34 protein-coding genes and 1 pseudogene are annotated in these 40,570 nt (G+C 73.0%); 23 read left to right on the top strand and 12 right to left on the bottom strand.

Annotated elements, in window-relative coordinates:
- From ACTWQC_RS34340 to tsaE, 4 genes are all read left to right on the top strand, one after another.
- Positions 1-1,056, top strand: a 1,056-nt coding sequence (locus tag ACTWQC_RS34340) for an NAD(P)H-hydrate dehydratase (RefSeq protein WP_443319782.1), incomplete at its 5' end; no start/stop codon positions are given.
- Positions 1,057-1,249: 193 nt separating this feature from the next.
- Positions 1,250-2,617, top strand: coding sequence for an alanine racemase (gene alr, locus ACTWQC_RS34335; RefSeq protein ID WP_443319781.1), 1,368 nt, complete (start codon positions 1,250-1,252; stop codon positions 2,615-2,617).
- A gap of 156 nt (positions 2,618-2,773) precedes the next feature.
- Positions 2,774-4,027, top strand: coding sequence for an alpha/beta fold hydrolase (locus ACTWQC_RS34330; protein WP_443319780.1), 1,254 nt, complete (start codon positions 2,774-2,776; stop codon positions 4,025-4,027).
- A gap of 215 nt (positions 4,028-4,242) precedes the next feature.
- Positions 4,243-4,785: a tRNA (adenosine(37)-N6)-threonylcarbamoyltransferase complex ATPase subunit type 1 TsaE gene (gene tsaE / locus ACTWQC_RS34325; RefSeq protein WP_443319779.1), complete on the top strand. Its 543-nt coding sequence runs from the start codon at positions 4,243-4,245 to the stop codon at positions 4,783-4,785.
- Positions 4,786-5,007: 222 nt separating this feature from the next.
- Here tsaE and ACTWQC_RS34320 read toward each other — a convergent pair whose 3' ends face one another.
- Both ACTWQC_RS34320 and ACTWQC_RS34315 read right to left on the bottom strand, forming a co-directional pair.
- Positions 5,008-5,148, bottom strand: coding sequence for a hypothetical protein (locus ACTWQC_RS34320; RefSeq protein WP_443319778.1), 141 nt, complete (start codon positions 5,146-5,148; stop codon positions 5,008-5,010).
- 153 nt (positions 5,149-5,301) lie between these two features.
- Positions 5,302-5,880 (bottom strand): hypothetical protein, encoded by a 579-nt coding sequence (locus ACTWQC_RS34315; protein WP_443319777.1) that lies wholly within the window; start codon positions 5,878-5,880, stop codon positions 5,302-5,304.
- 273 nt (positions 5,881-6,153) lie between these two features.
- On the opposite strand from ACTWQC_RS34315, the gene tsaB reads away from it, so the two are divergent.
- From tsaB to ACTWQC_RS34295, 4 genes are read left to right on the top strand one after another with little or no spacing between them, the layout of a single operon-like run.
- Complete coding sequence (gene tsaB, locus ACTWQC_RS34310) at positions 6,154-6,822, top strand: tRNA (adenosine(37)-N6)-threonylcarbamoyltransferase complex dimerization subunit type 1 TsaB (RefSeq protein WP_443319776.1); 669 nt, start codon at positions 6,154-6,156, stop codon at positions 6,820-6,822.
- A complete protein-coding gene (gene rimI, locus ACTWQC_RS34305; protein ID WP_443319775.1) occupies positions 6,819-7,430 on the top strand; it encodes a ribosomal protein S18-alanine N-acetyltransferase in 612 nt (203 codons plus the stop codon). Before tsaB ends, rimI begins: the two co-directional genes overlap by 4 nt.
- Positions 7,423-8,523: a tRNA (adenosine(37)-N6)-threonylcarbamoyltransferase complex transferase subunit TsaD gene (gene tsaD, locus ACTWQC_RS34300; RefSeq protein WP_443319774.1), complete on the top strand. Its 1,101-nt coding sequence runs from the start codon at positions 7,423-7,425 to the stop codon at positions 8,521-8,523. Before rimI ends, tsaD begins: the two co-directional genes overlap by 8 nt.
- A complete protein-coding gene (locus ACTWQC_RS34295) occupies positions 8,520-8,777 on the top strand; it encodes a hypothetical protein (protein ID WP_443319773.1) in 258 nt (85 codons plus the stop codon). Before tsaD ends, ACTWQC_RS34295 begins: the two co-directional genes overlap by 4 nt.
- A 44-nt stretch (positions 8,778-8,821) precedes the next feature.
- Here the strand turns inward: ACTWQC_RS34295 and ACTWQC_RS34290 are convergent, their stop codons facing one another.
- Positions 8,822-10,108 (bottom strand): THUMP-like domain-containing protein, encoded by a 1,287-nt coding sequence (locus tag ACTWQC_RS34290; RefSeq protein ID WP_443319772.1) that lies wholly within the window; start codon positions 10,106-10,108, stop codon positions 8,822-8,824.
- A gap of 116 nt (positions 10,109-10,224) precedes the next feature.
- Between ACTWQC_RS34290 and ACTWQC_RS34285 the strand changes: the two genes are divergently transcribed.
- From ACTWQC_RS34285 to groL, 3 genes are all read left to right on the top strand, one after another.
- Positions 10,225-11,460 (top strand): polysaccharide deacetylase family protein, encoded by a 1,236-nt coding sequence (locus tag ACTWQC_RS34285; protein WP_443319771.1) that lies wholly within the window; start codon positions 10,225-10,227, stop codon positions 11,458-11,460.
- Between the two features lie 315 nt (positions 11,461-11,775).
- Positions 11,776-12,084 (top strand): co-chaperone GroES, encoded by a 309-nt coding sequence (gene groES, locus ACTWQC_RS34280; RefSeq protein WP_360853671.1) that lies wholly within the window; start codon positions 11,776-11,778, stop codon positions 12,082-12,084.
- Positions 12,085-12,215: 131 nt separating this feature from the next.
- Entirely contained in the window at positions 12,216-13,838 is a 1,623-nt protein-coding gene (gene groL, locus ACTWQC_RS34275; protein WP_443319770.1) for a chaperonin GroEL, read from the top strand.
- Positions 13,839-13,955: 117 nt separating this feature from the next.
- Here the strand turns inward: groL and ACTWQC_RS34270 are convergent, their stop codons facing one another.
- From ACTWQC_RS34270 to ACTWQC_RS34255, 4 genes are all read right to left on the bottom strand, one after another.
- A complete protein-coding gene (locus ACTWQC_RS34270; protein WP_443319769.1) occupies positions 13,956-14,654 on the bottom strand; it encodes an ester cyclase in 699 nt (232 codons plus the stop codon).
- A gap of 62 nt (positions 14,655-14,716) precedes the next feature.
- Entirely contained in the window at positions 14,717-15,490 is a 774-nt protein-coding gene (locus tag ACTWQC_RS34265) for an SDR family NAD(P)-dependent oxidoreductase (protein ID WP_443319768.1), read from the bottom strand.
- A 47-nt stretch (positions 15,491-15,537) separates the two neighbouring features.
- Entirely contained in the window at positions 15,538-15,927 is a 390-nt protein-coding gene (locus ACTWQC_RS34260; protein ID WP_443319767.1) for a hypothetical protein, read from the bottom strand.
- Entirely contained in the window at positions 15,924-16,202 is a 279-nt protein-coding gene (locus tag ACTWQC_RS34255; RefSeq protein WP_443319766.1) for a hypothetical protein, read from the bottom strand. Before ACTWQC_RS34255 ends, ACTWQC_RS34260 begins: the two co-directional genes overlap by 4 nt.
- A 98-nt stretch (positions 16,203-16,300) precedes the next feature.
- Here ACTWQC_RS34255 and ACTWQC_RS34250 point away from each other — a divergent pair.
- Positions 16,301-16,871, top strand: a pseudogene (locus ACTWQC_RS34250) (LysR substrate-binding domain-containing protein); the annotation flags it as partial.
- Positions 16,872-16,914: 43 nt separating this feature from the next.
- Here the strand turns inward: ACTWQC_RS34250 and ACTWQC_RS34245 are convergent.
- Positions 16,915-17,220, bottom strand: coding sequence for a WhiB family transcriptional regulator (locus ACTWQC_RS34245; protein WP_360853690.1), 306 nt, complete (start codon positions 17,218-17,220; stop codon positions 16,915-16,917).
- A gap of 399 nt (positions 17,221-17,619) precedes the next feature.
- Between ACTWQC_RS34245 and ACTWQC_RS34240 the strand changes: the two genes are divergently transcribed.
- The 4 genes from ACTWQC_RS34240 (at position 17,620) to ACTWQC_RS34225 (ending at position 22,596) form a co-directional block, all read left to right on the top strand.
- Positions 17,620-18,231, top strand: a complete 612-nt coding sequence (locus tag ACTWQC_RS34240) for a response regulator transcription factor (RefSeq protein WP_003948568.1) — start codon at positions 17,620-17,622, stop codon at positions 18,229-18,231.
- 371 nt (positions 18,232-18,602) lie between these two features.
- Complete coding sequence (locus ACTWQC_RS34235; protein WP_443319765.1) at positions 18,603-19,205, top strand: sigma-70 family RNA polymerase sigma factor; 603 nt, start codon at positions 18,603-18,605, stop codon at positions 19,203-19,205.
- A gap of 116 nt (positions 19,206-19,321) precedes the next feature.
- A complete protein-coding gene (gene guaB, locus ACTWQC_RS34230; RefSeq protein ID WP_443319764.1) occupies positions 19,322-20,824 on the top strand; it encodes an IMP dehydrogenase in 1,503 nt (500 codons plus the stop codon).
- Positions 20,825-21,465: 641 nt separating this feature from the next.
- On the top strand, positions 21,466-22,596 hold the full coding sequence (locus ACTWQC_RS34225; protein ID WP_443319763.1) for a GuaB3 family IMP dehydrogenase-related protein: 1,131 nt from the start codon (positions 21,466-21,468) through the stop codon (positions 22,594-22,596).
- Between the two features lie 81 nt (positions 22,597-22,677).
- On the opposite strand, the gene ACTWQC_RS34220 is transcribed toward ACTWQC_RS34225, so the two are convergent.
- From ACTWQC_RS34220 to ACTWQC_RS34210, 3 genes are all read right to left on the bottom strand, one after another.
- On the bottom strand, positions 22,678-23,208 hold the full coding sequence (locus ACTWQC_RS34220) for a hypothetical protein (RefSeq protein ID WP_443319762.1): 531 nt from the start codon (positions 23,206-23,208) through the stop codon (positions 22,678-22,680).
- A 254-nt stretch (positions 23,209-23,462) separates the two neighbouring features.
- Positions 23,463-23,870, bottom strand: a complete 408-nt coding sequence (locus ACTWQC_RS34215) for a hypothetical protein (RefSeq protein WP_443319761.1) — start codon at positions 23,868-23,870, stop codon at positions 23,463-23,465.
- Positions 23,871-23,963: 93 nt separating this feature from the next.
- Positions 23,964-25,226, bottom strand: a complete 1,263-nt coding sequence (locus ACTWQC_RS34210) for a nucleotide sugar dehydrogenase (protein WP_443319760.1) — start codon at positions 25,224-25,226, stop codon at positions 23,964-23,966.
- A 198-nt stretch (positions 25,227-25,424) separates the two neighbouring features.
- Here ACTWQC_RS34210 and ACTWQC_RS34205 point away from each other — a divergent pair, with 198 nt between their 5' ends.
- Positions 25,425-27,131 carry a glycerol-3-phosphate dehydrogenase/oxidase gene (locus ACTWQC_RS34205; RefSeq protein WP_443319759.1) on the top strand — a complete coding sequence of 569 codons (1,707 nt, stop codon included), beginning with the start codon at positions 25,425-25,427 and terminating at the stop codon, positions 27,129-27,131.
- Positions 27,132-27,475: 344 nt separating this feature from the next.
- Here the strand turns inward: ACTWQC_RS34205 and ACTWQC_RS34200 are convergent, their stop codons facing one another.
- Positions 27,476-28,813, bottom strand: a complete 1,338-nt coding sequence (locus tag ACTWQC_RS34200; RefSeq protein ID WP_443319758.1) for a serine hydrolase domain-containing protein — start codon at positions 28,811-28,813, stop codon at positions 27,476-27,478.
- Between the two features lie 262 nt (positions 28,814-29,075).
- Between ACTWQC_RS34200 and ACTWQC_RS34195 the strand changes: the two genes are divergently transcribed.
- From ACTWQC_RS34195 to ACTWQC_RS34170, 6 genes are all read left to right on the top strand, one after another.
- Positions 29,076-31,118, top strand: coding sequence for a serine/threonine-protein kinase (locus ACTWQC_RS34195; RefSeq protein ID WP_443319757.1), 2,043 nt, complete (start codon positions 29,076-29,078; stop codon positions 31,116-31,118).
- A 149-nt stretch (positions 31,119-31,267) separates the two neighbouring features.
- Entirely contained in the window at positions 31,268-34,552 is a 3,285-nt protein-coding gene (locus tag ACTWQC_RS34190) for a protein kinase (protein ID WP_443319756.1), read from the top strand.
- A gap of 178 nt (positions 34,553-34,730) precedes the next feature.
- Positions 34,731-35,072 (top strand): hypothetical protein, encoded by a 342-nt coding sequence (locus tag ACTWQC_RS34185; RefSeq protein WP_443319755.1) that lies wholly within the window; start codon positions 34,731-34,733, stop codon positions 35,070-35,072.
- A 107-nt stretch (positions 35,073-35,179) separates the two neighbouring features.
- The gene (locus ACTWQC_RS34180; protein WP_443319754.1) at positions 35,180-36,817 is read left to right on the top strand and encodes a serine/threonine-protein kinase; all 1,638 of its coding nucleotides are present in this window, start codon (positions 35,180-35,182) and stop codon (positions 36,815-36,817) included.
- Positions 36,818-37,139: 322 nt separating this feature from the next.
- Positions 37,140-38,828, top strand: a complete 1,689-nt coding sequence (locus tag ACTWQC_RS34175) for a protein kinase domain-containing protein (RefSeq protein WP_443319753.1) — start codon at positions 37,140-37,142, stop codon at positions 38,826-38,828.
- A gap of 98 nt (positions 38,829-38,926) precedes the next feature.
- A complete protein-coding gene (locus ACTWQC_RS34170) occupies positions 38,927-40,543 on the top strand; it encodes a succinic semialdehyde dehydrogenase (protein ID WP_443319752.1) in 1,617 nt (538 codons plus the stop codon).
- The last annotated feature ends 27 nt before the right edge of the window (positions 40,544-40,570 follow it).

Below are 40,570 nucleotides of genomic sequence, written 5' to 3'. Positions count from 1 at the left end.
CGCGTCGACGCCGCCCGAGAATCCCGCGCCGCCATCGTCGCCGTCGACCTGCCCAGCGGCGTCGACGCGGACACCGGCCAGGTCGCGGCCGCCGCGGTGCACGCCGATGCGACCGTCACCTTCGGCACGTACAAGCCCGGCCTCCTCATCGACCCCGCCGCCGAGCGGACCGGCGCCCTCCGCCTCATCGACATCGGCCTCGCCCCGCTTCTGCCGGCCACGCCGGACGTCGAGGCGCTCCAGCACGCGGATGTCGCGGAACGGCTGCCCATGCCCGCGGCGGAGAGCGACAAGTACCGGCGGGGCGTGGTCGGCGTCGTGGCGGGCTCCGCCCGCTACCCCGGCGCGGCGGTGCTCGCCGTGTCGGGCGCGCTGCGCGGCGGCGCGGGCGCCGTACGGTACGTCGGCCCGGCCGCGGACGCCGTGATCGCCCGCTTCCCCGAGACGCTCGTCCACGCCGGGCCACCGTCGAAGGCGGGCCGCGTGCAGGCGTGGGTCGTCGGGCCGGGCCTCGGCGACGGCGCGGAAGCCCGGCAGTCGCTGGACGACGTCGTCGCGTCGGACGTCCCCGTGCTCGTCGACGCCGACGGGCTGCGGCTGCTCGATCGCGAACGGATCCGCACCCGCCGCGCGGCCACCGTCCTCACGCCGCACGCGGGCGAGGCGGCCGCGCTGCTGGGCGTACCGCGGGCGGAGGTCGAGGCGGCGCGGCTGACGTCGGTGCGCCGACTGGCGGCGGAGTACGGGGCCACGGCCCTGCTCAAGGGGTCGACGACGCTGGTCGCCGACGCGGCGGGCGGCCCCGTACGCGTCAATCCGACGGGGACGGGATGGCTGGCCACAGCGGGCAGCGGCGACGTGCTGTCGGGACTCGCGGGAGCGTTCCTCGCCTCCGGTCTCGAGGCGCGGGACGCGGCCTCGGTGGCCGCGTACGTGCACGGGCTCGCGGGCCGCCTCGCGGCGGGCCGCGACGGCGGGCCGATCGGCGCGTCGGACGTCGCGGTGACTCTCGCCACAGCCTGGCGCGACATCGCCCCCACGGCCTGGCGCCCGTAACCTCCGATCCCCTGAATCCCGGCTCCGGCCAGGCGGCTGTCCACCCGCCCTGCCCAAGTACGTGGTTCCAGCGACTCGTTGCGGCCCCGCCGCACGCGTCGCGCACCGGCTCGTGAGGCCCCGAAGGACCGGCCGCCCCTCGGCCGCCCCACATCGGTACGGCTCCGACACCCCTGGTGAGAGACTGTCCCCGATGACTGCACACTCCGGCGGCGTCCACTCCAGGCCCCCCGCCAACCCGATACGCGCCCGCGCCGCGGTCGACCTGGCCGCCGTGCGCGCCAACGTCCGTGCGCTGCGCGCCCGCGCGCCCCGCGCGGAACTGATGGCCGTGGTGAAGTCGGATGCGTACGGCCACGGCGTCCTGCCCTGCGCCCGCGCCGCCCGCCAGGCCGGAGCGAGCTGGCTCGGCACCGCCACCCCGGAGGAGGCGCTCGCGCTGCGCGCGGCGGGCGACACGGGCCGGGTGCTGTGCTGGCTGTGGACGCCGGGCGGGCCATGGCGCGAGGCGATCGAGGCGGACATCGACATGTCGGTGAGTGGGATGTGGGCGCTGCGCGAGGTCGCCGCCGCGGCCCGCGAGGTCCGCGAAGCCCGTACGAGCGACGGTACGAGCGCTCGCACGAGCAACGCCCCTGCGAGCGGCCCCCGGCCCCGGACTCCCCAGCCTCAGAGCCCCCGGCCCCAGGCCCCAGGCCCCCGTACCCCCCGGGCCCGCGTCCAGCTCAAGATCGACTCCGGCCTCGGGCGCAACGGCTGCCAGCCGGACGACTGGCTGGAGCTGGTCGACGCCGCACGCGCCGCCGAGGCCGAGGGCCTGCTCGAGGTGACCGGCGTCTGGTCGCACTTCGCGTGCGCCGACGAGCCGGGCCACCCCTCGATCGCGGCCCAGCTGCGCGTCTTCCGCGACGCCCTCGTGGCGGCCGAGCGCGCCGGACTGCGGCCCGAGGTCCGCCACATCGCCAACTCGCCCGCCACGCTGACCATCCCCGAGGCCCACTTCGACCTCGTACGGACCGGGATCGCCCTCTACGGCATCTCCCCGAGCCCGGAGGTCGGCACCCCGTCCGACTTCGGTCTCCGCCCGGCGATGACGCTCTCCGCGGACATCGCCCTGATCAAGCGGGTCCCGGCCGGGCACGGCGTGAGCTACGGCCACCACTACGTCACCCCGGGCGAGACGACCCTGGCGCTCATCCCGGTCGGCTACGCGGACGGGATCCCCCGGCACGCGTCGGGCTCCGGCCCGGTGCTCGTCGGCGGGAAGTGGCGGACGGTCGCGGGCCGGGTCGCCATGGACCAGTTCGTGGTCGACCTCGGCGGCGACACGGCGGAAGTGGGCGACGAGGCGGTGCTGTTCGGCCCGGGCGACCGGGGGGAGCCGACCGCGGAGGACTGGGCACGCGCGGCGGGCACCATCGCGTACGAGATCGTGACCAGGATCGGAACACGGGTGCCGCGCGTCTACGTCAACGAGGACGCGGTCGAGGGCGTGGTCGAGGGCGAAGCCGACGAAGTCGCGGACGAGGGCGAGTGCGCGGGACACGAACCGGGCACGTGAGCAACGGCACGGCAACAACCCTCGGCCGGGAGGCCCCGGTTACGGCACGGTAGTTCTCGACACGGCGCGACACGAGGCCGTGGAGCCTGGCGCCATGCGCAGACGCCGCAGGGTACGGGGGGACGGGCACGGCATCCACGAGGAGCGGGCACGATCATGGGCGAGAGCACCGCTGGGAACCCGGCGGGCACGGGGGTGGGCGCGGCTGCGGCGGGCGCGGCTGCGGACGCCGTGGCAGCGGCGGCAGCCGGCGGCTGGCGCCGCGCAGGTGTGGTCGCGGGCGTCGCGGGCGCCGCGATCGGTGTGGTCGCGGCGGGCGCCGCCGCGGGGGTGGCGATGGAACGGCTGACCGTCGGCCGCAGCATGCGCGAGAAGGCACGGATCGCACTGGACACGGCGAGCCCGTACGGCCAGCTGCGCGGCGCCCCGGGCCGGGCGGTGTCCGACGACGGCACCGAGCTGTACTACGAGATCGACGAGGTCGAACCGGACCGGGAGGCTCCGCGCAGGCGCCGCCTCTTCGGCCGCCGCAGGCCCGCCCCCGTGACCGTGGTCTTCTGCCACGGCTACTGCCTCAACCAGGACTCCTGGCACTTCCAGCGGTCCGCGCTGCGCGGCGCGGTCCGCACCGTCCACTGGGACCAGCGCAGCCACGGCCAGTCCGCGCGCGGCCTGGCGCAGGCCGAAGGGACGCCCGTCAGCATCGACCAGCTCGGCCGCGACCTGAAGGCGGTCCTGGACGCGGCGGTGCCGGAGGGCCCCGTGGCGCTGGTGGGGCACTCCATGGGCGGCATGACGGTCATGGCGCTGGCCGCCCATTACCCGGGCTACATAAGGGAGCGGGTCGTCGGCGTGGCCCTCGTCGGCACGTCGTCGGGGAAGCTCGGCGAGGTGAACTACGGCCTGCCGGTGGCCGGGGTCAACGCGGTACGGCGCTTCCTGCCCGGCGTGCTGAAGGCGCTCGGCTCGCAGGTGGATCTGGTCGAGAAGGGGCGGCGGGCGACGGCGGATCTCTTCGCCGGGCTGATCAAGCGCTACTCGTTCAGCTCGCGCGACGTCGACCCGGCGGTCGCGCGGTTCGCGGAGCGGATGATCGAGTCGACGCCGATCGACGTGGTCGCGGAGTTCTACCCCGCCTTCCAGGAGCACGACAAGGCGGACGCGCTGGCGGCCTTCAGGGACCTGCCCGTCCTGGTGCTGGCCGGTACCGAGGACCTGGTGACCCCCAGCTCGCACAGCGAGGCCATCGCCGAGCTGCTGCCGGACGCGGAGCTGGCGCTCGTACCGGACGCGGGCCACCTGGTGATGCTGGAGCACCCGGAGACGGTGACGGACCGGCTGGCGGATCTGCTGGCGCGGGCGGGGGCGGCGGACACCGCGGGACGGGTCCCGCGGTGCGCCCGGGGCTGAGGCTGACGGCTCAGCCCAGTTCCGCTTTCGCCCGTACCATCGGCGCATGTGACTCCTCCCCTCCCGAGGAGGGGGCTTCTCACTCGGCCGCTGTGGCGCCCTCATGACGGCCAAGCCCTGACCGGCGCCTGACGGCGCGATACTGACTGTAGCGAACCGGTGGCGTTCCTCACGCTGGAGCCGGTGATTCCGTGATCCCCTACGAGAGAAAACGCATGGACGCCACATACGCCGCGCAGACCGCAGTCACCGCACAGCCCGCCTCCGATACCTCGGCTCAGCTCACCATCTCGGGACCCGAGCAGATGCAGGCGCTCGGGCGGCGGCTGGCGAAACTGCTGCGCCCCGGCGACCTCGTGCTGCTCACCGGGCCGCTGGGCGCCGGGAAGACGACTCTGGCCCGCGGGCTGGGGGAGGGCCTGGGCGTACGCGGTGCGGTCACGTCGCCGACCTTCGTCATCGCGCGCGTGCACCCGTCGCTGACCGGTGGCCCCGCGCTGGTGCACGTGGACGCCTACCGGCTGGGCGGCGGGCTCGACGAGATGGAGGACCTCGATCTGGATGTGTCGCTGCCGGAGTCGGTGGTGATCGTCGAGTGGGGCGAGGGGAAGGTCGAGGAGCTGTCGGAGGACCGGCTGCACGTCGTCATCGGGCGGGCCGAGGGCGACGAGACCGTGGAGAACGACGTGCGCGAGGTGACGGTCACCGGCGTCGGCCCGCGCTGGGCGGAGGCGGACCTGTCCCCGCTGGCGGGCTGAGCACGCCGCCTGCCCCGGCCGCTCGTGCACATTGCCTTCGTGTGTACGTTCCGACAAGACGTCGGCAAGATGTTGCGCGGTCGGTGCCGGGCGTGGTCACATGGGGGACAGTGACCTGGTTAGGTCTACCTAACCTCGTACGCCCCGAGCCCGCAGGGAGGCACCTATGCCGCGCCATGAGCCCGTTGCTGATGCGCTGACGCAGGGGCGCCCGAGCGATGATCAAGCGCTGGCGGAACCCGGGGCACGGCAGTCCGCCGCCGCGAGCCCGAGCCCGAGCCCGAGCAGGAGCCCGAGCCCGAGCCCGAAGCCTTCGATGAGCCAGCTGCTGGCGTCCTGCGCCGCGGCCACCGCCGTGTCCACGCCACCGGAGGCTCCCCCGGCCTCCGTCGGGTCCGGCGCGCCGGACCCCGGGGCGGCCCCGGAGGGTGAGGAGCGGCGCGACGCCGCGTAGCCCGTCCGGGTGATGTCCCCCGACTCCCTACGGCCTGGGGATCGAGCGAGGAACGACGGGCCTCAGGCCACCACAATGATCTTGGTGCCGATGGCGGCGAAGGTCCACAGCGCCTTTCCGTCCGTGCGCTTCGCCCGGATGCCGCCGGTCTTCTGCCCGGCGCCCGGGTCCGGCATGGAGCCGTCGACGGCGGCGCTGAAGCCGACCACCACGCCGTCGACGGCCGTGAACCGTACGACGTGCTCCACCGGCACCCCGTCCGAGCCGGCGATCCGGGCCGAGCGGGACGTGACCGCGTACTGCCCGGGGGCCGGGCTGACCGAGCTCGGCACGACCGCATAGGTCCTGATCACCTTGTCGTCCTCGCCCACCAGCCAGACTCGCCGCTCGCCCAGCGCGTAGACGATGCGTACGCCGCTGCCGGAGGCCGCGGGCACGGGGTGCGCCTGCTGCTTCTTGCCCTGCTGTCCCGCCGGCTTCCCCGACCGGTCGGCGGAGCCGGAGGATGCCGAGGAGTCGCGGCGGGCCGTCGAGAGGTCGTCGGGCGCGGTGGCGGACGCCTGGTAGGCGAGGAAGCCGACCACGGCGAGGGCCGCGGCCGTCATCCCCGCCACGATCGTCCCCGAGTTGCTCCGTGCCACGCCGTCCGCCTCTCGCCCCGCTCCCGCCCTGCGCCTTCGCGCCCGAAGGTAGCACCGCGCGAACGCGCTGTTGACGCGGAGCGCCCGTGTGCCCGGGCCCCTGTCCCACGTTTTCAGGCGCCCGGCCCGCGGCACCGTCGCCCCGCGACCCGAGTCACCTGCCGCGGCACCGGTCCGGCGGCCCCCGGCCACGCCCGACCCGCCTCGGTCCAGCGCTTCAGGCCCCACGCAGGGTCGGGACAGGGGACGGCGGACGCGCCGTAGTCTGTACGTGTGCTGCTGCTCGCTCTCGACACCGCCACCCCCGCCGTCACCGTCGCCCTCCATGACGGAGACGGTGTCGTCGCCGAATCCCACCAGGTGGACGCGCGGCGCCACGGCGAGTTGCTGCTGCCCGCCGTCGACCGGGTGCTCCGCGAGGGCGGGGCGAAGCTCGGCGCCGTCACCGGGTTCGTCGTCGGCGTCGGCCCCGGCCCGTACACCGGGCTGCGCGTAGGACTCGCGACCGCCGCCGCCTTCGGGGCCGCGACCGGCGCCCCCGTCCACGGCCTGTGCACCCTGGACGGCATCGCGTACGCCGCGGGACAGACCGGTCTCGAAGGGCCCTTCACCGTCGCCACGGACGCCCGGCGCAAAGAGGTCTACTGGGCGCGCTACGCCGACCCGCACACCCGCGTCTCCGGCCCCGCCGTCGACCGGCCCGCCGACATCGCCGCGGAGGTCGCCGGGCTCCCGTCGGTCGGCGCGGGCGCGCTGCTCTACCGCGAGGTCTTCAGGGATGTGCCCGACGGCATGCCCGAGCTCCAGTCCGCGGGCGCGCTCGCGGCGCTCGCGGCCGAGAAGCTCGCCACGGGCAGGGAGTTGCTGCCGCCCCTGCCGCTCTACCTGCGCCGCCCGGACGCGCAGGTTCCGGCGAACTACAAGGTGGTCACGCCGCGGTGACGAACGGGACTGTCACGCTGCGCGAGATGCGGTGGTGGGACATCGAGCCCGTGCTGGAGCTGGAGCGCGAGCTGTTCCCCGACGACGCGTGGTCGCGGGGCCTGTTCTGGTCCGAGCTCGCCCACGCGCGCGGACCCCACGCCACCCGCCGCTACATCGTCGCCGAGACCGGCGCGGGCGGGGGCCCCGCCGCGAGCGGCGAGATCGTCGGCTACGGCGGGCTCGCCGCCGTCGACCGCACCGGCGACATCCAGACCATCGCAGCCGCCCGCGCGTACTGGGGTACGGGCCTGGGCGCGCGCCTCCTCGGCGACCTCCTCGCGGGAGCCGGCGACTTCGACTGCCGCGAGGTGCTGCTCGAGGTGCGGATCGACAACACCCGCGCCCAGCGGCTCTACGAGCGCTTCGGCTTCGAGCCGATCGGCCTGCGCCCGAACTACTACCAGCCGGGGAACGTGGACGCCGTGGTGATGCGCCGCGCGGAACCCTTCGCGGACGAAGCCGCGGAAGACCGGACCGTCAACGATTCCGCCAACGGTTCCGCCAACCACTCGGCCAACGACTCGGCCAACAACTCCGCAGAACAGGGAATGACCAACGATGGCTGACGAGCCGCTTGTCCTCGGTATCGAGACCTCATGCGACGAGACCGGTGTCGGCATCGTCCGCGGCCACACCCTCCTCGCCGACGCCATCGCGTCGAGCGTGGACGAGCACGCCCGCTTCGGCGGCGTCGTCCCCGAAGTCGCCAGCCGCGCGCACCTGGAGGCGATGGTTCCGACGATCCAGCGCGCGCTCAAGGACGCCGGGGTGGCGGCGAGCGACCTCGACGGGATCGCGGTCACGGCCGGTCCCGGGCTCTCCGGCGCGCTGCTCGTCGGCGTCTCGGCGGCCAAGGCGTACGCGTACGCGCTCGGCAAGCCGCTCTACGGCGTCAACCACCTCGCCTCGCACATCTGCGTCGACCAGCTCGAACACGGCGCCCTGCCCGAGCCGACGATGGCGCTTCTGGTCTCCGGCGGCCACTCCTCCCTCCTCCTGTCCTCCGACATCACCGCGGACGTACGGCCGCTCGGCTCGACCATCGACGACGCGGCGGGCGAGGCGTTCGACAAGGTCGCCCGGGTACTGGGCCTCGGCTTCCCCGGCGGCCCGGTCATCGACCGCTACGCGCGCGAGGGCGACGCGGACGCCATCCCCTTCCCCCGCGGCCTCACCGGCCCCCGGGACCCGCTCTACGACTTCTCCTTCTCCGGCCTCAAGACCGCCGTCGCCCGCTGGATCGAGGCCAAGCGCAACGCGGGCGAGGACGTGCCGGTCGCGGACGTCTCGGCGTCCTTCCAGGAGGCCGTCGCGGACGTGCTGACCCGCAAGGCCGTACGGGCGTGCAAGGACAACGGCGTCGGGCACCTGATGATCGGCGGTGGCGTCGCCGCCAACTCGCGGCTGCGCGCGATGGCCGAGCGGCGCTGCGAGGACGCGGGTCTCGTGCTGCGCGTGCCGCGGCCGAAGCTGTGCACGGACAACGGCGCGATGGTCGCGTCCCTCGGCGCGGAGATGGTGACCCGCGGCCGGGCGGCTTCGGCCTGGGACCTCTCCGCGGACTCCTCGCTCCCGGTGACCCACCCCCACGTACCCGCCCCCGGCGACCACAGCCACGACCACGTGCACGAGTTGAGCAAGGGCAATCTCTCCTCGTGACCGTCGCGCTGATGTGGGAGGCGAGAGCGGCCGAGGGCCGGGGTCCCGAACTCCTGAAGTGGGCGCGGGAACAGGACCTCGTACCGTCGCCGCTGCGCCGCGAGACCTTCGCGGCCCCCGGCGACCGCGTCCTGGTCATCACCTGGTGGGACGCTCCGTACGAGGCCGAGCTGCCCGAACTCCCGGAGCCGGGGGGCGACTTGGCGCGCCGCCCAGTGCACCGCTGGCGCTTCGAGTCCGTCGACGTGGTCTAGGGCGGTTCGGCGGAAGGCTTCCGCCCGCAGCCGGGATGGGGCCCTCATCCACCGCTGGTTGGGGCGCCAGGGGAGAAGTCCTCCGCCGGGTGCCCCAGCAGCATGGAGGGCTCGCCGGCCACGCGCGTGAGGAAGACCGTCGCCGCGTTCGGGCCGTGCGGCTTGAGCCTCCTGCGGAGTTCCTCGGGCTCGACGGCCGAGCCGCGCTTCTTCACCGTCAGCGTCCCCACCTCGCGCTCGCGCAGCAGCGCCTTCAGCGCCTTGAGGTTGAAGCGCAGCACGTCCGTGATCTCGTACGCGGCCGCATACGGCGTCGGGTGCAGCTCGTCCGACGTCACGTACGCGATGGTCGGGTCGATCAGATGGCCGCCGAGCTGCGCGGCCACGTCCGCCACCAGGTGGGCGCGGATGACCGCGCCGTCCGGCTCGTAGAGGAAGCGGCCGACCGGGCCCGCGGCGGGGGCGGGCAGGCCGGAGCCGATGAGGGAGTGCGGGCCCGGCAGCAGCGTGGCGCGGCGCCCGCCCGCCACGCCGGTGCCGAACCAGAGGACGGCCTCCTTCACGTCGCCGCCGTCCGAGATCCACTCGGCCTCCGCGTCGTCCGGCACCGCCTCGTGCGGCACCCCGGGCGCGATCTTCAGCGCCGCGTACGGGGTCTTGCGCGCCGCCTCCACCGCCCACGACAGCGGCGGCGAATACGCCTCCGGATCGAAGATCCGCCCGCCCGCCGCCCGACCACCACCCCGGCTGGAGGCTCCCCCAGACTCCGTCCGGGGGAACCCCCGCCGCGCCGACCCTCTGGACGCGCCGCGCCTGGCGGGATCGGCGAACACCGCGTCGTACGCGGCCGCTTCGGTCTCCGTCACATTCGCGCAGCGCACCTCGACGAGGTCCGCGAGCCCGAGCGCCTCGGCGTTGGCCCGGGCGACCGCGCAGGTCAGCGGAGAGCGGTCGACGGCGACCACCGCCATGCCCGCCCGCGCGAGCGCGATCGCGTCGCCTCCGATCCCGCAGCACAGGTCCGCCACGCGCCGTACGCCCAGCGCGGCGAGGCGGCCCGCGCGGTACGAGGCGACGGACGTACGGGTCGCCTGCTCGACGCCGTCCGGGGTGAAGAACATGACGGCCGCGTCGTCGGCCCCGAACTTCGCCGCCGCCCGCTGCCGCAGCCGGGCCTGTCCGAGGGCGGCGGTGACCAGCTCGGCCGGGTGCTCGCGGCGCAGCCGGGTGGCGGTCGCGAGCTCCTGCGCGGGGTCGTAGTCGCGCAGGTCGGCGAGGAGCGCCCGGCCCTCGTCGGTCAGCAGGGCGGCGAAGGCGTCGAGGTCGTTCACCCGGTCAATTGTGCCGGTCGCTCCTCCTCCGGCGTGTGGGCCAAGCGGTGGAGCGGCGTGGCGCGACGGCGGTGTCGGGGCCGCGTACGCCGGCGGCCCTGGCAGGATGCGACGCCATGCAGCTTGTACGACAAAACGAAAAAACTGCCCAGATCTGGCGATGGGGCACGAGTGTCCGCGGCGCCGCCGTGCTGATCCTCATCGGCGTGGTCGGAGGTGCCTGCGGCCAGCCACCCGACCGTGCGCCGAGGGACAGATCGAGTCCGGGATCCGAGCAGCGGCACGCCGCCGCCCTGGGGACGGTGCGCGCCCCGGACGCGACGTACGCCCTGGAGGGCACGGCGAGCGGGGCCGGGCGCATCGGCGGGGTGCGTGCGCCGGCGCGGGACTCGGTGCCCGGCATGGCGGCGGGCGCGCCGCACAGGCCCGGAGAAGCGCCCGGCGCGGCGTCCGGTTCAGGGCCCGGCGCGTCGGCGGCCACGCCGGGCAAGCGGCCGTCCGGGCAGGCTGCGGACGCCCAGCGCGCCGGGGGCGGGTCCGCGGGCGCCCAGGGCACGCCCGGCAGCGGCGCGGCCGCCTCCCGGCTGCGGTCCGGGACCACCCGCGCCCTGGACATCTACTCGAGCGAGCTGGTGAGGGCCGAGGCCGTCAGAATCGCCCTGGCCCGGAAGTGGGGCCTGCACCGCCTGCCGCTCTTTCCGCCGCCCCCGCCCGCCGCGAAGCTGCACCTGACCACACCCCGCGGGCTCGCGCGCGGCTCCGGCCTGCCGCCCGTGATCGCCCGGGTCCCCACCCGCGACCGCGTCGTCTTCCTGACGATCGACGACGGCGCCCACAAGGACCGGCGGCTGATCCGCATGCTGAGCGAGCTCGGTGTGCCGGCCAGCGCCTTCCTCAGCGACTACGTCGTACGCGACGACTACGACTATTTCCGCGGACTGCAGGCTCTCGACGTGGCGATCAACAACCACACCATCAGCCACCGCGATCTGCGCTCGCTCTCGTACGCGGGCCAGCGCAAGGAGATCTGCCGTCAGCAGGAGACCATCCAGCGCGAGTTCGGCATCCGGCCGCGGATCTTCCGCCCGCCCTACGGGAGCTACGACCGCGACACGCTGCGCGCCGCCAGGTCCTGCGGCATCACCGTGGTCCCGCTGTGGAGCGAGGAGGCGTTCCCCGGCCGGATCGAGTTCGGCGACGGCGACCGCAGGTTCCGTCCGGGCGACATCATCCTCACCCACTTCCGCGGACGCGGTGAGTGGGGCGGCACCATGCCGGACGTCATCCGCCGCGTGGTCCGTACGGCCACCGCCCAGGGCTTCGCGCTGGCCCGCCTCGAGGACTACGTCTGACGGCGCGGAGAAGGGTGCTCTCCTGGCCCCAGCCCCAGGCCGCGACGGTAAAGGCCAGGCCCGTGCAGGAGGCTGCCGCGGGGCGCCCCCTCGCCGTGGTCTCCTCGCCGGGAGGCGGACGCGCGGCGCGCCGTCAGCTCGTTGGCACTCTAGTTGACTGAGTGCTAACGCCGTCATAGTCTCGGCTTGGCACTCTCCACCAGGGAGTGCCAGACACTCAGCGACGGGCAGATCCGGCACCCGCGACGACGGATCTACCAGGTCGCCACCTCAGACAGTCAACCCCGTGAGATCTCCGAAGGGGGAGGTCGGATCGTGACGACCGCCAGCACCAAGGTTGCCATCAAGCCGCTCGAGGACCGCATTGTGGTCCAGCCGCTCGACGCCGAGCAGACCACGGCCTCTGGCCTGGTTATCCCGGACACTGCCAAGGAGAAGCCCCAGGAGGGCGTCGTCCTGGCCGTGGGCCCGGGCCGCTTCGAGGAGGGCAACCGCATCCCGCTCGACGTCAAGGTCGGCGATGTCGTGCTCTACAGCAAGTACGGCGGCACCGAGGTGAAGTACAGCGGCGAGGAGTACCTCGTCCTCTCGGCTCGCGACGTCCTCGCGATCGTCGAGAAGTAATTCACCCACGTTTGTGATCTGCGCCCCGGCTCCCGTGTCTCAACAACCGGGCGTCCGGGGCGCAGTTCGTACGAGCGATGGCGGCCGCTCCAGGGGCGGCCGAGGATCGCAATGAGAGGACATACGCAACCATGGCGAAGATCCTGAAGTTCGACGAGGACGCCCGTCGCGCCCTCGAGCGTGGCGTCAACAAGCTTGCCGACACCGTGAAGGTGACGATCGGCCCCAAGGGCCGCAACGTCGTCATCGACAAGAAGTTCGGCGCCCCGACCATCACCAACGACGGCGTGACCATCGCCCGCGAGATCGAGGTCGAGGACCCGTACGAGAACCTCGGCGCCCAGCTCGTCAAGGAGGTGGCGACCAAGACCAACGACATCGCGGGTGACGGCACCACCACCGCGACCGTCCTGGCCCAGGCGCTGGTCCGCGAGGGGCTGCGCAACGTCGCCGCGGGCGCCTCTCCGGCCGCCCTCAAGAAGGGCATCGACGCCGCCGTCAAGGCCGTCTCCGACGACCTGCTCGCCACCGCCCGCCCGATCGACGAGAAGTCCGACATCGCCGCTGTGGCCGGGCTGTCCGCCCAGGACAAGCAGGTCGGCGAGCTGATCGCCGAGGCCATGGACAAGGTCGGCAAGGACGGTGTCATCACCGTCGAGGAGTCCAACACCTTCGGTCTCGAGCTCGACTTCACCGAGGGCATGGCCTTCGACAAGGGCTACCTGTCGCCGTACTTCGTGACGGACCAGGAGCGGATGGAAGCGGTCCTCGACGACCCGTACATCCTGATCCACCAGGGCAAGATCGCGGCGATCGCCGACCTGCTGCCGCTGCTGGAGAAGATCATCCAGGCTGGTGGTTCCAAGCCGCTGCTGATCATCGCCGAGGACGTCGAGGGCGAGGCGCTGTCCACGCTGGTCGTCAACAAGATCCGCGGCACCTTCAACGCCGTCGCCGTCAAGGCCCCCGGCTTCGGCGACCGCCGCAAGGCGATGCTCGGCGACATGGCCACCCTCACCGGAGGCACCGTCGTCGCCGAGGAGGTCGGCCTCAAGCTCGACCAGGTCGGCCTGGACGTGCTGGGCTCCGCCCGCCGCGTGACCGTCACCAAGGACGACACCACGATCGTCGACGGTGCCGGCAAGGCCGAGGACGTGCAGGGCCGGATCGCCCAGATCAAGGCCGAGATCGAGGCCACCGACTCCGACTGGGACCGCGAGAAGCTTCAGGAGCGCCTCGCGAAGCTGGCCGGCGGTGTCTGCGTGATCAAGGTCGGCGCCGCGACCGAGGTCGAGCTCAAGGAGAAGAAGCACCGCCTGGAGGACGCCATCTCCGCGACCCGCGCCGCGGTCGAGGAGGGCATCGTCTCCGGTGGCGGCTCCGCGCTCGTCCACGCCGCGAAGGTGCTCGAGGGCAGCCTCGGCAAGGAAGGCGACGAGGCGACCGGTGTCGCCGTCGTGCGCCGCGCCGTCGTCGAGCCGCTGCGCTGGATCGCGGAGAACGCGGGCCTCGAGGGCTACGTGATCACCTCCAAGGTCGCCGAGCTGGAGAAGGGCCACGGCTTCAACGCCGCGACCGGCGAGTACGGCGACCTGGTGAAGGCCGGCGTCATCGACCCGGTCAAGGTCACCCGCTCCGCGCTGGAGAACGCGGCCTCCATCGCCTCCCTGCTGCTCACCACCGAGACGCTGGTGGTGGAGAAGAAGGAAGAGGAGGAGCCGGCGGCCGGTCACGGTCACGGCCACGCGCACTGACCGCGTACCTGCGACGAGAGCCCGCCGCTCAGCGGCGGGCTCTCGTGCGTCTGTTGCGCGTGTGCCTTTGTTGCGCGTGTGCGTCTGTTCGCGTCCGCGCCTGTGCTTTCTGGCGCGTCAGGCTACGGCCGCGCCGAGCTGCCGCATCAGGCCCAGCATGTCGTAGTACCACCAGCCTTCCTGGATCTTGCCGTCACGGAACCGGAAGATCGTGGTCCCGGTCATCGTGCACTCCTTGCCGGTGGGCGCGATGCCCATGAAGTCGCCGCGTTGCCTGCCGGTCCAGGTCCACCGGGTCACGACCCTGTCGCCCTCGGCGACCTGGTCGTCGAGCGCGAAGCGGAAGTCGAAGGCGCCGCGCCAGCGCGTGACGTCCTGCCGGAGGACGTCGGAGCCGACCGTGGACTCCTCGGCCTTCCCGATGTCGTGGTCGCGGTAGTCGGGGGCGAAAAGCTCGCCGATCAGGTCGAGCTTGCCTTCGCCGGCGATCTCCTCGAAGAAGCGGCGGGCCGTCGCCGCGTTGAGCGGCTCGTCCCGCACCACGTCGAGATCGATGAAGGTGGGCATCTCGTCACAGAGCGCCACCATCTCCTGGAACGTCCGGTCCGTCTCCGGCAGGTTGGAGTTCTTCATCGCCTCCTCGTACGAGGGGAACTCGATGATCTCGACCAGGTGGTTGGCGTCCGTGTGGTCGCGGCCGACGATCGAGTGGGTGGCCGTCCTCTTGCCCTGCGTCTGCTCGACCCAGGTGTCCATGAGACGGTTCATGTCGTCGAGCTTGCTGGTCTTGCAGTCGATGATCTGCACGAATGTCATGGCGCCTCCCGCGGTGAGTCCGACTCGTCCATTTTAGTGACGAATGCCCGCCTGTGTCTGGGTCAGTTGGGGCCGTAGCGCCGCCCCGTACGGGACGAGATCCCGCCCAGTGCACCCCGTGGCGCCAGCTTCGCCAGCCCCATCAGCGCCTTGTAACGGGCGTCCGGGATGGACACCGTCCGGCCCCGCGCCAGATCCTGCATCGCCGCCGCGACGACCTTGTCCGCGTCGAGCCACATCCAGCCGGGAATGTTCTCCGTCCCCATCCCGGCCCGCTCGTGGAACTCGGTCCGTACGAATCCCGGGCACAGCGCCATCAGCCGCACCCCCGAGCCGGCCAGATCCCGTGCCGCACCCTGCGTGAACTGCACGACCCACGACTTGCTCGCGCCGTACGTCCCCCGCGGTACGAACGCCGCGACCGACGCGACGTTCACCACCCCGCCGCGCCCGCGCTCCCGCATGCCCTCCGCCGCGGCACTCGTCAGCCGCAGCACCGCCTCGCAGTGCACCTTGAGCATCCGCAGCTCCTCGGCCATCGGGACCTCGAGATAGCGGCCCTTGTTGCCGAAACCCGCGTTGTTGACCAGCAGATCCACCGGGTTCTTCGGGTCCGCGAGCCGCTCCTCGACCGCCGCGATGCCCTTGTCCTCCGCCAGGTCGGCGGGCAGCACCTCGGCCTCGATCCGGTGCCGGTCGTGCAGCTCGGTCGCCTGCTCCCGCAGCCGCGTGACGTCGCGGGCCACCAGCACGAGATCGTGCCCGTCGGCGGCCAGCCGCCGCGCGAACGCGGCCCCGATCCCTGCGGTGGCTCCCGTAATCAGTGCAGTCGTCATGGCGGAACGCTAGCGTCCGGCGGCTGCCGCTTCGACAGCCCCTCGGATCACGGCACGCTCTCGGTCTCCACGCGCGCGTCCACCTGCTTGTACGAGGCGGCCGCGCTGGTCAGCACCGGCAGTCCCGTCGACAGGCCCAGGTGCGCTGCGTGCGCCGTCGCCGTGTCGACCGCTCGCTCCGCCGCGATCTGGGCCACCGCCCAGCAGCCGAGTTCGTCCAGCGGGCGGAAGACGAAGCTGGGCGCCGCGAACGCGGCCTCTATCTGCTGCCGGACGTCGGCGAGCGCGGACTCGGCCAGCCCTTGTGTGAGACAGAGCACCGGTACGTACAGCGGCTGCGCGGTCTCGACCGAGCGGAACACCCGTGCCGCCATGTAGATGCTGCCGTGCGCGAGCGCGCGGACGGCAGTGTGGTCGAGGATGTAGCCGCCGCTCACGCGGCGTGCTCCGTGCTCGAGCCGTCCCCGCGACGCCTGTCCATCTCCCGAGCCCAGGCCAGGGCCTCTTCCCACTCGCCCGGCGCGGCCTCGGCCTTGGCGCGGCCCGCGATCCACTCAACGGCGCGGCGGGCGCGCTCGATCTCGCCGATCCGGCGCGCGGCGGCCTCGTCCAGCCACCCGGAGACGGAGTCCGCCTGCCCCCGGGCGACCAGCTCCTCGATCGCCGCGAACCGCTCCGGGTCGAGGCTGATCGTGATCTTCTTCTTCGCCATACCGCGACCATACTCCGGTATGGGCGACGTCGTCAGACCCGGGCGCACTACGGCCGCCCGCCTCAAAGACTCGCTTTATGGGTGAGCCATGATCGAGGCCCGTCACGTCGGAGATGCTGCGGGCCGGAGACCGCGAGATCGCGCTGGCCTTCGGCTCCGGGCGTCCGAGACACGGAGCAGGCATCGGTGGGGTCGCGGCCCATGCCCGAGGAGCTATGGGGGAGGGAGAGCCTGGTCGTACGGCCGTTGCTCACCGACCGGCTGGTCGGAGTCGTCCCCGAGGGGCACGCCTTCGCGGGCGCCGACCGGGTCGGCATCGGGGAACTGGCCGGGGAGTCCTGGATCGCGGGGTGCCCGCGGTGCCGTCGCCATCGGGTCGAGGTGTGCGAGAACGCGGGCTTCACGCCGCGTATCGACTTCGCGACGGACGACTATCCGGCGGTGATCGGTCTTGTCGGCGCAGGTCAGGGAGTGGCGTTGCTGCCCGCACCGGCCCTGGTGGGGCCCGTCCCAGCGTTCAGCTGGGGGACGGTGCGGGTCAAGGGCGCCGTGACGGTGGAAGGGGAGCCGGTGGGGCGGGGGGAGGTCGTAGCGCTCACGCTGCCGGACCTCGCGCGCGTGCCCGCACTCGAGGCCACAGGGGAGCACCTGGAACTCGCGGCGCGCTGAGGGTCGCGCGGTTGCGCGGCACCGAGGATGAAGAAACGTTTCGTCAGTTGCTGCTGGTGGCGATCAGCCGGTGCCGTGCCCGTCCCATCAGCTCCTCGCGCTCGTCCTCGGTGAGTCCGCCCCACACGCCGTAGGGCTCCCGTACCGTCAGCGCGTGCGCCGCGCACTCGGCACGGACCGGGCATCGCATGCAGACCTCTTTGGCGGAGGCCTCTCGCGCGCTCCGGGCCGCACCCCGTTCGCCTTCCGGATGGAAGAAGAGCGAGCTGTCGACCCCTCGACATGCGGCCAGGAGCTGCCAGTCCCACAGATCGGCGTTGGGGCCGGGAAGGCGGGAGAAGTCTGCCATTGCTCATCCCCTCGGAATGGGTTCCGGTGGATCAAGTGCCCACGACCGTACATCAACTGTGTAAGTAGATGTAAATATGACTCATTGCGAATCTAGCGACAGACACCAGCAGATGTGAAGAAAAGCGGCCAAATAGGGCATGGCTCATTCGAAGGGTCCCAGTCATGCGCCGCTGACCAGCGCTCACGCGGTGCAGCTGCCGGGTGACCGCTCCCTCACGTAGAGTATTGAAGGACGCCGCCGAACCCGTAACTCTTTCGGGTGACCGTCGTTGAGAGTGCGGAGGCGGTTGACGAGACAAGCACTCGGGCAGATGTCCGAGGCGGTCAATCGCTCAGGTGACGACTTAGTACCAGCCTGGAGGCTCAAGGTGACGCGCATCAGCTGCGGAGGGCGGCCATGACATCCGTCCTCGTCTGCGACGACTCCCCGCTTGCCCGAGAGGCGCTCCGCCGCGCGGTCGCGACCGTGCCCGGCGTCGAGCGCGTGACGACGGCCGCCAACGGCGAGGAAGTCCTCCGCCGCTGGGGAGCCGACCGCTCGGACCTGATTCTGATGGACGTACGGATGCCCGGGCTCGGCGGAGTCGAGACCGTGCGCCGGCTGCTCTCCGCCGACCCCGGCGCCCGGATCATCATGCTCACCGTCGCCGAGGACCTGGACGGCGTCGCGCTCGCGGTGGCCGCGGGTGCCCGTGGCTATCTGCACAAGGACGCCTCGCGCGCCGAGCTGCGGGCCACCGTCACGCAGGCGCTCGCCGACCCCACCTGGCGGCTCGCCCCGCGTCGGCTCCGGTCTGCCGAGATGGGCGCCGCGCCGACCCTCACCGCGCGCGAGATCCAGGTGCTCGAGGGCATGAGCCACGGCCGCTCCAACGCCGAGATCGGGCGCGAGCTCTTCCTCTCCGAGGACACCGTCAAGACCCACGCGCGTCGGCTCTTCAAGAAGCTGGGCGCCTCGGACCGGGCGCACGCCGTCGCGCTCGGTTTCCGCTGGGGCCTGGTCCGCTGAGGGCGGTGTGACGCGTCGCGCAGTGAGGTCGCGGTGCGTGCCATATGACCTGGTGGCGCGTACCGCGACCTCACTGCGTCGGCGTCTGGGGGCCGAAACCTCGCGGGATGCCGCATCCTTGGAGGTGTGACTCCTCCCCGGCAGGGGCCGGGGCTTCTCACTCGGCCCGAAGAACCTCAGGACGGACAAGCTCTGCCCGGCGCCCCGAGGCGCGGGTCGGAAGCTGTCCGCGGGTTGTCGGGGACGGCATGGGTAACACCCGAAAGGGGGAGGCGTGGGACGTGAGTGCTAGTGCGGCCGTGCATAACGCTTCGGTGCACAACGGGGGACGCGGTGCCGCGGACCGCAGAGCGCCAAGGCACCATGGACTGATGCGCGAGGAGGAGACCCGGGGTACCCCCATGGCCGGAGGCCCGGGGGAGATCGGCGCACTCGTGCAGCGCGCGGTCGACGGGGACGAGCGGGCCACTCACGATCTGCTGGCCCACGTACACCCGCTGGCGCTGCGCTACTGCCGCACCCGGCTGTCCCGGCTGCCCGGCGATGCCCGGCACTTCGTGGACGACCTGGCGCAGGAGGTCTGCCTGGCCGTGCTGTGCGCGCTGCCGCGCTACCGCGACACCGGCCGCCCCTTCGAGGCCTTCGTCGTCGCGATCGCCGCGCACAAGGTCGCGGATCTGCAGCGAGCGGCCATGCGCGGGCCGGGGAGTACGGCGGTGCCGTCCGACGAGATGCCCGAGCGGCCCGACACCTCGCTCGGGCCCGAGGAGCGCGCGCTGCTCAGCAGTGACGCGGAATGGGCGAGAAAGCTGCTGGCCAACCTGCCCGAGATCCAGCGGGAGCTGGTGCTGCTGCGGGTCGCGGTCGGGCTGACCGCGGAGGAGACGGGCCAGATGCTGGGGATGTCGCCGGGCGCGGTCCGGGTCGCCCAGCACCGGGCGCTCAGCAGGCTGCGGGCGCTGGCGGAGCAGTGACCCGTATCCGTACGTGATCCACACCTCTCCGGCCCTGGATCGGAGGCGGAATCGGGGGCACTCGGAGCCCGTTAGCATGGGAGTCCGCGCTGGGCAAGAGCACTGGGGAAGGTGTCATGACTGACAACGTCGACGGAACGCCCGAGAAATTCGCGATGCTCGGGCTGACATACGACGACGTGCTGCTGCTGCCGGGCGCGTCGGAGGTGCTGCCGAACGCGGTCGACACCTCGTCCCGCGTATCGCGCAACGTACGGGTCAACGTCCCCCTGCTCTCCGCGGCGATGGACAAGGTGACCGAGGCCCGGATGGCCATCGCGATGGCCCGTCAGGGCGGTGCCGGTGTGCTGCACCGCAATCTCTCCATCGAGGACCAGGCCAACCAGGTCGACCTCGTGAAGCGCTCCGAGGCCGGGATGGTGACCGACCCGATCACCGTCCGTCCGGACGCGACGCTGCGCGAGGCGGACGCGCTGTGCGCGAAGTTCCGGATCAGCGGCGTGCCGGTGACGGACGCCGCGGGCAAGCTGCTCGGCATCGTCACCAACCGCGACATGGCCTTCGAGCTGGACCGCAGCCGTCAGGTCCGCGAGGTCATGACCCCGATGCCGCTGGTCACCGGCAGGGTCGGCATCTCCGGCGAGGACGCGATGGAGCTGCTGCGCCGCCACAAGATCGAGAAGCTGCCGCTGGTCGACGAGAACGGCGTGCTCAAGGGTCTGATCACGGTCAAGGACTTCGTCAAGGCCGAGAAGTACCCGAACGCGGCGAAGGACGACGAGGGCCGGCTGGTCGTCGGGGCGGCGGTCGGCGTCGGGGACGAGGCGTACGACCGGGCGCAGGCGCTGGTCGAGGCCGGTGCGGACTTCCTGGTGGTGGACAGCGCGCACGGCCACAGCCGCGGCATCCTCGACATGATCGCGAAGCTCAAGTCCAACATCAGTGTGGACATCGTGGGCGGCAATGTCGCCACGCGCGACGGCGCACAGGCGCTGATCGACGCGGGCGTGGACGGCGTGAAGGTCGGCGTGGGGCCGGGCTCGATCTGTACGACGCGTGTCGTCGCGGGCATCGGGGTGCCGCAGGTGACGGCGATCCACGAGGCGGCGCGGGCCTGCGGCGCTGCGGGCGTGCCGCTGATCGGCGACGGCGGCCTGCAGTACAGCGGCGACATCGCGAAGGCGATCGCGGCCGGTGCGGACACGGTGATGCTGGGGAGCCTGCTCGCCGGGTGCGAGGAGTCGCCGGGCGAGATGGTCTTCATCAACGGCAAGCAGTTCAAGTCGTACCGGGGGATGGGCTCGCTGGGCGCGATGCAGTCGCGCGGGCAGGCGCGCTCGTTCTCGAAGGACCGTTACTTCCAGGACAACGTCCTGTCCGAGGACAAGCTGGTGCCCGAGGGGATCGAGGGTCAGGTCCCGTACCGTGGTCCGCTGTCCTCCGTGGCTCACCAGCTGGTCGGCGGCCTGCGCGCGTCGATGGGGTACGTCGGCTCGGCCGACATCCCGGAGCTGAAGGAGAAGGGCCGCTTCGTGCGGATCACCGCGGCGGGCCTCAAGGAGAGCCACCCGCACGACATCCAGTTGACGACGGAGGCGCCGAACTACACGCGACGCTAGTCGCCTCGACGGCGGGGCCGCTCCGCGCGGGCCGTACCGGGGCGCTGCGCGCCCGAGCTCTTCCCCCGCCCAGCCGCCGCTTTGGGACCTGCCCCTGGTTCCCCCTGCGATGCAGGGGGAACCAGGGGCAGGTCGCGTCGGGCCGGCGCCGAGGGGCGCGGAGCGCGAGCGCTACGAGCCGCGCCCGGCCCGGCTGCGCCTGCCTCGTTGGGCAGCGCCCGGCCCGGCCGGAGCCACCGCGCCGGGGCCCCGCGACCCGCTGGGTCGGGTTCCGCCTGGGTGGGGGTGATCTCCGGGGTTCGCCTGAGGTCGCCCGCTGCGGGCTGGGTGTGGCCGGCTGGGTCGGGCTGAAGCCGGTCGGCCGCGCTCTGCCCAATGGGGGCCATTTCCGCGGGTTCCCCGGAGGTTGCCGACTGTGGGCTGGGTGCGGTCGGCTGGGTCGGGTTCAGGTCCGGGCTCGCAGGCGCCCGGCGTGGGGGATCGGCGGCGGTGTCGGCGGGGCCGGGCTGGAGGTGGCGGGAGGGATGAGCGGCCTCCGAGGCCCGCGAGCGAGCGGGGGCGTTACGCGGGAGGCGCTGGCGTTGTGGGTGGGGGGCGTCGGGGATACTGGTAGCGCAGACGTTGAGGGAAAGGCCAGACACGTGACTGAGATCGAGATCGGGCGCGGCAAGCGCGGCCGCAGGGCGTACGCGTTCGACGACATCGCCGTCGTGCCGAGCCGGCGGACGCGCGACCCCAAGGAGGTCTCGATCGCGTGGCAGATCGATGCCTACCGCTTCGAGCTGCCGTTCCTCACGGCACCCATGGACTCGGTCGTCTCCCCGCAGACCGCGATCCGGATCGGCGAGCTCGGCGGGCTGGGTGTCCTGAATCTCGAGGGCCTGTGGACCCGGTACGACGACCCGGAGCCGCTGCTCGCGGAGATCGCCGAGCTGGACGAGCGTACGGCCACCCGGCGCATGCAGGAGATCTACTCCGCCCCGATCAAGGAGGAGCTGATCGGGCAGCGCCTCAAGGAGGTGCGCGACTCCGGCGTCGTCACCGCCGCCGCGCTGTCGCCGCAGCGCACCGCGCAGTTCTCCAAGGCCGTGGTGGACGCGGGCGTCGACATCTTCGTCATCCGCGGTACGACCGTCTCCGCCGAGCACGTCTCAGGCGCCGCCGAGCCGCTCAACCTCAAGCAGTTCATCTACGAGCTGGACGTCCCGGTGATCGTCGGCGGCTGCGCCACGTACACGGCGGCGCTGCACCTGATGCGCACCGGTGCCGCGGGCGTGCTCGTCGGCTTCGGCGGCGGCGCCGCGCACACGACCCGTAACGTCCTGGGCATCCAGGTGCCGATGGCGACCGCGGTCGCGGACGTGGCAGCGGCCCGGCGGGACTACATGGACGAGTCCGGCGGCCGGTACGTCCACGTGATCGCCGACGGTGGCGTCGGCTGGTCGGGCGACCTTCCGAAGGCGGTCGCCTGCGGCGCGGACGCGGTGATGATCGGCTCCCCGCTGGCCCGCGCGACGGACGCGCCGGGACGCGGGCACCACTGGGGCATGGAAGCCGTCCACGACGAGGTGCCGCGCGGCAAGCGCATGAACCTCGGCGCGGTCGGCACCACCGAGGAGATCCTGCTGGGCCCCTCCCACACCCCGGACGGCTCGATGAACTTCTTCGGCGCCCTCCGCCGCGCGATGGCCACGACGGGCTACAGCGACCTCAAGGAGTTCCAGCGCGTCGAGGTGACGGTGGCTCCCTCGGCCCAGCATGCGAAGCGCTGACGCCTGCGCCGCACCACGGAGAAGGGCCCCGGCCGCATCGAGCGGCCGGGGCCCTTCACATCACCTGTCTTGGTGCGGGCGTCAGTCCGACAGCCGCTTGGTGACGCTGAAGCCGGCGGCGGCCGCCAGGGCGAAGAAGAGGTAGCTGATGCCGTCCAGCTCCTCCTTCCAGCCGTCGTACAGGTCGCCGAAGTGCTGGAAGAAGATCTCGGTGGCGGCGGGCGCGCCCGGCGCGTACTCCGCCATGATCAGCGCGTAGCCGTAGAGCTCGCCGAGGACGACGGCGATGACGCCGAGCACCGCGCCGAGGACCTGCAGGCCCACGCCGCGGCCGCCGAGCTTGCCGAGGGCCAGGCCGATGAGGGCGCCCACGCCGATGGCGACGTAGCCGATCTGCGTGACCTCCATCTTCTCCTCGTCGAAGGTCGCGTAGAGGATGCCGGCGTAGATGCCCGCGCTGACCAGCGCCGCGACGACCGCCGCGACGATCGCGAGACCCACGTTGCCCTGGCGCGGGGCGGGTGCCGGTGGCGGAAAACCGCCCGGTGCCGCGGGCTGCTGGCCGTACGGGTTGCCGGGCTGCTGAGGCTGCTGCTGCCAGGACTGGCTCATGTGATTCCCCCGGGGATGAAGGTTGTGGTGGAAACCGCACTCCGGGGACGAGTCGGACTGGAGTGCGGTTGACTGAAATTCGGCCAGAAGGCTAGCAGTTCGCGCTGACAGTCCGGCAATGCGTTTCCACCGTCCGTGACATGGCTGGAACGCGGCCGGGACATCTGTCGCCGTGGAATGGTCAATTAGCCTGCAAGCAGCAGAAGTTGTGCGGATGTGGCTGCCCTAAGGATCTGCAAAGGGCGGCTTGGGCGTTACTCGGCCACCCGCTGGGCCACGAGATACCCCTCCAGGGCAGCCACCGTGTAGAAGGTGAAGTCGTTCTTGCCGAGGATCTCGCTCAGCCAGTAGTCCAGGGCCGGGCCCAGCCGCCATACGAGCAGGGTGTCCGTGTCGACCTGCATGGCCGCGGCGAGGAGTTGGGCGAGGGCGACCCCGGCCAGGGCCAGCGGGATACCCCACAGCGCGACCGCCCGGCTGCGGCCGCCCACCTTGCCGAGGGTGGCGCCGACGAGCAGCCCGATGCCCAGCGCCCAGTAGCCGAGTTCGTGCCCGCGTGGCCCGGCAGCGCCCTGCAGCGAACCCAGGAGCAGGGCGCCGAGGCAGGCCGCCGCGGCGCCCGCGGTGACGCCGAGCGCCAAGCGGCCCTGGGGGGTGCTCATGTCCCGTCCAACTCCCCCTGTCCGGTGGTCCGTCCGGAACGCTAGCACCGGGACGCCGGATTCACCGGCCGGCGGGCGGCCGCACGAGTGTCGTCAGAGGCGGTGGGCGGCGCCCGCCGGGGTCGCGCCGCGGGTGTCCAGCAGCAGCTGGGCCTTCACCGCGAGCCCCTGAAGGTCGTACGTCCTGTGGTGCTGCAGCAGCAGCGTCAGATCGGCGGCGGCGGCGGCCTCGTACAGCGAGTCGGCGCGCGGAATCGGCCGCCCCAGGACGCTCCACTGCGGGACGTACGGGTCGTGGTAGCTGAGCTGCGCGCCCATCTCCATCAGCCGGGAGGCGATCTCGCGGGCGGGTGAGCCCTCCTGGTCGCCGACATCGGGCTTGTACGTCACGCCCAGCAGCAGGACGCGGGCGCCGCGCGCGGACTTCCCGTGCTCGTTCAGCAGCGTCGCGCAGCGCTGGATGACATAGCGCGGCATCCGCCCGTTGACCTCCTGCGCCAGCTCCACCATCCGCAGCGGATAGCCGAGGCTGCGCCCTTTGTACGAGAGGTAGTTGGGGTCGATCGCCGGACCGTGGCCGCCGACACCCGGGCCCGGGCGGAAGGCCTGGAAGCCGAAGGGCTTGGTCTCGGCGCAGCGCACCACGTCCCACAGGTCGACGCCGATGTCGTGGCAGAACACCGCCATCTCGTTGACCAGCGCGATGTTGACGTGGCGGTAGTTGGTCTCCAGGACCTTCACCGCCTCGGCCTCGCGCACCCCGCGGGCCCGGACCACGCGGTCGCTGATCCGCCCGTAGAAGGCCGCGGCCGCCTCCGTACAGGCGGGGGTCAGCCCGCCGATCACCTTCGGCATCCCGGCGTAGCCGAAGCCGCGGTTGCCCGGGTCCAGGCGGCTGGGCGCATACGCGAGGTGGAAGTCGCGCCCGGCCCGCAGCCCCGAGCCCTCTTCGAGGATCGGGCGGAGGTATTCCTCGGTGGTGCCGGGGTACGCGGTGGACTCCAGCAGCACAGTGGTGTGCGGCCGCAGCCGCGCGGCCAGCACCCGGGCCGCCTCGCCGACCGCGGACAGGTCCAGCGCCCGGTCCTCGCCGAGCGGCGTCGGCGCGCAGATCACGGTCGTACGGACCCGGCCGAGCTCGGCCGGATCGGTCGTGGCGCGGAAGCCGCCGGACGCCATCCGGCGGATCTCGGCCGCGGTGAGGGAACCGTCCACCGGGGGTCGGCCTGCGCGCAACTCGGCGATGACGCGCTCGTCGGTGTCGTAGCCGATGGTGGGGATGCCGGCGGCGGTGGCGGCCTGCGCGAGGGGGAGGCCGAGGTGGCCGAGTCCGATGACGGCGAGGTCTGCGGGCATGGCTGGGGGCGGTCCTTCCCGAGACGATCTTTTAAGGCGCTATGTAAGGCTAAGCACACATATGACTGATATTGAGTATTGGCTGATGGTGGAGGCATCGGTGTTGCCGCGTCGGGTGCTCGGTGATTGCGGGGCCGTGACGCGGTGAGAATCCACCAACGGGGAATGAGCGACCCGGGACCACGACGGGAGGCAGCGGTGAGGACAGCGACACTGGGACCGGCCGGGCGGGGCGAGGCGCTCGCCCGCATGGCGGAACACGAGCTGGACATTCTGGTCGTGGGCGGCGGCGTGGTCGGCGCGGGCACGGCGCTGGACGCGGCGACCCGCGGCCTGGCGACCGGACTCGTCGAGGCGCGCGACTGGGCCTCCGGCACCTCCAGCCGCTCGAGCAAGCTGATCCACGGCGGGCTGCGCTATCTGGAGATGCTGGACTTCGCCCTCGTACGGGAGGCGCTGAAGGAGCGCGGGCTGCTGCTGTCGCGGATCGCCCCGCACCTGGTCAAGCCCGTGCCCTTCCTCTACCCGCTGCAGCACAAGGGCTGGGAGCGGTGGTACGCGGGCTCCGGCGTGGCCCTCTACGACACCATGTCCGTCTCCTCGGGCCACGGCCGCGGCCTGCCACTCCACCGGCACCTCTCGCGCAAGCACGCGCTGCGCGTCGCCCCCTGCCTGAAGCGGGACGCGCTGGTGGGCGCCCTGCAGTACTACGACGCCCAGATGGACGACGCCCGCTACGTCGCGACCCTCGTGCGCACGGCCGTGGCCTACGGCGCGGAGGCCGCCAACCGCGCCCGGGTCATCGGCTTCCTGCGCGAGGGCGAGCGCGTCGTCGGCGCCCGGGTGCAGGACGTGGAGGGGGGCGGCGAGTACGAGATCCGGGCCAAGCAGATCGTGAACGCGACCGGGGTCTGGACGGACGACACGCAGGCGCTGATCGGCGAGCGCGGCCAGTTCCACGTACGGGCCTCCAAGGGCATCCACCTGGTCGTGCCGAAGGACCGGATCCACTCCACGACCGGGCTGATCCTGCGGACCGAGAAGAGCGTGCTCTTCGTGATCCCGTGGGGGCGGCACTGGGTCATCGGCACCACGGACACCGACTGGGACCTGGACAAGGCGCACCCGGCCGCCTCCAGCGCGGACATCGACTATCTGCTGGAGCACGTGAACTCGGTGCTTGCGGTGCCCCTGACGAGGGACGACGTGGAGGGGGTGTACGCCGGGTTGCGGCCGCTGCTGGCGGGCGAGTCGGAGGCCACCAGCAAGCTGTCGCGCGAGCACACGGTCGCCCACCCCGTGCCGGGGCTCGTGGTGGTCGCGGGCGGCAAGTACACGACGTACCGCGTGATGGCGAAGGACGCCGTGGACGCGGCGGTGCACGGCCTCGACCAGCGGGTCGCGAACTGTGTCACGGAGGACGTGCCGCTGGTCGGCGCGGAGGGCTACCGGGCGCTGTGGAACGCGCGGGCGCGGATCGCGGCGAGCACGGGACTGCACGTGGCGCGGGTGGAGCACCTGCTGAACCGCTATGGCTCACTGACGGAGGAGCTGCTGGAGCTGGTCGCGCGCGACCCGTCGCTGGGCGAGCCGCTCGTCGCCGCGGACGACTATCTGCGCGCCGAGATCGTCTACGCGGCGTCGCACGAGGGCGCTCGGCATCTGGACGACGTCCTGACCCGCAGGACGCGCATTTCGATCGAGACCTTCGACCGGGGGACGCGCAGCGCGCGGGAGTGCGCGGAGCTGATCGCGCCGGTGCTGGGCTGGGACAAGGAGCAGATCGAGAAGGAGGTCGAGCACTACGAGAAGCGGGTGGAGGCGGAGCGCGAGTCGCAGCTCCAGCCGGACGACCAGACGGCCGACGCGGCCCGCCTGGGCGCGCCGGACATCGTCCCGCTCTGACGCCTCCGGCGCGGGCGTGCGGCGGCCGGACCCGGCGCGGGTCTCTCGCTGATCTCCGGGTTGCGGTCGTTCGGCTCCCCCAGCTACCGCTGGGAGGTGCCCCCTGCCGGTCTACGCCGTCGTGGTCGCGCGCCGTCGCGGCGGAATATTGTTCCCGCCGCGGAGATGGGGCGGCCGATGGCGAGGGTCGGCTGGGCACCTTCCAGTGGTGGCTGGGGGAGCCGTCGTGGGTGCGCGCCGTGGCGGCGGGACATGGTTTCCGCCGTGACGGTGGGACGGGCGATGGAGCGGATCGGCTGGGGGAGCCGGGTCCGGGTCGTTCCACGGACGTCGGCCGCAGGGCCTCAGCTTTCGCAGAACTCGGCCTCGAGAAGGCGGGTTTCTGCGGGCAGGCTCGGGGTGGTGTCCGTGTTGAGGCGGTAGGCGAGGACGTGGGCGCCGTCCGGCGTGCCCAGCACCCGGACGTAGGAGCCCTTGATCGTGCCGTTGTGCCCCCACAGCGCCACCCCGCACCGCAGCCGGACGGGAAACAGCCCGAGCCCGTACGCCCCGCCTGAGCCCGACGTGTCCCGCATCTCCCGCAGCTGCTCCGGCCGCAGCAGCCCGCCGTCCAGCAGGGCGCGGAGGAAGCGGTTCAGGTCGCCGAGCGTGGAGACCGCCTCGCCCGCGGCGCCCGCGCTCGACGGGTCGAGGCGGGTCACGTCGGCCGCACCGTCCGCACCGGCCGCACTGTCCGCACCGTCCGGGCCGTCGCTCGCGCTCCCGCCGCCCGCGTCGGGTGACGGCGTCGAGTACGCCCGCCCGTGCGGATCGGGCAGGCTCGTCCGCGTCCCGGGAAAGGACGTGCCGGTCAGGCCCAGCGGCCGGAGGATACGGCGCTCGGTCTCCTCCGCGTACGGGCGTCCCGTCACCTTCTCGACGACGAGCCCGAGCAGGATGTAGTCGGTGTTGGAGTAGCGGTAGGCCGCCCCGGGCGGGAAGTACGGGGCGTGCTGCAGCGCCGTGCGCACCAGCTGCCCCGGGGTGTACGTGTCCGGGCGCTCGCGCGAGCCGCTGACGAAGAGCCGCTTCGCGAGCGCCGGATCGTCGGTGTAGTTGAAGAGACCGCTGGTGTGGCCGAGGAGTTGGCGGACGGTGATCCGCCGGCCGTCGTTGCCGTTGCCGCGTACGAGGCCGGGCAGATGGTCCGCCACCGTGTCGGTCAGCCGGAGCCGCCCTTCTCCGGCCAGCTGCAGCACGACCGTCGCCACGAACGTCTTGGTGATGCTCCCGGCCCGGAAGCGGTCGCCCGCCAGCATCCGGCGCTCGCTCCGCAGGTCCGCGACCCCCGCCGTGCCGAACCACGAGCCACGTCCCTCGTCCTGGGAGAGGGCCGCCGCGCCCGGCGCCTCACCGGCCGTCACCAACCGTCGTACGGAGGCCCTTACGCCCGGCCGGGCGGTCGGCGTCCCGTGCGGCCCGACCGCCCGCGGGGGCGCCGGCGGGGCCGCAGGCCGGGTCGTCTCCGTGGCCGGGTCCGGAGCCGGACGCTGGGGCGTTTCCGCAGCCGCTGGCGGGCTCGCCTCCGCGGCCGCACCCGCAGCGGTGCCCGGGGCCGCGCTCGGCGCCGCGCAGCCGCCCGCCAGCAGCGCGAAGGCGAAGGCCGCCATCGCCGCCGGATGCGCGGTGCGCCTGCCCATCATCGTCGGCCCTTCGTCTCGTACGGGCCCCCCTCATGGCGGACCGTAGCGGATGGCCCTGTGCCCGCCGCCGCCGGGCTCCGCATCCTCGGACCCCTACCCAGGACCCGCACTCCGACCACCCCCGCGCATGAGAGAGAATGGAGGCTCTGCCGGGGGCGGTCGCCCGAGTTGGATCAGCAGCGCGCCATGATTCGCCATGTGCCGCCACGGAGCACAGCCAACTCGGCGCCATTGTGGATTGATTGCAGCGCTGAGGGGATTCATGTCGGAGGCGGAGCAGACGCAGGGCAGCACAGGACGCCTCCTCGCCGGACGCTACCGGCTGGGAGAGGTCCTCGGCCGCGGCGGCATGGGCACGGTCTGGCGGGCCGTCGACGAGACGCTCGGCCGGACGGTCGCGATCAAGGAGCTGCGCTTCTCGTCGAATGTCGACGAGGACGAGAAGCAGCGCCTCATCACCCGCACGCTGCGCGAGGCCAAGGCGATCGCGAGGGTCCGCAGCAGCGGCGCGGTCACGGTCTATGACGTGGTCGACGAGGACGACCGGCCCTGGATCGTCATGGAGTTGATCGAGGGCAAGTCCCTGGCGGAGGTCGTACGGGAGACCGGCGGGCTCACCCCGCACCGGGCCGCCGAGGTCGGGCTCGCGGTCCTCGACGTGCTGCGCGCCGCGCACCGCGAGGGCATCCTGCACCGCGACGTGAAGCCGTCCAATGTGCTGATCTCGGACGACGGCCGCGTCGTCCTCACCGACTTCGGCATCGCGCAGGTCGAGGGCGACCCGTCCGTCACCTCCACCGGCATGCTCGTCGGCGCGCCCTCGTACATCTCGCCCGAGCGCGCCCGCGGCCACAAGCCGGGCCCGCCCGCGGACCTGTGGTCGCTGGGCGGCCTGCTGTACGCGTGCGTGGAGGGCGTGCCGCCGTACGACAAGGGCTCGGCGCTCGCCACGCTGACCGCCGTCATGACCGAGCCGCTGGACCCGCCGAAGAGCGCGGGCCCGCTGGAGGAGGTCATCTACGGGCTGCTCGCGAAGGACCCGGCGCAGCGGCTGGACGACGCTGGGGCGCGGGCGCTGCTGACGGACGCGCTGAGCGCGCCGGAGGACCAGGGACCGGAGCCGCCGGCGGACCGGACGCGGATGATGGCGCTGCCGCCGACGCCGGTGGAGACGCCGAAGCCGGAGCGGAGGCCGAAGCCGAAGCCGAAGCCGAAACCTAAGCCGGAGCGGGCGCAGACGGCGGAGCGGAAGCCGAGGCCGGAGCGGGCGCAGAACCCTGAACGGGAGCCGGAGGAGGAGGCCGGTGGGAAGGCGGAGGAGAGCGCCGCGCCGAAGCCGTCGGCAGCGGCGCGTGCGGAGGTCGAGAAGCGGCTGCGGAGCGCGTTGGCGTCTGTGCGGAATGCCGCTGCCGGGTTGTCTTCCCCCTCGTCGGCCTCGTCCGCGCCCTCTGCGTCGTCGTCCTCCGCGTCGTCGCCTTCGCCCGCGCCCGCCGCCGGTGACGATCGGTCGAGACCAGCGGCGGCATTCTCCGTAACCGACCTGGTGCAGCGGCGGACGCTGGTCATCGTGGCCGTGGTGCTCGCGCTCGCGGTCCTCGGGACGGTGCTCGCCCTCGCGCTCGGCGACCGCGGCGGCAACGGTGACCAGGGCGGCAAGTCCCCGAACGACAAGGCCGCTTCCGACTCCCGTCAGGGCAAGGGCGGCGAGAAGACACAACCCAAGGACGAGGACCGGCAGTCGGATGCGCCGAAGCCGGGCTCGGGTGAGGACGCGGCGAAGCCGAAGGCGGGCTCCGGCTCGGACTCCGGCGACGACGCGGACGACAAGGAGCGGGGCGAGGACGAACTGCCGGACGGCTACGCGCGGAAGACGGACACCCGCTTCCACTTCACCATGGCCCTCCCCAAGGGCTGGAAGCGCACCGGCATCGCGGGCCAGAACTCCGGCGCCATCTACAGCAAGTCCGGCGGTTTCCCCCGCGTACAGGTCGACTTCAGCCCCAGTCCCAGCTCGGACGCCGTCGCCGCGTGGAAGAGCCTGGAGCGCGTGGTGCGCAACAACTCGTCCGGCTACCGCTCCCTCGGCATCGAGAAGGTCGACTACCGCGGCTACCCGACCGTCGCCGACTGGTCCTTCGAGCGGGACCAGAACGGGCAGCGGGTGCGGATCCTGAACCGCGGCTTCAAGGTGGACGCCAAGCACGGCTACTCGATCATGATCACGTGCCGGGCGGCCGCGTGGGACGAGGACGAGTGCTCCACGCTCCGCGAGACCGCGTTCGACACCTTCCAGCCCAAGGACTGACCGGGGGCGAGCGCGGGCACGTATCGTAAGTTCTCGCGAACCACCGTACGCAGCCGCAACCGGGCGGAACGTGACCGGTTTTGACGGTTCGGAGCGGCCGCGGGGTACGAGTCGTGAGAGGTGTGGAACGCGCGCTACGGGGAGGCGTCGTGGACGACTACGCGGGTCGGGTGCTCGCCGACCGCTACCGCCTGCCCCGGCCGCCCTCCGACGCGTACGAGCTGATGGAGACGCGCGCGTTCGACACGTACAGCGGGCAGGAGGTGCTCGTCCGGCAGATACCGCTGCCTGAGGTCGTCGAGGCGGAGGTCGTTGACGCGGGCGGGCGGTACGGGGGGAACGACCGGCGGTACGACGGGAGCGACGGGCGGTACGGGGCGGCGGGCGCGGGGGGCGGCGGCCCGGACCCGCGCCGACCCGCCGACCCGGCGGTCCGGCGTGCGATCGACGCCGCGGCGACGGCCGCGGGGCTGCCCGACCATCCGCGGCTGGACCAGGTCTTCGACGTGTTCGCCGAGGGCGGCAGCCTGTGGGTCGTGAGCGAGTGGGTGGCGGCGCGGCCGCTGGCGGCGCTGCTCGCGGAGAGGCCCATGTCGCCCCACCGCGCGGCCGAGGTGGCCGCGGACATCCTCACGGCCCTCCGCGCCCTCCACGCGCACGGCTGGATCCACCGCAACATCACGGTCCGCACGGTTCTGGTGTGCGAGGACGGGCGCGCCATGCTGACGGGTCTCGCGGCGGGCGCGGCGGAAGAGGCCCTCTGCGGCTACGACCCGATTCCCGGGCCACCGGCCGGGGAACGGGGCCCGGCCGCGGACCCGGCGCCGACGGGCGGGGGCCCTGCCGCGGGCGGCCCGGTGGCCCCGGCCGCCCCGGCCGCCCAGGCCGTCGAACAGCGGACGCCCGGCGCCCGCCCGCACGCCGACCCCGCCTCCGGCGCGGAAGACAGCGCCGCGGCCCATCCCGGCCAGGCGGTGGACCCCAAGGTCCCTGGATCCGGGGATGGTTGGGGCGCGGTAATGGGGCCGGGTGCGGGAGGCAGCCAGCAGAGTGGCCGCAGTACGGAGGCCTGGCCGGGTTCCGTTGGGGCAGGTGGACCCGAGAGCGGTGGACCCGGGGGCGGTTGGGGCGCGGGCGCGGGGCCCGGTGCGGCAGGCGGCCAGGGCGCCGATACGGGTGGTGCAGGCGGGGCCGGGGAGCACGCGGATCACACGAACCCTCGCGCCGCGCGGGCGGGGGCCGTCGCCGCGTACCGGGCGGGCGCCCGCGCTGCCGCCCAGGCGAGCGCCCGCCTCGAACCGGACGCCCATGCCCACGGACTTCCGGTCCCCCGCGGCCATAACGTCGATGCCTCCCCCGTCAACCCCGGGGCGGAGGGCACCCCTTGGTCCGCGGATTCCGGGGGCGGCAACGCCGCGTCCGGCCCGCGGTCGGCCGCAGACGACGCGCCCGCAGCGCAGCCGCCGACCGGTCCCGGGACGTCCTCGGACGCCTCCTGGCCGCCCGAGCCCACCGCGGGCAACCCCAACGGCGTCAGCCGCGTAGCGAGCCCTTACGGTGACGTCCCCGGCGACACCTACGGCGGAGCCGCGGCGCATGGCTGGGCCGAAGGGGACGGCCGCTCGAAGGCGCGCGAGCCGCGTGCCACGCAGGATGCGTCGAGTGGCGGATTCCCGGGCGCGCTGGGGCATCCGGTGGGCTCCGGGGGCGAGGGTCCGGCGTTCGCCTCGGGCGAGGGGGGCCGCTCGAATTTGCCTGAGCCGCGTGGCGCGGAGGGGTCCCCGAGTAGCGGATTCTCCGGCGCGGGCGGGCAGGCCGGTGGTGCTGCGGGCCGCCTTGAGGGCTCGGTTCCACCCGGGCGGGAAGCGGGGCCTTCGGGTCTGCCCGCACCTCGGGGCGGGTACGGCGCGGGCGGGCATCCGGTGGGCTCCGGGGGCGAGGGTCCGGCGTTCGCCTCGGGCGAGGGGGGCCGCTCGAATTTGCCTGAGCCGCGTGGCGCGGAGGGGTCCCCGAGTGGTGGGTTCCCCGGTGCGGCAGGTGGTGCGGCAGGTGCGGCAAGTGGCGCAGGCGCGGCCGGGTGGGCCGCTCACGACGCCGCTCACCTCGGCCGTGGCGTCTGGGGTGAGGCCGGCGGTGACACGGGCCGCGGCGTAGCCGATGCCTATCGGGGGCCCATGACGCGGCTGGCCGCCGAGCGGGCGCGGCAGGCGCGGATGGTCGTTGTCGGGGCCGTCACCGAGCGGTGGGCGCCCGAGCAGGCCGGGCCCTTGCACGAGAACTGGCAGCTCGCGCCGCCCATCGGCCCCGCAACCGACCTCTGGGCCCTCGGCGCCCTGCTCTTCCGGGCCGTCCAGGGCCACGCCCCCTTCCCCGAGGAGAGCGCCGCCGAGCTCGTACAACTCGTCTGCTCCGAGCCCCCCGCCTTCGCCGAGGAGTGCGGCCCGCTGCGCCCCGTCGTCGAGTCGCTGCTCCGCCAGGACCCCACCGAGCGCCCGGACTTCGAGGAGCTGCGCGGCTGGCTGCGCTCGCTCGTGCGGTCCGCGCCCGAGCCGGACCTCGGCAGCCGTGCGGTCACCGTCCCCTCCCTCGGCAGCGGCGAGCCCGCGGACCCGCGCCGCCTGCCGGTCGTGCGGCGCCGCGGCGAGCTGGTCCGCAGGCGCCGCACGGCCGCGCCCGCGGTCGCGCGCGGCCGCCACAAGCGTGCCCGCGAGAGGCGGGTACGCGGTGGCGGCGTCCGTGGCCCGCGCAGCCTCGGCCGTACGCTCGTCGGCCTGATACTGCTCGCGCTGATCGCCGCCATCGCGTACGCCGTGCTGTTCATGCCCGGCGCGCAGGAGGACGGCGGCCGCGGCCCGAACCGCCAGGAGGACCGTACGGGCGCGGCGGGCGCGGCCAGTTCGGCACCGGCGCCCGGGCCGACCGCCGACGACGACGGGACTCCCCGGTCCCAGGAGCCGCAGTCCACCGAACCCGCCGACCTCCCCAAGGGCTTCGCCGTCCGCAAGGACCCCGCCGGCTTCGCCCTCGCCGTGCACGAGGACTGGGAGCGGCGCGGCGAGAACTCCCGCGGCCAGATCCGTTATCTGGGCGGCGACCACGAGCTCATCGTCGTCCCCGGCCGTGACTCCGTCGCCGACTTCGGTGCCGACCCGATGGCCTACCAGCAGGACAAGGAGCGGGAGCTCGAGCCGTTCCGCGACTCCCAGTGGTCGTCGGCGTCCGGGCTGCGCCGTATCGACGTCGGCAGCACCGCGATGGCCGAGGGAACGTTCAACTGGAAGGACAGCAGCGGCCGGGAGGTCTATGCCCGCAACCTGGCGATGATCGTCGACGGGCGCTACCACCTCATCCTCGTCATCGGCCCGGCCGACGAGCGGGAGGCCCTGAGCGAGTTCTACCAGCAGGCCGCCAACACGTACCGCACCACCGGCTGACGACCTGGCGCCGCAGTCTCTCTCGTGCCGGTCAATGCCCGGCGTACGAACCGCTGGGCGCCCGCCGGGCGGCGAGGCCGGGGCGTCGGTCACTCGCCCCGACGGGACCGGCGGTCACGCGCACACCATGTGCCGTCTTCGCGGACACGGGCGCGTTCGAACCGCTAGAATCGAACGCATGTACTACTGGGAGCGTCCGACACACGAGCCGTCGTGCGAAGCCACCGAAGCCCTGGACCGCTCCGGGCGGAGCGGCCAGGATGTCCGAACGGATCTGTACGCACCGGGATATGAGCCCGCCGCGTGGATCTGGGCGAGCGGGGGGTGGCGGTTCGGCGTCATCCGGGCCCGCCACCGGTACGCGGACGGTGCCACCGAGCTCCACGTCGATCTCGCCATCGGCATGGACCAGTTCCGGCGCGTGTACCGCTGGCCGCAGCCCGGAGTCCTCCCCGCCCACCCCGGCCGCCGGCTGACCCGTCAGCCCACCAGCTCGTCGATGCCCTTGCGGCATGGCTGACTTCGCGTTGACCGGCCGGCGCGGCGACTGACCTCGCTGCCCTCCGCGATCACCCACATGCCCGAGGCCCCATCCCGGTTGCGGAACCTGTGGGGCAGGATGGGCCCATGGGGAGCTTCCGGGGCGAGGGTGACCGCCTCATCGCCGGGCGGTATCGGCTGGGCACGCGCGTGGGGCGCGGCGGCATGGGCACCGTGTGGCGGGCCACGGACGAGGTTCTCGGGCGCGAGGTGGCGGTCAAGGAACTCCAGGTGGAGGAAGGGCTCCCGGACGAGGAGGCCCGGAGCCGGCGGGAGCGGACGTTCCGGGAGGCCCGTACGGTCGCGCGGATCCAGCACCCCGGCGTAATCGTCGTGCACGACGTGGCCGAGCAGGACGAGCGGCCGTGGATCGTCATGGAGCTGGTCGACGGGCAGTCCCTGTCCGACCAGTTGGCCGCCGAGGGGCCGGTCCCGCCGCGCGAGGCGGCCCGGATCGGCCTGGCCCTCCTCGGCGCGCTGCGGGCCGCGCACGCGCACGGCGTGCTGCACCGTGACCTCAAGCCCGCGAACGTACTGATGGAGTCGTCCACCGGCCGGGTCGTCCTGACGGACTTCGGGATCGCCCATGTCCCCGGTGGCTCGACCATCACCGAGACGGGGTCGTTCGTCGGCACGCCCGAATACACCGCTCCGGAGCGGATGTCGGGCGGCCGTACGGGGCCTGAGTCGGACCTGTGGTCGCTCGGAGCGCTGCTGTGCGCGGCGACCAGCGGCAAGTCCCCCTTTCACCGCGACTCGTTGGGCGGGGTGCTGCACGCCGTCGTGTCGGACGAGATCCGGCCCCCGGAGACCGTGCGCCCGTTGCTGCCGGTCGTACGGGGACTGCTGGAGCGGGACCCGGAGCGGCGGCTGGACGCGGCGGGGGCGGAGCGGCTGCTCGCGGAGTACCTGCGGACGGGCCACATGCCGGAGGCGCCGCACGCGTACACGCCCACTCAGCGGGTGCTCCACGGCGTGCCGTCCGTCGCCGCCCGGAGGCCGGGGCCCGGGGGCGGCCGGCCCCGGTCGCCCTCGGCACGCGCGCGTGCGGTCCTCGCTGCCGCGCTGCTGGTCGCGTCGGCGGCGGGCGCGGGGGTGGCGGCTGTGGCGATGCTGCTGGACGAGACGGGCGACGGGAAGGGCTCGGGCGGGGCCACGGCGACGGATGAGCCGACGACACGGCCCACGAGCGGGCGGCCCACGGCGTCGCCGACCGTGACCGTCACCTCGACGCGGACAGCGACGCGCGCGCCGACGCCGACGGGGAACCCGGCGCCGCCCGGCTACCGCACCGTCTCCGACCCCGCCGGCTTCCGGCTCGCCGTACCCGACGACTTCACCCGCTCCTTCGAGCCGCCGCGGATTTTCTACTACTCGCCGGGGAAGGTCTTCCGGCTCGGCGTCCACATCCAGGACACGGTGGCAGGCGGGCCGCCGGCCGCGATGCGGAGGGCGGACGCGGAGGGTCCTGACCGGTACGAGGGCTACCGGGACGGGGAGGTCACGGCGACGACGCACGACGGGAACCGGGCGGCGCTCTGGGAGTTCACGTGGGACGGCTTCGCCGGGGACGCCGGCCCGCGGCACACGTTGGATCTGAGCTGGGAGGAGGGCGGCAAGATGTACGACGTGTGGGTCTCGGCGCCGGTCGGCGAACGCGCCGCGGCGCGCCGCCACTTCGACACGGCGCTGGAGACCTTCGTCGTCACGAAGCCGAAGTCCTGACCGGCCCTCCGAGCAGGCCGTACGCCCGCGCCTGGCCTCGGCGCACGGCTGCGGCGCTTCGCGCACGGCTGCGGCGCTTCGCGCCCGGCTGCGGCGCTTCGCGCCCGGCTGCCCGCACCGGCCTGCCGGTGCACCGCCCTTCCCACCCACCCTCCCTCATAACCGACGGTGCTTGCCCGTTGCGAGGCGCTCGGCCTTGCGGGGGGCGGGGTGGGGGGAAGACCGCGCGGCAGGGCCGCTGGGACGGGGGAGTGTCACGGTGCTGCATCCGGTCGTCGGCTTCGCTGGATAACGCCGACCGGTAACCGGTAATGATGAGTCCATGACTAACCTCGGGGGACGGGCGAACGAGCCCACCAGCTACGGCCTCCAGCCGCCTGCCCAGCCGCAGCCGCACGAGCCCACGCAGGCCGCGCACCCGCCCGCCCGGAGCCCCGCCCCCGGCGTCCCCGCCCCCTCCGGCCCCGCGCACCCGCCGACCGCCCCCGGCTCCTCCTCCGCCGGCCCCGACACCGGCCGCCTCATCGGCGGCCGCTACCGGCTCGACTCCCGCCTCGGACACGGCGGCATGGGCACCGTCTGGAAGGCCCACGACGTGGTCGTCGACCGCGATGTGGCGGTCAAGGAGCCCCGCGTCCCCGACCACCTGCCCGAGCGCGAGCGCCAGACCGTCCACCAGCGGATGCAGCGCGAGGCCCGCGCCGCCGCCCGTATCGACCACCCCTCCGTGGTCACCGTCCACGACGTGGTCGTCGAGAATGGCCGCCCCTGGATCGTGATGGAGCTCGTACGGGGCCACTCGCTCGCCGACCGCCTTCAGGAGGGCACGCTCGACCCGCGCGAGGCGGCCCGTATCGGCCTCGCCGTCCTCGGCGCGCTGTCCGCCGCGCACGAGGCGGGCGTGCTGCACCGCGACATCAAGCCGGACAACGTCCTGCTGGGCCGTCACGACCGCGTGGTCCTCACGGACTTCGGCATCGCGCAGGTCGAGGGCGAGCAGGGCCTGACCGAAACCGGCGCGTTCGTCGGCTCGCCAGAATTCATCGCTCCGGAAAGGGTGTTGGGGCAGCGCCCCGGCCCCGAGTCCGACCTCTGGTCGCTGGGCGTGGTGCTGTACGCGGCGGTCGAGGGCATGTCGCCGTACCGCCGCTCCACCACCCCGGCCACCCTGCAGGCCGTGCTGTCGGCCGAACCGCAGATGCCCGCCCGCGGCGCGGGCGCGCTCGGCACGCTGATCATGCAGTTGCTGAGGAAGGACCCGGGGGCCCGCCCTTCGGCGTACGAGGTCCGGCAGACCCTGGAGTCCGTGGCGCGCCCGCCGCAGCCCTCCGAGGCCGCGACGCGCCTCTACGGCGCGGGCACCGGCGCCGGAGCCGCCGCCGGTGCCACCGGCGGCAGCGCCCTGCTCCCGCCGATCCTCCAGGGCAACCGCAAGGCCCAACTCGGCCTGGGCGGCGGGGCACTGGCGGTCGTCGTCGCCCTGGTCCTGCTCCTCGCGAACCCCTTCGCGGCGGACGAGATGCCCGCGAACTGGGTGGTGCGCGAGGAGGGCGAGGTGGTCGGCGCCTCGCTGGCCGTTCCCAAGGACTACAAGCGGACGGTCAACCCCGACGACCACTACGTCAAGTTCGCCGATCCCAGCGGCGTGTTCAGCGTCGAGACGGTCCTCTACACCGAGGACATCGGGACGGCCGCCGAAGAAGCCGACGGGTGGGTCGACTACTACGAGAAGGGCGGCTACAACGAGACCGAAATGGCGGCGGTCCGGAGCACGACGAAGAAGGCGGCCCAGCAGGGCAGGCCCGCCGCTCAGGTCGAGACGGTATACAAGCCGTACAACTACGACGAGGACGACATCTCGTATCGCAAGCGGGACCACATCTACGTGGACCAGGACAAGAAGAAGTCCCTGGTGCTCACCGTCACCATGCCCGCCGAGGGCGAGGCCCGCAAGGACGGCCAGCGCCTCTTCGAGGAGGTCGTGAAGTACCTGGAAGTCCAGGACCTCTGAGCCTTCTGCCAGCAAACACTGGCGCGATTGTGGACGACCAGTGAAAACGAGTTACTGCTGGGTACCCAAAGCGTCCGCCCCGGAATACCCTCAGCCGCATGACGGACACGCAGGACACCGCGGCAGAGACCCCGCGCAACCCGGTCTTCAGCGCCCCCGAGGGCACCCGCACCGCGGCCGACGTCGTCACCCCCGAGCTGGTCGTCCAGCTCACCCGCGGAGTCGTCGGCTCGGGCAGTACCGCCAACCACACCCCCTTCACCGGGGAGAAGCTGGCCGACCTGCCGGAGTCCACCCCGGAGGACGTGGCCACCGCCTTCGAGCGGGCCCGCGAGGCCCAGAAGGCGTGGGCCGCCACGCCCGTACGGCAGCGCGCCGCCGTCCTGCTGCGCTTCCACGACCTGGTGCTGGAGCGCCAGGCCGAGGTGCTCGACCTCATACAGCTGGAGACCGGCAAGGCGCGGCTGCACGCGCACGAGGAGGTGCAGGCGGTCGCCATGGCCGCCCGGCACTATGGGCGCAAGGCTCCGGGGTACCTGCGGCCCAAGCGCCACTCCGGCGCCGTGCCGGCCCTCACCAAGGTCACGGAGCTGCGCCAGCCGCGCGGTGTCATCGGCCAGATCGCGCCGTGGAACTACCCGTTCGAGCTGTCCGTCGGAGACGCGCTGCCCGCCTTCGCCGCGGGCAACGCGGTCGTCATGAAGCCCGACACCGAGACCGCCCTGACCGCCCTGTGGGCCCGTGATCTGCTGATCGAGGCAGGGCTTCCCGCGGGCGTGTGGCAGGTCGTCGTCGGCGAGGGCCCGGTGGTCGGCCCGGCCGTCGTCGAGCGCGCCGATTACGTCTCCTTCACCGGCTCGACCCGCACCGGCCGCGAGGTCGCCCGGAGCGCGGCCGCCCGGCTGGTCGGCTGCTCGCTCGAACTCGGCGGCAAGAACGCGATGCTGGTGCTCCACGACGCGGACATCGAGAAGGCGGCGGCGGGCGCGGTCCGCGGCTGCTTCTCCTCCGCGGGACAGCTGTGCATCTCCATCGAGCGGCTGTACGTCCACGAGTCGGTCGCCGACGCCTTCGTCGAGCGCTTCGCCGCCCGCACGCGCGCGATGCGGCTCGGCTCGGCGCTCGCCTACGGCGCCGACATGGGCTCGCTGGTCTCCGAGCGCCAGCTCGAGACCGTCACCCGGCACGTCCAGGAGGCCGTCGAGAAGGGCGCGAAGCTCGTCGCGGGCGGCCGCCACAGGCCCGACATCGGCCCGCTCTTCTACGAGCCGACGATCCTCGACGGCGTGGAGGCGCCGATGGCCGTGTGCGCGGAGGAGACCTTCGGGCCCGTCGTGTCCATCTACCGGTTCAGCGACGAGGACGACGCCGTCGCGCTCGCCAACGCCACGCCGTACGGCCTGAACGCCAGTGTCTGGACCAAGGACGGGCGGCGCGGGCGCGCGGTCGCGGCGCGGCTGCGCACCGGGACGGTCAATGTCAACGAGTCGTACGCCGCCGGATACGGGAGTGTGCAGGCGCCGATGGGTGGCATGGGGGACTCGGGTCTCGGGCGCCGCCACGGCTCCGAGGGCATCCTCAAGTACACCGAGGCCCAGACCGTCGCCCACCAGCGACTGATGCCGCTGGCGCCGTCCTTCGGCATGGACGACGCCCAGTACGCCCAGTTCATGACCCGCAGCCTGCGCGCCATGAAGATCTTCCGCCTGCGCTGACCCCGACCATCCCCCCACCCACCCTTT

The sequence above is a fragment of the Streptomyces sp. 8N616 genome (genome assembly GCF_052246385.1).
In the GTDB taxonomy this organism is placed as follows: Bacteria; Actinomycetota; Actinomycetes; order Streptomycetales; family Streptomycetaceae; genus Streptomyces.
This window is presented reverse-complemented; position numbering and strand designations above follow the sequence as displayed.

Bases quoted from the DNA above. Each gene is read 5' to 3' on its own strand.
- alr (WP_443319781.1), top strand. From the start codon at position 1,250: ATGACTGCACACTCCGGCGGCGTCCACTCCAGGCCCCCCGCCAACCCG.
- ACTWQC_RS34330 (WP_443319780.1), top strand. From the start codon at position 2,774: ATGGGCGAGAGCACCGCTGGGAACCCGGCGGGCACGGGGGTGGGCGCG.
- tsaE (WP_443319779.1), top strand. From the start codon at position 4,243: ATGGACGCCACATACGCCGCGCAGACCGCAGTCACCGCACAGCCCGCC.
- tsaD (WP_443319774.1), top strand. From the start codon at position 7,423: ATGGCTGACGAGCCGCTTGTCCTCGGTATCGAGACCTCATGCGACGAG.
- ACTWQC_RS34285 (WP_443319771.1), top strand. From the start codon at position 10,225: ATGCAGCTTGTACGACAAAACGAAAAAACTGCCCAGATCTGGCGATGG.
- groL (WP_443319770.1), top strand. From the start codon at position 12,216: ATGGCGAAGATCCTGAAGTTCGACGAGGACGCCCGTCGCGCCCTCGAG.
- ACTWQC_RS34270 (WP_443319769.1), bottom strand. From the start codon at position 14,654: ATGACATTCGTGCAGATCATCGACTGCAAGACCAGCAAGCTCGACGAC.
- ACTWQC_RS34265 (WP_443319768.1), bottom strand. From the start codon at position 15,490: ATGACGACTGCACTGATTACGGGAGCCACCGCAGGGATCGGGGCCGCG.
- ACTWQC_RS34255 (WP_443319766.1), bottom strand. From the start codon at position 16,202: ATGGCGAAGAAGAAGATCACGATCAGCCTCGACCCGGAGCGGTTCGCG.
- ACTWQC_RS34245 (WP_360853690.1), bottom strand. From the start codon at position 17,220: ATGGCAGACTTCTCCCGCCTTCCCGGCCCCAACGCCGATCTGTGGGAC.
- ACTWQC_RS34240 (WP_003948568.1), top strand. From the start codon at position 17,620: ATGACATCCGTCCTCGTCTGCGACGACTCCCCGCTTGCCCGAGAGGCG.
- ACTWQC_RS34235 (WP_443319765.1), top strand. From the start codon at position 18,603: ATGCGCGAGGAGGAGACCCGGGGTACCCCCATGGCCGGAGGCCCGGGG.
- guaB (WP_443319764.1), top strand. From the start codon at position 19,322: ATGACTGACAACGTCGACGGAACGCCCGAGAAATTCGCGATGCTCGGG.
- ACTWQC_RS34220 (WP_443319762.1), bottom strand. From the start codon at position 23,208: ATGAGCCAGTCCTGGCAGCAGCAGCCTCAGCAGCCCGGCAACCCGTAC.
- ACTWQC_RS34215 (WP_443319761.1), bottom strand. From the start codon at position 23,870: ATGAGCACCCCCCAGGGCCGCTTGGCGCTCGGCGTCACCGCGGGCGCC.
- ACTWQC_RS34210 (WP_443319760.1), bottom strand. From the start codon at position 25,226: ATGCCCGCAGACCTCGCCGTCATCGGACTCGGCCACCTCGGCCTCCCC.
- ACTWQC_RS34200 (WP_443319758.1), bottom strand. From the start codon at position 28,813: ATGATGGGCAGGCGCACCGCGCATCCGGCGGCGATGGCGGCCTTCGCC.
- ACTWQC_RS34195 (WP_443319757.1), top strand. From the start codon at position 29,076: ATGTCGGAGGCGGAGCAGACGCAGGGCAGCACAGGACGCCTCCTCGCC.
- ACTWQC_RS34185 (WP_443319755.1), top strand. From the start codon at position 34,731: ATGTACTACTGGGAGCGTCCGACACACGAGCCGTCGTGCGAAGCCACC.
- ACTWQC_RS34180 (WP_443319754.1), top strand. From the start codon at position 35,180: ATGGGGAGCTTCCGGGGCGAGGGTGACCGCCTCATCGCCGGGCGGTAT.
- ACTWQC_RS34175 (WP_443319753.1), top strand. From the start codon at position 37,140: ATGACTAACCTCGGGGGACGGGCGAACGAGCCCACCAGCTACGGCCTC.
- ACTWQC_RS34170 (WP_443319752.1), top strand. From the start codon at position 38,927: ATGACGGACACGCAGGACACCGCGGCAGAGACCCCGCGCAACCCGGTC.